The following is a 57,671-nucleotide window of genomic DNA, read 5'->3' on the forward strand; positions in this document are numbered from 1 at the left end:
CCCCGCCGATGGCTGCCGCCATCGGCGGGGTCGCGGTGCCCGCGCTCATCTACCTGCTGGTCAACATCGGCCAGCCCGCATCCACGGTGCACGGTTGGGCCATCCCGGCGGCAACCGACATCGCGTTCGCTGTCGCGGTGCTTGCCGTAGTCGGTGCGTGGCTTCCAACCCCGGCCAAGCTGTTCCTGCTCACGCTTGCTGTGGTTGATGACCTGATCGCGATCATCATTATCGCGGTCTTCTACTCCTCCGATATTTCGCTTGTGTGGCTCGGGCTCTCGCTTGTGCCGATCGCTATCTACGGCACGCTCGCGCAACTGTTCCCTAACTTCTTCCGCCGCCAGAACTGGGCCCCGTGGGTCATCCTGCTGGGCCTTGGGTTCCTCGCGTGGGTCTTCATGTTGAACTCCGGGATCCACGCGACCATCGCGGGTGTTCTGCTCGGCTTCACGGTGCCTGCCAAGATCAAGAAGGGGCATCGAGGCATCCCACTCACCGAGGTACTCGCCCACCGTGTTGGCCCGTTCTCGACCGGGATTGCGGTGCCGATCTTCGCGTTCTTCGCAGCGGGTGTGACCATCGCGGGCATGGACGCTTTCAAGACCGCGATGGCTGACACCGTGGTGTGGGGCATCATCCTTGGCCTCGTGGTCGGTAAGCCTCTGGGCATCATGGGTGCTACATGGCTCGTCACTCGCACTCCAGCCGCCGAACTGGATCCGAGGATCAAGTGGGGCGATCTGCTGGGGGTCACGATGGTTGCCGGCATCGGCTTCACGGTCGCTCTGCTCGTCGCTGAGCTCTCTTTCGGCACCGACTCCCTGCACGGTGAGGACGCGAAGGTCGCGATCCTCCTGGCCTCCGTTCTGGCGGCCGTGCTCGCGAGCATCTGGCTCGCCCCACGTAACCGCCGCTACAAGATGCAGGCGCAACAAGAGACGGCTCAGGAACGCAGCCACGTCAAGTACTGACCCGCCTTCAGGCATGGACTGTTCCGCCACACATGCCAGTGGTTAAAGGTGAGGGGCTCCGGTTGATCATTCAACCGGAGCCCCTCTGTCATCACTCGCACCCTTGAGGTGTCTTCGACACTACAGAGCAAGCCTCAATAAACCCTGGGATAGTCATGGAAAACCCCCAGTAATCTGGTGAGCATCCCCTGAAACCGGCTGTAGCGAGCCCCAGCGGAAGGCGGTCAGTATCAGCGCGATGTGGTCAGCCTCAGAGAGTAACGATCAGTTTCTCTACCTCGTCTGCAGCGTCTGAGAGGGTTATCGGCAACGTTCTTCGCTCTTGCGCGGAGAAGTCGGAGAGCACATAGTCGGCGACCTGTTGCCTACCCGGGGGCCGCCCCACGCCTACACGGATGCGCCAATACTGCCGGGTCCCCAACGCCTTAGTGATGTCGCGTAAGCCGTTGTGCCCGGCTTCCGAGCCACCGAGCCGCGGCTGGGTCGTGTCAAAGCCCAGTTCGATCTCGTCGTGGATTGCGATCACGTTGGTTGCCGGTATCCCGAAGTATTTCGAGACGCTGGAGACGGCGCCGCCTACACGGTTCATGAGCGTTGTGGGCTTGATGAGCGCAACCCGCGGCCCTCCTATTCCCAGCCGTCCTTCAAGCAGCATGCACCGTTGCGCGGAGGCCGCTTTGAACGTGCCGCCGATGCGGCCGGCGAGTTCATCGGCGACCATGAAGCCGATGTTGTGTCGATTTTTCGCATACCGGGCGCCTGTATTGCCCAGGCCAGCGATGAGGAACATGTCAGAAGCCATGCTTCAAGGGTATCTACGCGAGCCTGCAACGGCTGCACCGGCTTGAAACTGCAGTGCCAGCTTGAAACGACTGCGCCAGCCTAAAACATCGGTACCGCCGTGGGCGTCCACGGCGGTACCGATGGGGTTCTGAGAACGCGCGGGATCGTGTGTCCCGGCGCTTTCAGAAGGTTCTTGGGTCTAGTTACTTGGTGGCGTCAGCGCGGCGTGCACGCTTGACTACCAGCAGCGTCACGCCACCGACTACCAGCAGGGTCGCGATGCCTGCGCCCCACATGAGTTCGGCGTTGACACCGGTGTTGGCTAGATCGCCGCCGGTCGATGGACCCTGCGCATCGTTCTGGTTGCCGCCCTCGGAGCCTGCGCCGTCCTCGCCTTCAGGCTGGGAAGGAGCGTCTGATGGCGCATCAGATGCATCTGTGGACGGTGCCTCGGTTGGGGCCTCGCTCGAATCATCCGAAGGCTGCTCGGATGGCTGTTCCTCGCTCGGTGCTTCCGAAGGCTGTTCAGATGGAGTCTCGGTTGGATCCTCGCTCGGGGTCTCCGTTGGCGCGTCCGTCGGTTCCGCGGTCGGTTCCTCAGTTGGAGCCGCGGTCGGTTCCTCGCTTGGTGGAACGTCTTTAGCTACCCAGGCGGTGTTCAACAGCCACTTAGCTACATCGGTGTTGTCCATGTAGGAGCCGCGGACCGTGTCAGTCTTGGTTGCCAGCGCCTTCACCTCGGCAGCGTTTGCGCCCTTGAAGAAGAATGGTGCGAGCTGGTTGGTGTGTTCACCACTGTTCCAGCTCTGCTCTGCAGCCTTGTTGGTGCCCTGCGGGAGCATTGGCGCGAACTTGCCTTCTGGCTTGCCCGAGAGGTAACCGGTCTCGTGGTCTGCGGTGACGATGACGAGGGTTTCATCCCAGCTGGAGTTGGTTTCAACCCAGTCGATGACGCCGTCGACGGCCTTGTCGAAGTCCTGGACTTCTTCGATGTCGCGGTCGGTCTGGTTGGCGTGGCCTGCCCAGTCGATTGCGCCGCCTTCGACCATCAGGAAGAAGCCGTTGTCGTTGTTGTCGAGGACGTTGAGTGCGCCGTCAGTCATGGTGCGCAGGTCGATGACCTCGTTCTTTGCCTTGCCTTCGGCGCGGCTCTGCTGCAGGGTGCTACCTACCTCAGCGATACCGAATACGCGCTCTGGGGTCTCGCCCTTGGTGAGGTTAGAGAAGTCCTGGTTGTTGGTCACGAACGTGAAGTCGCTGTCACCAGACTCGAGCTTCTTGTAGGTATCTGCGCCGATGTACTTGTAGTTCGGGGTGGCGAGCTTCTTGTTGTCGTCGTCGAAGAATGGGTGGCCTGCACCCATCACTACGTCCATGTTGCCGTTGACCTGCTCTTCAGCGATGCCGTGGTAGTCCTGGCGGGTCTGGTTGTGGGCGGAGTAGGCGGCTGGGGTTGCGTGCGAGAAGGGAACGCTGGAAACGACGCCTGCAGATTTACCGAGGGACTTGGCGCGTTCGCTGAGGTTCTCTACGACCTTCTTGTTTGGGTCAACACCGATGCCGGCGTTATAGGTCTTCACGCCGGTAGCCATGGCGGTGCCGGCTGCTGCGGAGTCGGTTGGGTTGTCTTTGACCCAGTCGAATTTGGTCCAGGCTTGCGAGGTGTCATATGCCGGGCCATCGACCCAGTGGGTGGACATTCCGGTGTGTTCCCAGGCCTGCCAGCCTTCGGTTGGCTTGGTGTTGCCGCCGTATGGCATGACCTTGTGGTCTGGACCGGTTTCTACCTGCCAGTGCACCTGGTTCTTGGTGTAGGCGTTGAGGTTGTCGATGTGGTTGTAGCCCATGCCGTCACCGATCAGTACGATGACGTTCTTTGGCCCGCCCGTAGCTGGGGCTTCTTCAGCCGTCGCTGTCGCGTGGGCTGGCATTGCGGTGAAGAACGATGCGAATGCAAGACCCGCTGTTGCGGTTGCAATCGCGGTGGTGCGAGGTGCTTTCACTGTGTCAATCCGTTCATTTGGCGTGATGGTGACCAACGCCAATGAGCCTAGGAAGCGAGGTAAACCTTCAATGCCTCTTTGGCCGTCCCTTCACCGACGGAATGGTTAACAAACAGTAAAGAATCCTGTGATTCACTGTGAACGAGCAATGAAAGGATGATCACTCAACATAGCTCGCCAATACAGACTTCTATATAAAGCGCACTCTTCGCTTTGGCTGATCTTTAAATGGCGGAAGGCCGCCACACATGTGGCGGCCTTCCTGAGAGTTCGGGCAGTCCCAGTGAGGCTTACTCGCTGTCTTCCTCGGACTTCTCTTCCGCTGGAGCCTCGGCAGCTTCTTCGCCTTCTTCTGCTTCCTCGTCCTCTGGAAGCTCGACTTCCTGTGGCTCAGCGATCGTCGCGATGACAGTGTCTTCTTCGATCTCGAGCTCAACGCCTTCAGGCAGTTCAATCTCGGATGCGAGGACGGAGCCTTCTTCGCGGCCATCGATGTTGACAACCAGGGTGTCTGGAATGTTGAGTGCCTCTGCCAGGACGGTGACTTCCTGGATGTCGAGGGTTGCTGCCAGACCTGGGGCGACCTCGCCCTGGTAGTCGAGGAAGACATCGACGGAGACCTTCTCGCCGCGCTTGACGATCAGCAGGTCGAGGTGATCAACGGTCTGGCGCAGTGGGTGGCGCTGGATGTCCTTCACCATGACGAGGCGCTCATCGCCTGCGACCTTGAGGGACAGAATAGCGTTCGGCTGGCGGACAGCCAGGGTGGTCTGGTGCGATGGGAGCAGCAGGTGCTCTGGCTCGGAGCCGTGGCCGTAAACAACAGCTGGGATCTGGCCGTCGCGGCGTGCGCGCCGTGCCGAACCCTTACCGAAGTCTTCGCGGACCTCTACGTCAAGGGATTCGAATTTCTGCATGAGAGCTCTTCTCCTATTGGTCGATGACGCCACACCGTGAATATCTCCGCGTGTGCGGTGGTGTTGGCTGGTCTTCGCCCCGGGGGCTCGTCGTGGCTTCTAAGCTCACCTTCGGCCTGCACCTTGTGCTAGCCGGTAAATCCAGAAGGCCTCGTCGATCACGGGAACCGTAGTTCCCCTCGCCTGGGCAACTCCCCTAGTTTAGCAGAGCTCGCATGGTTAGGCGCGGCCGTCGAACAGGCTCGTGACGGAGCCGTCTTCGAAGACTTCCTTGATCGCGCGCGCCAGCAGTGGGGCGATCGAGAGCACCGTGAGGTTGTGGAAACGCTTCGAAGCTGGAACAGGCAACGTGTTGGTCACAACGATTTCGCGCGCACCGGATTCGCTCAAACGCTGCGCTGCCGGATCTGAGAAGACCGGGTGCGTTGCCGCGATGATGACGTCTTTAGCACCAGCGTTCTTCAGTACCGAAACCGCGCCGGAGATGGTGCCGCCGGTGTCGATCATGTCGTCGATCAGGATGCAGACGCGATCCTTAACCTCGCCGACCACGGTCTTTGATTCGGCCTTGTTCGGCACGGTGAGGTCACGGGTCTTGTGCACGAATGCCAGCGGCGCGTGGCCGAGGCGTTCAGCCCACATTTCAGCCACACGCACACGGCCGGTGTCCGGGGAGACGATCGTGAGCGGTTCGTTACCTACACGGGTGCGGATGTAGTCAGCGAGCAACGGGATCGCCATGAGGTGATCGACCGGGCCATCGAAGAAACCCTGGATCTGCGAGGTGTGCAGGTCCACGGACATGATACGGTCAGCGCCAGCGGTCTTATAAAGGTCAGCGACCAGGCGCGCGGTGATCGGCTCGCGGCCGCGGCCCTTCTTGTCCTGGCGAGCGTACGGGTAGAACGGCGAGACCACGGTGATGCGGCGGGCTGAGGCGCGCTTGAGCGCATCGATCATGATCAGCTGCTCCATGAGCCAGTTGTTCATCGGGAACGGATGGGACTGGATGACGAAGCATTCTTTACCGCGGACGGAATCCCCGGGGCGGACATAGATCTCACCGTTAGCGAAGTCATATGCGGAAACTGGGGCGAGCTCGGTTTTGAGCTCGTCGGCGATCTGTTGTGCCAGCTCTGGGTGGGCTCGGCCGGAAGCCAAGACCAGTTTTTTGTCTACGTTGTAGCTCAGTTCAGACATTGCGAGCTGTCCGTTCTCCTCGAGGATGGGGTGTTAGTTGGAGCTTCTATGACTGTACCGAATCAGGGGCGTGTTTCATCCGAACCGGTACGGGCTGTATCCGATCCGGTGGAGTTCTTTGCTTCAGTCAGGGCCGCGGCGACGGCGGCGGGGGTTCCTGCTCGTTTAGCTTCAACCCAGCCTTCTTTATTGACCTGCGGGGCATCAGAGATCACAAGTGCGCCAGCAGGGACGTCTTTGCGGACTACCGCGCCAGCGCCGGTGTATGCGCCGTCACCGACCTCGACGGGGGCGATGAACACGGTGGATGCGCCCGTGCGAACGTGCGAGCCGATCACGGTCTTGTGCTTGTTCACGCCGTCGTAGTTGGAGGTGATGTTTCCGCAACCGATGTTGCTGTCTTCCCCGATCACCGCATCACCTGAGTAGCCGAGGTGGGAGAGCTTGGTGCGATCCCCAATCTGGACGTTCTTAGTTTCATAGAACGCGCCGATCTTGCCGTCTTCACCGAGCACGGTGTCTTTGCGGAGGTGGCTGAACGGGCCAACGGTCGATCCGGAGCCGATGCGGGATTCGGTTGCGTCGGTTCGTTTCACGGTCGCGTTCTGGCCCACGTGGGTGTCACGCAAGGTTGTGTCTGGCCCGATCACGGAGCCTTGGCCGACCGAGGTGCGGCCAACGAGCTGCACGTTCGGTAGCAGGGTCACGTCTTGGGACAAGGCGACATCGACGTCGATCCATGTGGTTTCAGGGTCTTGGATGGTGACCCCTTCGCGCATCCACTTTTCGGTGATGCGGCGGTTCAGTTCACGCCCCAGCGCGGAAAGCTGCACGCGATCGTTGGCGCCTTCTACCTGCCACTGATCGGTGGTCACTGCCGTTGAGATGCGGTGCCCGTCTTCACGCATGATGCCGAGCACATCGGTCAGATACATTTCGCCTTGGGCGTTGTCGGTCGAAACCCGGGCCAGAGCCGAACGCAGCTCGTTCGCGGAGAACGCGTAGATACCGGAGTTGACTTCGTTGATCAGACGCTGCTCTTCGGTGGCGTCTTTGTGCTCAACGATCCCGGTGACGTCGCCGTTTTCATCGCGCAGGATGCGGCCGTAGCCGGTCGGGTCTTCAACCGCGGCGGTCAGAACGGTTGCCGCGTTGCCCTCGGATTCGTGGCGCTCCACGAGTTCAGTGAGCAACTGCGGGGAAAGCAACGGGACGTCGCCGTAGGTCACCAAGACGGTGCCTTCAGCGAGGTCGTTCATCGCTTCAAGGCCAACTTGGACTGCGCGGCCGGTGCCTGGGATCTCGTCCTGGTCGACGATGCTCACGTCAGGCGCATGCTCGAGCACGTGGGTTGCAACGCGGTCACGCTGGTGACGCACAACCACGACGAGACGATCGGGTTCCAGCGCATGCGCGGTATCGAGCGCGTGGCCGACCATCGAACGGCCGCCGAGTGTGTGGAGGATTTTCGGCTTAGAGGATTTCATACGTGTTCCAGCACCTGCGGCTAGAACGATCACTGCTGCCGGATGGACGTTTTCGCTGGACACCTGGCTGTTTTTCCTTCCACTGCCCTGCCACTATCGCTCCGCCACTAGGATTCGAACCTAGACCACACAGCTCCAAAGGCTGGCGTGCTGCCGTTACACCATGGCGGATCAGCCTGGTACAGGCTGAACTGTTCAGGCCGTTGTCCATTGTGCCACGTTAGGCCTTGTTTTCTTAACCGTATGTCTTATGAGCGTCTATCTGTACGTCAATGAATCCGGCGCAGAAGCCACGTCATGAGCGCATCGAGGTGAGTTTTATCACCGTTGAGGTCTTCGGGATGCCACTGCACAGCCAGCATCCTGGAGTGTTGCCGGTGTTCGACGGCTTCCACGAGGCCGTCCGGGGCGGTCGCGACGGGCACGAGGTCTGCGGCGAGCGCATCGACGGCTTGGTGATGCGCGGAACGCACCGTGATTTCGGCTGACCCGTAGATGCGTTCGAGCGTGCTGCCGGCGGTGAGACTCACGCTGTGATCAGCCCAGCCGTCGCCATCTGGTGGTGACTTATGGATCGTAGGGTTGCCGATCTCCGGGATGAGCGTGCCGCCAAGCGCAACGTTGATGATCTGCAGGCCGCGGCAGATCCCTAACAGCGGCTTATTGGCGGCCAGGGTTTCATGCACGAGTTCTATCTCGAACGCATCGGCGCTCGCGCTCACACCTGCAAGATCGACCTCGGGCCACCGTTCACGCTCCAACCCATAGAACCCTGGATGCACATCAGCACCACCCAGGATAATGACCGCCTCCGCGCCCGCGACAACCTCGCTGGCGCTGCGTCCCGGTTTGAGAGCATCCACGAACCACGGTTGCACGTGCCCGCCGACCTCAATGAGTGAACGCCCCGTATGGGCTGCGAGCCCGTGAAGCTCATCGGAATAGCTGACAGGGACGTTCGCGGCATCCATGACGTAGCTCATCGCGATGCGCACCGGCCGATACTCACAGACCGGCCGATACTCAGTGACTTCCGTTTGTTCTGGCATCAACCTGCCCCCTACCCGATCTTCTCGGAGGCCTCGAGCCACGCCATCTCCAGCTCGTCCCTCTGCTCCCGCACCGCGTCCGCTTCCTGGGTGAGTTGGGTGACCGCCTCGAAATCCCCGGCCTCGGTCGCTTGGATGAGTTTCTCTTCTGCCTCGGCGAGCGCCTTCTCGACGCGTCCGAGTTGGCGTTCGTAGCGTTGCATGTCTTTGCGCGCTTCGCGCTGTTCGGCTGCCGAATACGCTGGCTTGTTTGGCTTGTGCGCGGGGGCTTCAGCTGCGCCCCCAGCGTCCGATGCGGCGGCGGGTTCTCCGTGCTGGCCTGTCCCGCTGTGGCTTATCCTGCTGTTGTCGGTGCCGGCGTGCGCTGCGTGTTCGCGTAGCTGCAGGTACTGCTCAACGCCGCCGGGCAGATCGCGGAGTTTGCCGTCTCCGAGCAGTGCGAGCTGGTGGTCGGTGACGCGTTCGAGCAGGTAGCGGTCGTGGGAGACAACGATCAGGGTTCCGGCCCACGTGTCGAGGAGGTCTTCGATCGCGGCGAGGGTGTCGGTGTCGAGGTCGTTGGTCGGCTCATCGAGCATCAGCACGTTGGGTTCACCCACCATGAGGCGTAAGAGTTGCAGGCGGCGTTTCTCGCCACCGGAGAGGTCCTTGACCGGGGTGTATTGCTTGTGCGCGTTGAACCCGACCTGCTCGAGTAGCTGACCGGCGGACACTTCGCGGCCTCCGGCGACAAACTGGCTGCCTTCTGCCTTGATGACGTCCACGACGCGCGTGTTCGCGAGCTCATCAAGCTCTTTGACTTCTTGGGAGAGGATCGCTGAAACCACGGTCTTGCCGCGCTTGACGCGCCCGGCGCTCGGTTCGAGTTGTCCGTCCAGTAGTCGCATGAGCGTGGATTTTCCTGCACCGTTGACGCCCACAAGTCCCACGCGTTCCCCTGGTGCCAGCCGCCACGTGATGTCATCGAAGAGTGCGCGGCCGTTGGGCAGCGTATAGGTGAGGTCTTCGGCGTCGATGACGTCTTTGCCTTGCCGGGCCATCGCCATTTTCTTCAGCTCGAGGCTTTCGCGTGGTGCGGGAACGTCTTCGATGATCGCGTTGGCTGCTTGGATGCGGAACTTGGGTTTCGAGGTGCGTGCCGGTGCGCCGCGGCGCAGCCACGCAAGCTCCTTTTTGACAAGTTGCTGTCGTTTGCTTTCCTTGACCGCAGCGGCGCGGTCGCGTTCGGCCCGAGCCAGAACATAGGCCGCATACCCGCCATCAAAAGCATCCACCATCGCATCGTGGACCTCCCACGTCATGGTGCATACGGCATCCAGGAACCAGCGGTCGTGAGTCACCACCAGGAACGCGTTCTCGTTGGCGCGCCACCGCTGGTTCAAGTGCTCAGCCAGCCATGCGACCGACTCAACGTCGAGGTGGTTGGTGGGCTCATCGAGCATGATGACGTCCCAGTCAGCAACCAGCAGCTTGGCAAGCGCGGTACGGCGGCGTTGCCCGCCGGAGAGCTCCCCGACTTTCTTGTTCAGATCGATGCCTTCGGTCAACCCGCTCATGATGTCACGGATGCGGGCATCAGCGGCCCATTCGTGTTCCGGAACATCACCCACGATCGCCTCAAGCACGCTCAGTTCGGGGTCTAAAACGTCGGCTTGATCGAGGTAACCGACCCGCAGATCACGCCGATGCGTCACCCGCCCGGTATCCGGTTCGATCCGTTGCGCCAGAAGCTTCATGAGTGTGGACTTGCCGTCGCCGTTACGGCCCACAATCCCGATGCGGTCGCCCTCGTCGATGCCGAGCGTCACGTTATCGAGCACGGTGCGGGTACCAAACGTGATGGAGATCGATTCAGCACCTAAGAGGTGGGACATCTGTACAGGGTTTCCTTCTCAATGAATAGTTTTCAGTGGATAGTGTGCGTGGATGCTTTCAGCGTGCAGGTTTCAGCGCGTGAAGTTCGCCAGGCCGGGCTGGCCTCCAGACCGCGCTGGCTACCAGGCCGGGCATGTCATCAGGCAGCGCTGGCCATCAAACTGCGCCGCAGTTGGGCAGGATCGAGGCCCCTGCCGCAGGTGCGCTCACCACGATGGTTTGTAGGTCGAGCTCATCACGTATCTGCATCGAGATCCGTTCCGCATGCGCTGATGAGTGCGCGATGCAGGCCAGGGTTGGCCCGGAGCCTGATACGAGCGTTTTGTGCGCCCCGGCTTCCTCGGTTCGTTCGATGACGTGCGCGAGTTCCGGTGCAAGCGCGATGCTGGCCGGAGTGAGGTCGTTATGCACGGAAGCTGCGAGCTTGAGCGGGTCCCCTTCGAGTAGGGCGTGGAGAACCTCGGGCGAGACTTCCTGAGGCGCGGGCACGCTCACATCGGCTCGTTCGCGTTGCCGGTCAAGCTCCTGATACACCTTCGGTGTTGAGAGCCCGTACGATGCCGGGATCAGAACCCAGTGCGATTCGGTGCGCAGCGGCACTGGCGCGAGGTCTTCCCCGCGCCCCAGGCCGACGGCCGCGCCGCCGAACAGCGCGAAGGGAACATCCGAGCCGAGCCCCGCGGCGATCGAGGCGAGGTCTTGCCTGCTCAGGCGGGTCTCCCACAGCGCATTGCACGCAACGAGTGCCGCGGCCGCGTCCGCGGAGCCGCCTCCCATGCCTCCAGCGATCGGCACACGCTTGAGGATGCGCAAGTCAGCTCCAGCGTGCACTCCGGTCGCGTCCCGCAAAGCGAGCGCGGCCTTCACTGCGAGGTTATCGGCTCCTACCGGGAAGCTCGCTTGATCCACCGCGATGCTCGATGCGTCATCGAGTTCCGCCGCGATCTCGCCGTCGTCACGGTGACGGGCGGTGACCTCTTCATCCAACCCGACCGCAAGATACAAGGTCGCAACCGGATGGAATCCGTCCTCGCGCGGGTCACCGCATTCGAAGCTGACGTTGATTTTGCCTGGTGCGCGCGCCGTGACCGTGCGCGCAAACCCCGATTGTTCCTCCAACGCTGGAAGACTCACACCCCACCACCTTGCTCTCCTACTTCTTCAACGGCAGCACTACTTTCACCTGCCGCGCCGCTGTCGCCTACCGCGCCGCTGTCGCTTGCTGCAGCGCGGGCCTGGGCGATCGCGATGAACTGCTCGATCTCAAGCTTCTCGCCGCGCAGCTGCGGGTCTACTCCTGCTGCACGCAGATATTCTTCGGCTGCTGCGGCGGAACCTGCCCATCCGGCTAACGCTGCCCGTAGCGTCTTGCGTCGTTGCGCGAATGCCGCATCGATCACCGCAAACGTCGCCTCCCGCAGAGCCTCATCCCCGCGTTTGGGGCCACGCGTGAACGCAACGAGCCCTGAGCGGATCTTGGGCGCGGGCCAGAACACGTTCATCCTGATGACCCCGGCTTTGGTCATGGACCCGTACCACGCGCCCTTGACGGAAGGGACCCCATAGAGCTTGTTCCCCGGCTTCGCTGCCAAACGGTCGGCTACCTCGTCTTGGACCATGACCAAACCGGAACGGATGCTCTCAAAGCGCGCCAACAGATGCAGCACTACGGGAACCGCGACGTTATAGGGCAGGTTCGCAACCAGCGCATCGGGTGCGCCCGGCAGCTCGGTGATCTTCAACGCGTCCTCATTGATGACCGTGAGGTTCTCATGCGTGCCCGGGCGCCACTGCTCCACCGTGCGCGGCAGGCGCTCGGCCAGCCGCGGATCAATCTCCACCGCGATCACGCGCGCAGCGGCATCCAGGATCCCCAACGTCAGCGAACCAAGGCCCGGCCCCACCTCAAGCACCGTCTCATCGCCCGTGAGGTGTGCGGCGGCAACGATGCGGCGGATCGTGTTCCCATCGATCACAAAGTTCTGCCCCAGCGTCTTAGTCGGGGTCACACCCAGCTCATCGGCGAGCGCACGAATATGAGCAGCCCCCAAAAGCGGAGCTGAAGCAGAAGATTCAGGCACGTGATTCATCCCCTCAATCCTAATGTCCTTAAACGGCCAAGCCCACGATGCCGCGGGAGACTCCCGCACCATCGTGGGCTTGAACAGTGCCTATTCCGGGTGATTTATTCCGGAGCTATAAGCCAACGTTCAGGTGCTGACCTGAAAGCACAGCGTGTGGCTTAGCGCAGGCCGAGACGGCTCGAGCATGCTGGCCAGTGGCCCCAGCCACCGTTAGCGCGCAACTTCTCTGCGGTAGCAACCTGCTCAGCTGGGGTTGCCTGGTGTGGCAGCGGAGCGTACTTGGTGCCGCCGGCTGCACGCCAGGAGGAAGCCGAGAACTGCAGGCCGCCGTAGTAGCCGTTACCGGAGTTGATGCTCCAGTTACCGCCGGACTCACACTGAGCCAGTGCCTGCCAGGTCGAGGAAACGCCGCCGCTTGGGGCCTTAGCCTTCGAGCTGGACTTCGACTTCTTCTTCTTACCCTTCGAGGAGTTGTTCGAGCTCTCCTCCGAGTCCGAGTTCTCCTCAGGCTCTGGGGCTTCTTCCTTGGTGCCAACCTTGATCAGCGCATCGACTGGCTCGCGGGTCACCTTATCGGAGACCTTCTTGGTGGAGACCTTCTTACCGTTACGGATCACAGTCTCGGTCACGACCTTGCGTTCACCAGCCTTGCCTTCGGTGACCGTCTCGGTCTTGCCCTTGGCGAGCTTGGCGTCCTCTTCACGCTTGGTTTCGAACGCGATCGCCTCGGTGGTGGTCTTCTTCTTCTTTTGGATCTTGTTGTACGTGATGGTGATGCCATCAGATACAACAGTGTTCCGGGCAGGCTTCACTTCGTCGTGCTTACCAACCTTGACGCCCTTATCGGCCAGAACCGCGTCAACATCGAGTGCGGTAGTAGTCAGAGTCGACTTCTTGCCCGCGAGGTTGAGCTTGACTTCCTTAGGGGTCAGCACGGTGAGCTTCTCAGCGCTTGCCAACTGGACGTGACCGTCGAGGTTGATGTCAGAACCGTCAGCGAGATCGAGCTCATCCACCAGCTCATCCACGGTGCGTGCGGTGGTCATGACGGTCTTGTCTTCGCCGTCGACCTGGTATTCGACCTTGTGAGCGGTCAGGATGTTGACGGTGTCGCCGTTCTTGATGTCGGAGTCTACGGCTGGCGTGACACGGTCGTGTTGGCCAACGGTGACATCAGCTGCCTTCAGGGCGTCTTCTACCTTCCCACCGAAGGTACGGACGTTTTGAGATTCCCCGTCGACGACAACCTCGATGGATTTGTTATTTGCTACGAACCCCACGGTTCCCAAGACCAGCGCCGAGGCTACAGTTGCCTGGCCGCCAATGATCAGACCGCGTTTCATCTTCTTGTTCACGAAAAACCTCATGCCTTGACAGGCACTATGTTCGGGGATATTTCTTTGCACACATGACCTTTTCCATGAAGCGCTCGATGAGCGTTCACGCTCGGCCTTCAGGGAAGGAAGTGCTTGTCAGCACCACACCGAAGGTCACGATGCGATAACAATCGTAACCTAATTGTTATCAAATCGCTACTTCAGCTCCTGCACAGTTTCGGGGTATGGCTATTATTCAGGCGATTCTTGGGTGAAACCTGCGGCGAAATCCCCGTAAACACGCGTGCTGTTTTCGTTGAGTGTGTGGCAGAACTCATCTAGGTCCATGCCGAACATGTCCGCGACGAACCGCACCGCGTACGGGGTCATGTATGGAGCGTTCGGGCGGCCCCGGAACGGGTGGGCAGTCAAGAAGGGGGCGTCCGTCTCCGCCATCAACAGCTGTGGCCCGGCCGCCATGATCGCTTCTCGAAGCTCGTGGTTGTTCTTGAACGTCACGGTCCCGCCGAAGGAGACATACCAGCCGCGCTCGCGCGCTTTCATCGCCATCGACACCGGACCAGAGAAACAGTGGAAGACAACCGTTCCATCGAAGTTCTCTTCTTCCAAGATCCGCACCGTGTCATCGTGCGCGTCCCGGTCATGGATCTGTACCGGCAGGTTCAAACGCTGCGCAATATCAAGATGCCGGCGGAAAGATTCGTGCTGGGGCGCCCAGCCCTCCTCGGTGGTACGGAAGTAATCAAGCCCCGTCTCTCCGATCGCCCGCACCCGGGGATGCCCAGCCAACTGCTCGATGACCGCGAGATCATCCTCAAGGGTGCCTTCCGCATAAGCCCGCGCGGCATCGTTGGGGTGCAAGGCGACCGCGGCAAGCACGCGCTGATCAGATTCCGCCGCGGCAACAGACCAGCGCGAAGACTCAACATCGGTCCCGATCTGGACTGCCCCAGAGATACCGACCTGCTCGGCGACATCCATGTGCTGGCTCACAGATAACGCGACATCGCCGTCATGGAAATCCATGTGCGTGTGGTTATCGATCACCGGGACCGGCAATGGCTGCGGGGCCGGCGGATATTCGAGCTTACGGCGAGCACCCTGCTCGTTGACGGCCGCGCGCTTACGCCCGCTGTCATCGCCGAGGCCTTCGTGGGCCTCAGGGACATAAGGCCGCGGAGTTTCACCGGGAACAACCAAACCTTGATGTTCAGAACACATATCAACAACCTTAGCGATGCACAGCGAGGTTAACGACGGAGTGAGGTTAACGACGGGGTGGCCACCGCTGATGCGATGGCCACCCCGTTAGGTCACAGTCTGTGCAGAAGGCTTTACTTCTTGGCGTATGGGTCTGCGATACCGATGTACTGCACGGTGCTGTACTCCTCGATACCTTCGGCGCCACCTTCACGCCCCAGACCGGACTGCTTGACGCCACCGAATGGTGCGGCAGCGTTGGAGATCACGCCCTGGTTGAAGCCGACCAAACCGAATTCGATCTGATCCGCCACACGGATCAGGCGGTTGTAGTCCTTCGAGTAGATGTAGGAGGCCAAACCGTATTCGGATGCGTTGGCGAGTTCGATCGCTTCGTCCTCGGTAGCAAACGTCGTGACGGGGGCGACGGGGCCGAAGATCTCTTCACGCAGGATCTCGGCGTCGTGCGGAACATCGGTCAAGACGGTCGGGCGATAGAAGTAGCCGTCGCCTTCGATCTTCTCGCCACCGGTCGCGACCTTAGCACCCTGTTCAACCGCTTTAGTCACGATCGAGTGGATGTCCTCACGAGCGGACTCCTCGATGACCGGGCCAACGTTGACGTCTTCTTCGGTGCCGCGGCCAGGCTTGAGGGCGGCCATCTTCTCAGCGAACTTGCGGGTGAACTCTTCGGCGACCGAATCCTGGACCAGGAAGCGGTTCGCCGCGGTGCAGGCCTCACCCATGTTGCGCATCTTCGCCGCCATAGCGCCCTCAACCGCATCGTCGATGTCGGCGTCATCGAACACGATGAATGGCGCGTTGCCGCCCAACTCCATCGAGGTACGCAAAACGTTGTCTGCGGCGTCCTTGAGCAACTGGCGCCCCACCGGGGTGGAGCCGGTGAAGGAGACCTTACGTAGACGGTGATCCTGCATGATGGGGCCAGAAATCTGGGAAGCCGACTTACCAGCAACCACGTTCAAGACACCTGCTGGAAGGCCTGCCTCCATCATGACCTGAGCGAACAGCTGGGCAGTCAGCGGGGTCAACTTAGCTGGCTTCAAAACCATAGTGCAGCCGGCAGCTACAGCAGGAGCAACCTTGCGGGTCGCCATCGCCAGCGGGAAGTTCCACGGCGTGATCAGCAAGCACGGCCCAACAGGCTTGTGCTGCACGATCATCTTCATGTTGCCTTCAGGGGTCTCGTTGTAGCGGCCGTTGTGACGCACCGCTTCCTCAGAGAACCACCGCATGAACTCGTTGCCGTACTTAACCTCGCCCATCGCCTCGTTCAGAGGCTTACCCATCTCCAAGGTCATGAGCAGAGCGAAATCCTCGGCGCGTTCCTGAATCAGTTCGAAACCACGGCGCAGAATCTCAGAACGTTCACGGGCAGAGGTGCGAGCCCACGACGCCTGCACAGCATCAGCCGCATCCAAAGCGGCCTTAGCATCCTCAGAGGTGGCAGAGGCCAACGTAGCCAAAACCTTCCCCGTTGCAGGGTCGAGAACATCGAACGTTCCGCCATCAGAGGCATCGCGCCATTCACCATTGATCAGCAACCCCTTCGGGACTGATTCCAGCAGTTCGGCTTCGCGCTGTGAAGTCATGGTTCTCCTTTGCCACGGATCATCGAGGTCTACTTAGCTCAACTTATACGTGCGGCAAACTATTCCGCTAGAAAGCGACGCCGCATTTCGCTGACTGGCCCGGCTCGCCAGGGCCAGGTCCCTTTCACGGCCGGGCAACACTTACGGCCAGGTCCCTTCGGCGGCCGGGCCACGCTTACCGCCGGGCCACACTTATGGCCGGGCTTTGACCGCCGCGTCATAGAGTTCCCGCCGGGACACCCCGTAAGCCTCGGCAAGCGATTTGCACACGTCTTTGAGCCGTTCACCTTCAGCTACCCGCTCTAGGACCAGCGGAACTAACTCTTCGATGCTGGCTTCAGCTTCTTCAGCGGCACCTTCTAACACCACTACGATCTCGCCGCGTGGAGGATCCTCCGCCACCCCGGCAAGCAACTCTTCTAAAGTTCCACGCCGATGCTCTTCAAACATTTTTGTAATCTCACGTGAAATCACGGCGCGGCGCTGCCCACCCAAACCCTCGGCGAGCGCTTGAAGGGTCGCCGCGATCCGGTGCGGGGTCTCATAGAACACGACAGTGCGCGTCTCCGTACTCACCGCGCGGATGAAGGCTGTGCGTTCAGAAGCCTTGCGCGGCATGAATCCTTCGAACGTGAACCGGTCTGTCGGCAACCCCGATGCGGCGAGTGCACAGATCAGTGCCGAAGGCCCCGGGATCACCGTGACGGGCACATCCTCGATGACCGCGCGCGCAACAATCCGGTAGCCAGGATCAGAAATACCTGGCATGCCTGCATCACTGACCACCACAACGTGCGCCCCACGGCGAGCCCGCTCCACCAACTCATCCGCACGCGAACGCTCATTATGTTCGTGATACGCAACCAACTCACCGCGAGCCCTAATCCCCAAAGCCCGCAACAGCTTCGCCGTGGTCCGCGTGTCCTCACACGCCACCACATCGGCCTCTTCCAACGCCGCGAGCAACCGCGGGCTCGCATCCCCAATATTCCCAATCGGGGTACCAGCAATCTCGATGCGACCAGTTACATCACTCACACCGCCAGCCTACCCAGCCGCCACTACACCAACACCGCGGCACATCGCCTCCGCTACAGTGTGTCCGTATTACTTTGGTATTACCCTCCTAGCCATCTTCCGGCCTCAAACCCCGTAGTTCAGTAGAGTAAGCCTGTGACTGTTTCCGCGCGCACCACTTCTCAAGCTCAACGGCAACAGCACGCCCACCGCAAACAGGGGGCGCAGCTGAGCCGTTCAAGACCGAGCCTCGACGAGCTACTGCTCCGCCTCACCGGCATGCCCGGCGGCAAGCTCAACACGGTCGTTTCACACGCGCGCTGGTGGCTACCTCTGCTGATCGGTGCACTCGCCGCGATCATCAGATTCTTCAACCTGGGCCACCCACACCAACTCATTTTCGACGAAACCTACTACGTCAAAGACGCCTACTCACTTCTGAACTACGGCTACGAACGCCAATGGCCGCAAGACATCAACGAAGACTTCGTCAACGGATCGGCAACACCGAGTAACGAGGCCTCCTACGTCGTCCACCCACCACTGGGTAAATGGATCATGGCGCTGGGAATGGCGATCTTCGGAACAGACACCGGGCTCGGCTGGCGTGCAGGCACCGCTTTCGCCGGAACCATCGCAGCCGTCTTCACAACCATGGCCGCAACCCGCCTGTTCCGCTCCGCCGTATGGGGCGGGCTCGCCGGAGTATTCGTAGCGCTCGACGGCCAACAGATCGCGCTATCGAGGACCGGGATCCTCGACATCTTCTACTTCATGTTCATCACGATCATCGCGTGGCTCGTACTCGTAGACCGCGATTACGGGCGCCGCCAACTGGCCTACGCGCTCGCCGGAGACGCCGAGGCCTCTAGCGATAAACGCAAGGTAGCGGCCCTCTATAAAGGGGTGGGGCCGCGCTTATGGTCCCGGCCGTGGCAGATCGGCATCGGTGTTTCACTGGGTGCCTTGTGCGCTATCAAATGGTCCGGAATCACCTTCGTCGCTGTCTTCGGCCTACTCATCGTGTGGTGGGACTGCCAAGCCCGCCGTGCCGCTGGGATCCAACAATGGCTCAAAGGCGGCGTACTCCACAACGGCATCCCCGCGTTCATCCGCGTAGTACCCGTCGCGGCACTGACCTATCTTTTCACCTGGCTACCGTGGCTGATGCAGCCGCGCGCCTGGGGCCACGGGCTCGCCGAACGCGAAGGTGCGGCATGGGTCAAGCTCTTCCCAGCACCGCTAGCTGACCTGCTGACCTACCACGGCAAGGCCTACGCATTCCACACCGGGCTGACCAAAGACCACGGCTGGGCGTCCAACCCGTGGACCTGGCTCGTTGCAGGGCGCCCAACGCTGTTCAAATGGGACACCACCACCCGCGACGGCGTCGAATGCGAACCCGGCCGCAACTGCGTCCAAATCATCACCGACCTACCCAACCCGCTCCTGTGGTGGGCCGGGACCCTCTGCATCTTCATCGTGCTGTGGGCCTTCCTCGCTCGCCGCGACTGGGTAGCACTCATGATCCTGGCAGGTGTTGTAGCCGGCTACATCCCGTGGCTGTTCTATCCAGAACGCACGATGTTCTTCTTCTACACGACCGGCTTCCAACTCAGCTGGATCCTCGCAGTCGTCTATGCGCTACGTATGCTCGCCCCGCCACCGGGCACGCCCAAGCTCCAAGCGAAGATCCGCACCGGAATCCTAGCCGGCATCGTCGCCATCATCCTGCTCACATCCGCTTTCTTCCTACCGATCGTCACAGGCGGAACACTTTTGAGCGAACACGCCCAGTGGCGCATCTGGATACCAAGCTGGACATAACCCGTCCGCCCCCTATCCGGTGCAGCCGACTGCCCCACCGCTAGAACCCATCGGCCTTCAAGGAGAATCAGTGCGCGAACGGTGCATGCCGCAACTTGAAACGTTGCCGTCCAACTACAACACGCCACAGCTGTTGCTCGACCGGATTGCACGCAACAAGCCCCTACCCGTCTACTCCGTCTATGACCCCAATGCCGAAACCTGGGTGGACGTTACCGGGGAACACTACAAACGCCTCGTAACCGACCTCGCGAAAGCCCTCATCGCCCACGGTTTCGAAGAAGGCTCCGTGCTCGCGATCATGGCCCCCACATCCTTCGAATGGGCACTAGCCGAACAAGCCGCATGGTTTGCAGGCGGGATCTCCGTATCGATCTATGAGACCTCCTCGATCTCCCAGATCGAATGGATCCTCACCGATTCCGGGGCAAGCCACCTTTTGACCCAAACACCGGACGCCTCCGACCCGGCCGCGCAAGCGGTAGCGAATCTGCCTGCAGACCGCGCGCCACGCCACCTGCGCATGGACGTCGTCAACGACGCCGGCCACCCAGCCACGGTTCTCTACGACGGTGTACCCGTGGGCGCCGGACTCGCAGACCTCATGGCCTCCGGACGTGACTCCGGGGTGCCCGACGACGAAGTGAACCTTCGCCGCAGCCGCCCGGGACTCAACGATCCCGCAACCCTCGTGTACACCTCCGGAACCGTCGGGCGCCCTAAAGGGTGCATCATCACCCACGGCAACATCACGCTCGTAGCCGTCAACCTCGTTGAGCACTTGAGCGAAGTCGTTGGAGAGGGCGGGCGCACCGCGCTGTTCCTGCCGCTGGCCCACATCCTCGCCCGTGCCGTACAGCACGCATGCATGTACCGCGACATCACGGTCTCCCACTGCTCGCCGCGCACCGTGACCCGAGACCTCCCGAACATCAAACCAACATTCCTGCTTGCAGTGCCGCGCATCTACGAAAAACTCATGGCTGGCGCGCTCGCCAAAGCAGAAGCCGAGGGCAAGGGCTGGCTGTTCCGCCGCGCCCGCTACATCGCGACCCAACGCGGACGCGCCGAAGACCAGGTGCGCCGCGGCCAACAGAAACCACGCAGCAACCCGCTGCATGAGGCCGAATACCGGCTATACAACAAGCTCGTGTACCCGAAGATCCGCGAAATCATGGGTGGAGAAGTTCGCTACTCGATCTCCGGGGCTTCTCCCCTGTTCCCGGACCTCGCGCACTTCTTCAACGCGATCGGCCTCGGCGTGCTCGAAGGCTACGGCCTCACCGAAACCACCGCACCCTTGAGCGTGAACATGCCAGGTATACAGCGCGTCGGCTCGGTCGGTTTGCCGATCCCCGGAACCTGCGTGCGCATCGCCGATGACGGCGAAATCCTCGTGAAAGGCATCGGGGTTTTCGCCGGCTATTGGAACAACCCGGAAGCCACTCAGGAAGCCTTCAACGACGAGGGCTTCTTCTACACTGGCGACCTCGGTGAGCTCGATGAAGACGGCTTCCTCACCGTTACCGGACGTAAGAAAGACATCATCGTGACCGCCGGCGGTAAGAACGTTGTACCCGGCCCGCTCGAGGAGATCGTGCGGGAAGGCCGCATCGTGTCCCAGGTTGTTCTCCTGGGTGATGACAAGCCTTTCGTTTCAGCGCTGGTGACCCTGGATGAAGACGAACTACACACCTGGGCGAAGGCAGAGAAGGTCTCCGGAGTAGCGACCCTGGCCGATGCGGTGCGCAACATGCGCGTGCATGAGGAAATCCAGTCATACATCAACCGCGCCAACTCGACCGTGTCCCGGGCTGAATCTATCCGCAAGTTCGTGATCCTCGATGAAGACTTCAGCGAGGACGAAGGCACCCTCACTCCATCGATGAAGGTACGCCGCCCGCAGGTCTATCAGCAGTATGCTGACACGATCAACACGATCTACCGCAAACGCTCATAGCTGGGCGGCAACGTAGGTCAACAACACGGGTGGGCGGTAGCTGTGGCCAGCTACCGCCCACCCGTGTTTGAGCTCAAGCCTCAACGGCGGGGCCGTGTTCGTTTAGCGTTGATCGAACGCATCGTATTCGATGACGTAGTCCGAACCGTCTCGTTTCTCTTCCATCTGCTTGCGAGACAGCTCCCGACGGCGGCGCGTTGGCCACGTCACGAGCATCAACACCAGGTTGCCCACGAGCAACAGGCCGCCAAGTATGCCTGCCGCGATGACCCAGTATTGCGGCGGGTAGAGCCGGATGAGCGAATCATCCCACGCGAACTGCCAGTTACCGTGTGAGAAGAAGAACTGGTGGAAGCCAACAAAGAACTCCTCCCAGCCAACCAACGCCACAGCCGCGCAGATGAGTAGCACCGCGAACGTTACGATCGAGCCGGCGAACAGGCCCCTGCGGACGCCTCCCGGGTAGGTTTTACGCAGGATGATGAAGCTGATCAGCAGAAGAACGAGCGCGATCACACCGAGCAGGTAGCACAGGTGCACAAGCGACTTGACGTCGGCCATGTGCGAGACCTCGTTGGCGGTGAACAGCGGACCTTCGTCGGTCTGGACTTGGGAGAGGTACTTACTTGGGGCGAAGTTGTTGAGATAGTCCACCCCGTATGAGCCGTACAGAACGCGGTCGCCGCGGGTGAATCCTGCCGGGTCTGCCGGGAAACCTGGAATGTGGTAGATAAACCACAAGACAGCGGAAGAGGCGACCAACCGAACGGCCGCTGCGAGCAACACGAACGGGGTCAAGACAGCGACTACCCACTGCAGGATGCGTGGGAAGACCGGCTTATAGTCGAGGCTCGCAGCAACAGTTTCATGCGAGGTCTCATCGCTGTAACCAGGCGTGGGCTTCTCCGAAACAGGCAAATACGTGCCCTGATCCCCAGACTGCTCTGAAGCCGGTGGCGCCCCGAGCACGGCGGTCTCAGATGCTGGCGGATGCTCAGACACCGGCGGGAACGCCTGGGTCGCTTCCTGGCTTTGGTTCAGATCACGGCTTTCGTTCAGGTTCGCAGGCTCCGCCGGAGATTCAGGCGTCGCAGGGCTTTTGGGTCCCGTCGGGTTTTGCTCGTCTCTGTCCTCTTTCCAAGGATCAGGGGTATTCAGCGACATCAAGGGTCCTTTCCGCCCCAGAATTGCTAAAAGGAGGGGCGTTGAAAGAGAAATCTAGAGCGCGGCGCTGCCGGTGAAGGTTTTAGTCGTCATCACGCACCAAGTGCAGGCCGGGTTTAGCTGGTGGCGGAGCGTTCTCTCCGCCGAGGCGCTCGCGTGTGCGGCGAGGGGCTGTCCTTTCAGCTTGTTCCTGGTCCCGCTGTTCCTCTTGGTGGAGGGCATCTGCCAGGGCATACATGTCGTCCTTGGACAGTGGTTTCCGTTGCTCTGGGATGTCTAGCCGCAGAAGCTCCCAGCCGAGCGGGACCGATAGGCGGTCGGCGTGGTGGCGGCACAGATCGTATGCGTGCGGCTCCACTTTCAGAGCCAACGGGCCGAGCACGGCGGTGGAGTCTGCGTACGCATACGTCAAGGTTGCGTACGCTTCCCTGCGGCACCCTGGACGAGAACAAAAACGTTGAGATTCCACGCTTGATAGCGTACTAGTCGCGTTAGGTAAAGAGGTGGAGGCAGGGCCGGAAACTGATGCGTGACTCTGCTCAATGGTTCTAGACTCAACCTTTTGGGCTCAACCTTCTGGGTATCGGTTGGGCGTGGATATGCTGGCGGTATGAGCTGGAGAATCGATCCACACCCACTCAGAGAAGGTTCGTTGGCTTCGCGGGCAGTCAGTGGAGGCGTTCAACGTCGCCGCGCCGATGTGCGTGGGCGATGGCGTGGAAACGTCCTACCGCCGATGTCGCCTGGTGCTGAGCGCCGGAATCAGCGGGTTGAACAGATCATGTGGGAGGTTGTTGACCGGCTTTTCGAAACGTGGGCAGATGAGCTTCAAGGCATCAATTTTGCGGTGCGGACCGCACCGACCTCCGCGTCCCTGGAGCGGGCTACCGCCCGCGGTGAAACGGTCCCGCTCGGGGTTGCAACAGTGAGGCAAGAGCGCCGGAACCCACACCGCAGCACACGCCATGTGGTGTTGTTTCGCAGACCGATCGAGACCTCGGCTGTGGATGAGCACCACTTGGCGCACATCGTCGCTGACGTTGTGATTGAGCTCGTGAGTGAGTTCCTCAACGTCCCGCCTGAAGAGATCGACCCGATCTATGGGACAGGCCCTCACCGTTAGATACCGGTAGCCCGCGGTTTCTAGTATTCGCCGCTTACGGATCGCGGAGCAACCGGGTTCAGATCCACCCGCACTGCAGCGTTGGATTGATCCGTGTTGAGAACATTCATCGCAGCGATTCCCACGCCGTCGGTAGTCACAACCGATGCGTAGGCTTCTCCGCGGCTAGAGGCAACGTGCAAGCCCACCGCGTTCTTAGCTGGCTCGACTTCAACCGTGCGCTGGGCAGCGACTTCAACGCGCTGAGCTTTACCGAGCGTGCCGTTACCTAAGACCGGCGTGACCGTAACCACCGCATCGTGGTCTGCGAAGATCCTCAACCGCGCCGCCCCCTGCTCCGGAAGCGCAACCAGGTTCTGGTTGCCCAGCGCTGAGGTGCCAGGGATATATGCCACGTCGTGGGCCTTATCGGCGTCCTGTCCGCGAAGTAGCCGCGCGGTCGCAGCAACCGAAGTATCCGCCTCAACCACGATCGAATAGGTGCCCGCCGGCAAAGCATCCGTAGCAACACTGCCCACGCTGCGCCCTTCCAAGGCCACTGAGCCGAGGTCAACAGACGTGCCGTTATCGCGCACCGCCGTCACGGTGGCCTGAGTTTTCTTAGCCGCCGGGTTGTAGAGGATGACGGAGGGGGTCAGATCCCCTGCTTCCTCAGTGCGGCGTGCGGAACGGTCAGCCGCAGGGTCTTGAGCCTGAACACCCGGGATGATCACCTTCTGACCCAGCTCGGCTTGAGCCTCAACACTGTCGATACCACCGGGAACCAAACCTCTGAGCGCGGTCTGAGCCACAGCGGCACGCACAGGCGAGCCCGAAGAATTCACCGTGACCGCGACCGCATCGGCATCAGAGGCAGCCGAGGCCAGGTTGATCGTGCGAGTATCGCCCGGGTTGAGCGTGAACTGCGGGATTCCAGCCGAGCTCACCCCATCCTTGGTAGAGACATCGACCTGCACCGTAGCGGTCGCCTGTTGCGTGTTAGTCACCACCAAAACAGCGGCATGCCCCAACGTTGTGGAGCCACCCACAATCGTGTGTGACGTAGAAGGTGCCGTGCACGGCACACTCGCGAAACCTTCCAGGTCCCCATCCTTTTGCCGGATAGTACGCACACCCGCCGCCGGTGAAGCATTACCGCCGAGCCCCTGAACCGTGAACCACGCCGAATCGTTGGCCTTCACACCACCCTTGCCAACGGCCTTCGTTCCAGACAGGCCCTGTTCGTTACGCGTTGCGACCTTGAGAGCTTCCTGTTCCGGAAGATCCTTCGAAACCTGCTCAGTCTTATCCCCGCTTACGATGCGCGCTCCAGGAACGCGCATACCCCGGTCCCCTAAGGCTATGCCGCGCAGCGTGGAGGACGCGTGGTCAGCGCCAGGCGCGTAGGCAGAATCCGTGGCCCCCTGATTGGTGGAAGCCGCCGCGATAGTAGGCCCGCACACAAGTGTGCTTTCAGAAACCGGCAACGAGGTCGCAGCGATCGCCAACGGCTCCCCGTCTGTGTCCGGGGCTAAGAAATGATCAGCCACCGAAACAGCACCGAAACCTGCAACGAGCAACGCACCAGTGGCGGCGGCGAGAACAACCTTCGAACGCGACCGCGCGGTGCGAGGCGCTGGATCGTCAGTCTTCTTTTCGCTCACGCTCACCCTCCTCCACTAGGTCAGTCTCTGACACACCTGCTGGACCAGATTCATCTGCTGGGTTGGGTTCAGTTGCTGGTTCAGATTCATCTGCTAGTTCAGGCTCAGCTGCATGCTCCGGCGTGTCCGTTGCTTCGGTTTCCGGCGCGTTTGTTGCTACCGCATCCGGATCGTATGGTTCACGGTAGACCGGCACGTAGCGGACGCGGTTGCGCCATCCGCGCGGCATCGGCATCATCGACAGCGCACAGAACGCCGCTACGATCGCCGAAAGAATCAGCCACGGGGTCTGCCACCACGTCGAATACGTAATATTCAACGTGCCGTCCTCTACAGGCAACTCGAAGGCCTGCATCCAGCCCTTGTATTTCTGTGGTTGCAGATCTTTACCGTTGAGGCTTGCGCTCCAACCGGAATCGAAGTTCTCTGCCATGACCACCAAGCGGCCAGAACCTTCCGAGCCAGCTTGTCCTTCCGAGCCAGCCGACCCTTGCGAGCCAGGTTGCGTGGTCTCAGTCTTCTGATCGGTCACCGCGCCGTGCTCGCTCTTGAGCAGCTGCAGCATCGTGCCATCAGCGGCCTCAACGCGTACGCGAGAAGTGACAGAGCCCGTCAGCTCATAGAGTTCCTGAGTCGCCTCCGAAGTGTCCACTTGCCACAGCCAGGCCGGCGACCGCTCGCCACGGGTCACCGCGGCGATACCAGGGATCGAATCCAGGTTCTTCGCAACACTGCCATTATTAGGTGCGGCCTTCATCACGATGTAGCCAACACCCAGTTGCCTTAGCGTTTCAGCGGCATCGCCGCCGTCACCGGAAACCAAACCGGCAACAGCTTCCTTGGCTAGGTTTTGGCCCTTCGGCGCCTCAGCGATCACGGTGCCAGACGGATCCAACACGCTGCCACCCAGCGCGCTCGCGTGCGGACGTAAACGCACCTCTTCCAGATGCAAGCCATCACCGGTCACGATGTTGGCGCGGAAGAGACCATCCTCGGCACCGGATAGAACAAGGGTGCGTTCCTCAAACGGCCCCACACCGCGGTCAGCTGCTGTGACCGGAAGCGTCGTTTCCTCCACAGCGTGAACAGCAGGTTGCATCCCCAGACCACGGTCAGCATCCTGAGCAGCCGAATCCGATTGCGTCATCGGAGCCAGCCAGGTGGTCCCACTCACCAGCATCGTGACCATGACCGAGTAAGCAACCAGCCTGCCCGTCCACCGTGTCCGCTGCACGTGCGCCCGGATCCGTACAGTCCCCGCCTCACGCATCGCGCCGGCCGAGAACACAAAAGCGAGCCACACGAGGCTCACCGCGGAACCCACGTAATAGTGGGTGCGTTGCCCACCAACAGTGGAGGCAACCAGCCAGCTCGCAGCAACCGATGCCGCGAACACAACCAACGCTACCAACGCAAACACTCGGATCCACATAGCCCGCTTGAGCGGAGCAACCAGCCCGATCAAGCCCATCAGCAGCAACGGAACACCGCACGCCAGCGCAACGATCAGCGCTCCATGACCTCCAGGAAGCCAACCCCACCCCGTCACGGTAGAGCCCGCATCGAAACCCGATGGGAAACCCAGCAAAGCCTGCCACGCAGGCGTCGGCTCACCCGGCAGCGGCAAGCCAGGTTGCGCCAAAGCAATCCGCGGGGTGCGGATCGCATCAAGAACCGTAGGGGCGGAAGCGATCAACGCAGGAACAGGAACCCACGCCAACACCCGAGCCCGGCGAGAAACCACGGCGGCAACCAGCGTGAAGACCACGAGCGGAACCAGCCACAACGGCTCAGCGGCAACCACCACAACGGCAAGAACACTCGCGAAAACAGCCGAAGGCCACGAGGACAGCCCTTCATTCTCCGAATAGGAGGCAACGCCCACCGCGCCACGAACACCTACCGCGCGCGCCAACGCATACACCAACAGCGGGAGAACAACATGCACCAACGCGGGAGCAATCCGGCCTTGCGTCAAATCAACCGCGAACACCGGAGCCAAAGCCCACAGCAACGCGCCGATGCCGCGGAAAGCCGGAGCGCGCGTCACCAGACGCAGAGCCCACCACATCGTGAACGCGGCAGCCGGCAAAGCTAAGAAATAGGCGACCACAATACCCATCGGAGCGTTACCGCCGCTGATGAGTGCAAGCCAGAACAAGATCCCAGCGAAAGCATCCGGCCCAGAGGCCATACCGAACATCTCGGTGGACCACGGCGAAACCGCGGCATGCCACATCTGTGACAGCGAATCATTCGGCGTCAACAACGCTCCACCTGCGATGCCCTTAGCCATGATCGCGCCACGGAACGTCACCGCGCCAACGATCGCGGCGAGAGCCACCGCGATCACCCCGGCAGCAACGCCGCGGGTCGTACGGCCATCGGCGGCCGCGGCCTCAAAGGAATCATCGTCACCGCTGGCCTCGGCACGCGTTGTCTGATCCGCTTGGGCTTCAGCATCATGCAACATCAACCCGTCGCGGATAGCCCGCTCGTGGTCTCTGTATTGCGCACGGCCCACCAGAAGCCTGTTCACACTCGAACGAGGAACCTTCCGGATACGCCGCACCGATTTCCGGCCCCTGCGCACCGCCCCCATGCGGGTCAACGGGGCGAACGCGTGCCGGAACTCAAGCCCCGCAGTGTGCGTATCTCCAGCAATCAGGCGCGCCACAGCGCTACCCAACCCGGAGACGATCATCCACAGGCCAAGAAAAAAGGAAGTCAGCGGTGCCGCATACTTCAAACGCGTGTATTTCGCGGCAGCGTATTGGGCGTCCTCACCCGCGATGTCCTTGACCACATCGGGCCGGTGAAACATATACGCACCCGGAACAAGCACCACACGGTGGCCTGCAAGCCATGCACGCCGCCCCAAATCGACGTCATCGCCAACACCAGGAAGAGCCGGATCAAACCCGCCGAGCTCCTCAAACACATCGCGGCGAATCAACATCCCAGCAGAGTTGACGCCTAAACGGTCCGTATACATGTCGTACTGGCCTTGGTCTTTTTCTTCAAGACCAACACCAGCGAACCGTTCACCGTGGCGGGTCAGGCTCAGACCGGCGTCCAGCAGATGCACTCGGTCGCTGGCATCCACCTGTTTAGCGCCAGCGACCGCGGTGGATTCAGACTTGCTGATCTCCGCAAGCATCAACTCAAGCGCATCAGCGGCAGGCTCGGAGTCATCGTGGATAAACCACAGCCATTCACGGGCTGCGCTTTCGCCCTGCGAAGGCATGTGATCTACAGCTCGCTGAACAGCCGCACCAAAGTGGGTTCCAGGCTCTTCTAAGACCACGGCCGACTCAGGTAGAAGCTCGCGAAGTAGCTGCGCGGAGCCATCCCGTGAACCCGTATCAACGCCATATAACGCATCGACCGGCCGGGTCTGGGTCATAAGACCTTCGACCGTGGCCGGTAAAAACGATGCGGCATCATGGGTGACAACAACTGCCGTTACATGAGCTGCGCTACTGATCAGGCACCCTGCTTTCGAAGTCGACGACGCTCACGCTCAGACATCCCGCCCCAGATACCAAAGCGTTCGTCATTCTTCAGTGCATATTCAAGACACTGTGCACGGACCGCGCACGAACCGCAAACCTTCTTAGCGTCACGGGTTGAGCCGCCCTTTTCAGGGAAGAACGCTTCCGGATCAGTCTGGGCACACAGTGCCTGGGTCTGCCAGCCGAGCTCACCGTCGTCTGCCATTCCCATGAATTCGGAGAGTGAAACGAACTGCTGGGACGACGGCTTCTCCACCTCGGCAGGAGCTGATCCTGCACTCGGTGCCGCTTCGAGTAGGCTCGTCGCATTTCCAGCGTTCGTTTCGGCATTACCAAACTGGTCAGCATTGAACTGCGTAGCACCTGGCCGTGCAGTGTCGAGTTGAGTGGCATCGAAACCCTCGGTGTGCAGCGGCGTTACAGTCGCCAGCGCTTCCGGGGCATCGGAAGAGGAATGCGCCGCCAGGAAAGCGGTCGCAGCATCTTCTAAGTCAAGATTGCTGTTGTAGCGCGTGCCGGCTTCAGGGTCCGCTGGATCGAGGAACCAATCGCCGGGCACATCGCGCGTAACAACTGCTCGTTCCTCGCGGGCCTCCGCGAGCTCGTAGCGGTCACGCTGTGCCATGTGTCATGCGTCCCTTCATCCGTTCGCCACATCAAAATCTTGCGCCGTTTTCGACGCCTCCCACCTCAGGTCAGCTTCCTAACAATTGCATAACCGTTGGGGGTGGTTTGGCGCGCCTAGCTCACTCGTACCCTCAGGTGTACTACCGAGCTCGGCGCACACACATAATTACATCCACGTAAGAACGATTCGTCAAATGCCGACGTCGCGAAATCGAGCCAAAAAATGGCTTTTGTATCACCATGAAGATTGAGGCCGCAAGCCTGGAGCTACTACACAAAAACCTTTGCGTTAGCTTAGAAATTATTAGGTATTTGCGCTGTTTGGGGTGTTTTGCGGTCGCCTAGAAAGACTCGGGCAGATCAAAAAAGTGACCATCCGAGGGTGTCTGAGAACTACCTTTCAAGCGCATCCCTGACGTTAAATATGAGTATGACTTCTACCCCCAACACCCCCTCACCTCACACTCCCCCACTACACGATGAGTCGCTCGAGCTCAGGATCCCCCAGGCCCTGAGTTTGATCGCTGAGCGCGGAACCGCGACCACACCCCTACTGGTCGACCGAACCCGTGGCCACCGCATCGAACTCTCCGGCCGGGTACTTGTTAACTGGTGGGCCAAGAACGCCGGCTTATTAGAGATGGAATTCGGGATCGGCCCCGGTTATACGGTCCATCTTGACGTTCCGCCGCATTGGCGCACACTCCCACTAGCGTTGGCAGCCCTTTCTTTAGGCGCTACCGTCACGGATCATGAGGAAAGCGCCGACCTCGTCATCACTGGCAATCCCTCCGCGCACATGTCCGCCCCTGACGTCCTGGCAGTAACACTTGAGGCCCTCGCGGTTTCCTTCCCGGGCGAAGTCCCCGAAGGGATGGTCGATCACGCAGCTGAGGTCCGCGCACAACCCGATGCGCTGGCGTTCGCGGCCGCTGCCGCCGCGCAAGCCGCGTGGGACGTCGATGGTCTAGACACCACCGCGCTTGAACACATGGCCTATACGGAGGCCAACGATGGCGCAGCCACGTCCGTCTCCTGGCTTGGGGTAGGCGGGACCGCCGTTCAGGCCGAGGCGGCTCGGGACGCCACGGCTGGCGGCTGGAGGTCCGGTGATTGGAGGCTCGGTGATTGGTCGGCGGCTATGGCATCGCTTTTGGCATGCAGATCCGAAGGTTCGCTGGTCCTGCTGCCCCTCGAATCCCTGGTTGAGGGTAAGCCGACTGATTCGCTATGCGAACAAGAACGCATCACACGAGCCATCACTACGGGTGTTGTATAACGCGTGCTAAGAGCATGACCTCACACTGAGTGCGCCACCGAGTGCTCAGAGCGTGACCGAGTGTTCAGAGCGTGACTTCGTGGCGCTGCTTGGTCTCGGTGGCGCTTGCCTCGTTGAAGACCCACAAGCGGTAGGCGATGAAGCGGAAAATGGTTCCGAGCACGAGCCCCACAACGGAGCCTGCGATGAACAGCGCCATCGGGCTGGTCATCTGAAGCACGTACTTGGTGAAGAAGACACATCCGGCAGCAATCAGCAGGCCAATCGCGTTCATCACGGCAAAGAGCACGAATTCTCGCGCCCACCGGTTGTTGCGGCGGTGGCGGAAGGTCCACCAGCGGTTTGCAGCCCACGAGAAGATCGAGGCGACCACGGTCGCCCACCCTTTAGCCCACACTTCCGCATCTGACATCGGGCCTTTGATAAGCCACAGGAACACGGCTGTGTCGATAACCCAGGCAACAGCGCCCACGACACCGAACTTGGCGACTTCGCGCCACATCACTTCGATGAGAGTACGCATTTTGCTCCAAAGGGTTCGCATCATGCGGTGCCTCCTCGTTGCAGTAAATATGGCGCTGACATTCTCACGGCGCTGTCGTTGTCAGTACGCAGTCGTTGTCAGTACGCTGTCTCTTACGGAGCTAATCGTTGCGGCAGAGCGTGTGTAGCGAGCCCACCCGGCCCACTGTCTCGCGTTCTACCCGCGGTCTCATTCTGCCCACTGTACTGGCGGTTTTCGTTTTTCTTGTAGTCCTGTAGGTGGATGCGTACCGCGTGGGTCGCAGATCACATTCAGCCTGCTCGGATGAGCCCTGGTCTACAAGGGCCTTATCTTAGACTAGAAAAGATGAAAACTTTGCGCATTGGTGTGATTGGCGGGGGCCAGCTGGCCCGGATGATGGCCCCGGCGGCTATTGATTTAGGGATCGAGCTTTCCATTCTGTGTGAGTCGGAAGAGACCGCGAGTGCACGGGCGGTGGCTCACGCGCCGGTGGGTGACTATAAGGATCGACAGACGGTCCTGGATTTCGCCTCCACTGTGGATGTTGTCACGTTTGATCACGAGCATGTTCCGGCTGAGATTCTGCATGAGCTGGTTGAGAAGGGTGTGCGGGTTCACCCTGGCCCGGATGCGTTGATTCACGCCCAAGACAAGATTGTGATGCGTGAGGCCGTTGAGCGTTTGGGGTTGCCGAACCCTAAGTGGTGCTCAGCAAGTTCCGCTGATGAGGTTCGGGCTTTCGGTGAGAAGATCGGTTGGCCGATCATCGTGAAGACCCCGCGTGGCGGCTATGACGGCAAGGGCGTTGAGAAGCTGGATTCCGCGGCTGATGTTGCCCGGGTCAGCGAATGGTGTGAGCGCGGCGCGGTGTTGTGTGAGGAATTGGTGGATTTCTCGCGTGAATTGTCTGCTTTGGTTGCTCGCCGCCCCTCGGGTGAGACTGCCGCGTGGCCTGTGGCCCACACGATTCAGGTTGCTGGGGTGTGCGATGAGGTGATCGCCCCGGCGCAGGACCTCCCCGTTGAGACCGCCCAAGCCGCGCAACAGACCGCGTTGAAGATTGCATCCGAGCTGGGTGTTACAGGTGTTTTGGCCGTCGAGTTGTTTGAGACTCCAGGCCGTGGCCCCGGATTTCTGATCAATGAGCTTGCGATGCGGCCGCACAACACCGGGCATTGGACCCAGAATGGCGCGGTGACGAGTCAGTTTGAGCAGCATCTGCGTGCGGTCGCTGACCTGCCGTTGGGATCTGCTGAACCGTTGGCACCTGTTGCCGTGATGAAGAACTTCTTGGGTGGGGCCAATGAGGATCTCGCCGCTACCTTGCCGCACGCGTTGGCGACCGATCCCCAGGTTAAAGTGCATGTTTACGGCAAGGCGGTGCGTCCAGGCCGTAAGATCGGCCATGTTAACCGTGTCGGTTTCGAGGGCGAGAACCTGGACGATGTGCGCCAGAAGGCGCGTGTTGCCGCGGACATCATGAGTAAAGGATGCGATGCATGAGCTCGGGTATGAGTGGTGAGAAGAAGCAGCCTCGCGTTGCGATTGTGATGGGTTCGGATTCGGACTGGCCAACCATGTCAGCTGCGGCCGATGTATTGGACGAGTTGGGCATCGAGTATTTCGTTGATGTTGTTTCGGCTCACCGGATGCCGCATCAGATGATCCAGTTCGGCACGGATGCCGCATCGAAGGGTTTTGAGGTCATCATCGCTGGCGCGGGTGGTGCGGCTCATTTGCCGGGCATGCTCGCCTCTGTCACGACTCTGCCGGTGATCGGTGTTCCGGTGAGCTTGAAGAACCTTGAAGGCTTGGACTCTTTGCTCTCGATCGTTCAGATGCCAGGTGGTGTCCCTGTTGCGACGATGGCGGTAGACGGCGCCAAGAACGCCGGCTTGTATGCGGCCCGGATCTTAGGTTGCGGCGCAGGCGAGGAAGCCTCCCGCATATCTGCGGCTCTGGCAGACTATGCCGAGCAGATGCGTGCCGGCGCTGAAGCTAAGGGCCGTGCCTTGTCACAGAAGCGCGCAGCTGAGTCGTCAGCCCGGTAGGCCGTTTCAGGCGGCAGTTCTCCATAGGTTTGAACGTGAACGATTCCTCGCAACATTTCAAAGCAGAATCCGCGTCTTTCAAGGCTCGGTCTGCATCTTTCCAGACTCAGCCTGCATCTTTGAAGACCTCCCCCGTTCCTGATCCGGAGCAGTTGAACGCGCCGGGCCGTTCTAAGCGTGCCTGGATTTTGTGGTTGTTGACGCTTCTGGTGCCAGGCGGCGCGCAGCTTGTGACCGGATATAAGTCTTTGGGGCGTAAGGCTCTCACGGTCACGGTGAGCGTGTGGGTTGCGTTGCTCATCTTGGTTGCGTGGGCGCTGATCAACCGTGGATCACTGCTCGATGTGTTCAGCAGGCCGTGGGTTTTGGTGCTCGTGGGCATCGTGTTGGCTGTGCTCGCTGTGGGCTGGTTGTTGCTTTTCGTTCACACTTACCGGATCACGAAGCCGACGATGTTGGCGCCGGGTATGCGCGGCATCGTCACTGTGTTCACGGCGCTGGCTGTGGTGATCACCTCTGGCGGGCTGGGTTATGGCTCGTATCTTGCGTTCAAGAGCAAGTCCACGCTGGGCACTATTTTCGCTTCCGGCCCGGCGGTTGATCCGGTTGATGGCCGCTATAACATCTTGGTTCTTGGTGGGGATGCGGGTAAGTCGCGTGTGGGTTTGCGTCCGGATTCGGCTCAGGTGTGGTCGATTGATGCGAAGTCTGGCCGTGCTGTTGTGATTTCGATTCCGCGTAATTTGCAGAACGCGCCTTTCCCTGAGGGTTCGCCGATGCGCAAGGTGTATCCGAACGGCTTCAACTGTGGGGATGAATGCATTTTCAATGCGATCTATCCGACCGTGGAGCAAGAGCATGCGGATAAGTACCCGGATACTAAAGACCCGGGTGCGGTTGCGACGATGGAGGCGGCGAGCGCCGTCACCGGATTGCAGATCGACATGTATGTCACGGTCGATATGGGTGGTTTTGAGCACCTGATCGATGCGTTGGGTGGGGTCAAGATCGTCTCTGGCGGTTGGGTTCCTTATAACGGGAAGCGGGACCCGAATACGGGTTTGCGCACCAAGTGGTTCAGCCCGGGTGAGCATCACTTCACGGGTAAACAGGCGTTGTGGTTTGCGCGTTCGCGTGATTTCGCAACGGATTATCACCGTATTCGCCGGCAGCAGTGTTTGCAGCAGGCGATGATCAAGCAGTTCACTCCGCAGAATGTTTTGGTGAACTTCACCCAGATCATGGATTCGGGTGAGGAGATTGTTCGCACGAATATTCCGCAGTCCCAGTTGGGTTCGTTTATTGGGTTAGCAGAGAAGACGCGTCAGCATTCATTCTTAAGGCTCACGTTGGGTGCCCCAGATTTCGGTAAACCGGGTGACTTGTTCTCGACTTACCCTGATTATGATCTGATTCATCAGCGTGTAGGCCAGTTGGTTGCCAAAGCTACCGACGATGGTGCGAAGGCTGAAGACGATAAGCCGCGCGATTCTCAACCTCAGGGATCCAAACCGCAGGATTCCGGCCAGCAGGATACGCAGCAGTCTTCGCACCAGGGTCAGGCTTCTGGCAAATCTAAACCGCAAGTTACTCAGAGTTCACCTGAGCCTTCCTCTGAGGCCTCATTGGGGGCGGAAGATCAGGTCATCACCACACAGCGTGATGGTTCGCCGATTACGGAGAAGTACCTGCAGGAACTTGAGTATGTTGGCGACACCGGCCGGATTGAGCAGATTGCTCAAAACAACGATTCGTGCAAGGTCGGCTAGGCTGACCTGCCCCATCCGGGTCCATAGGCCTGGATGTTTATGAGAGTCAGGAGACGTGATAGCCGTGGAGAAATTGGATAATTCCATCCGCGACTATGACTGGGGTTCATCTTCCGCGATTACCGAGCTTTTAGGGCGAACGCCCACAGGAGGCCCAGAGGCCGAACTGTGGATCGGTTCGCACCCGGGCGCGCCAAGCCGTTTGCGCACTAACGGCCGTTCCTTGGCGGATGTTTTGAAGGAAAACCCTGAGGCGATGCTCGGCTCTGAGGTGCTCGCTTCCCAGCCAGCAGATTGTGTGAGCCTTCCGTTCTTGATGAAGGTACTGTCTGCGGATGCCCCGTTGTCTTTGCAGGTGCACCCTGATGCGTTCCAGGCACAAGCCGGGTTTGAGCTTGAGGAAAGACAAGGCGTGCCGATCGAGGCTCCCCATCGGATGTATAAAGATCCGCGGCCTAAGCCAGAGATGATCCTCGCGTTGACTCCGTTCAAGGCTTTGACGGGCTTCCGTTCCGCAGAGGCGAGCATCCCGGCGTGGGAGCTGTTGCGGGATAACTCTTCGCGGGAAAGCACGCGCATGCTCGCGCAGACCGTCATCGAGCATCTGGAGAACCGGGACTATAAGGCCGCGTTGTCCTATGTGCTCAACGGCATCGAGGACATCGCTGAGATCGTTACTGACGCCGTGCGGATCGTAGAGGACATAGCTACCCGCGATGCCGATGCTCTGCAAGAGGTCGATGCGCTGCTTCCGTTGCTTCCGTGGATTGAGAGCAAATACCCGCAGGACGCCGGCGTTCTAGTGTCGCTGTTGCTGAACTACGTCGAGCTTGAGCCGGGTGAAGCCGTGGCTTTGCAGGCCGGCAACATTCACGCCTACCTCCACGGGACAGCGATTGAGGTCATGGGCAACTCGGATAACGTGCTGCGGTGCGGGATGACGACCAAATACATCAACGTGGACGAGCTGCTTTCGATCACCCGCTTCGCCTCGCTCGAGCCTACGTGGGTGCGGCCAACCCAGGAAAAGCCGGGCGTTGAGCTGTATTCGACCGATTTCGATGAGTTCGAGCTCATCCGCATCAACGGCACCTCAACCGGGGCGGTGTCTTTGCGTGGCCCAGCCTGCATCATCGCGCTCGCAGGCAACGTCACGGTGAGCGGTTCAGACGGAAGCCAGGTTCAGCTCACCCGCGGCGAATCCGCATTCATCCCTGCCGCCGCCGGTGAACTCTCCATCGAATCTGACGAGCAAGCCCACGCGTATATGTGCGCGACCCCGCGTGCACGCCAGAAACCGGCTGCCGCGGCATAGGTCTCAAGAATCCGGCGCAGAAAACCTAGCCCAGAGAACCTGGTTAACGCTGAAGGGGCGTGGATGAATCTTCACCCACGCCCCTCCAGCGCTAGTGCTCTACGGTTTGATCACGCTCCAGGCTACGCGCCGTTGCTTTAGCGGGTGAATCCGTCCCACTTATCGGCGCGGTGCTCTGCAGTGACTTCGCGGATAGTGCCGGACTTAGCGCGCAACACGAGCGACTGGGTCACGATGCGGTCGCCACGGTAGCGGACCCCGCGCAGCAGGTCGCCGTCGGTGATGCCGGTTGCCACGAAGTAGCAGTTATCGGTCGTGACCAGGTCTTCGGTGGATAGGACCTGGTTGACGTCCAAACCAGCCTTCTCGGCCGCCTCGCGTTCGGCATCATCGGTTGGGTGCAGGCGGCCCTGGATCACGCCGCCTAGCGCACGGATAGCGCACGCGGTCACAATGCCCTCTGGGGTTCCGCCGATACCCACGAGCATGTCAACACCGGAATCAGGGCGCGCCGCTGCGATCGCCCCGGCAACGTCACCGTCTAGGATCAGCTTGGTGCGCGCACCCGCCTCGCGGATCTCTTTGATCATCTCTTCGTGGCGCGGACGGTCTAGAACGGTTACCGTTACCTGGGACGGCTTTTTGCCCTTAGCTTTGGCTACACGGCGGATGTTCTCACCGATCGGCAAGCGAAGATCGACCGAATCCGCTGCCTCCGGCCCGGTCACGAGCTTGTCCATATAGAACACCGCCGACGGGTCATACATCGTGCCGCGCTCAGCGACCGCCATAACGGACAACGCGTTATTCAAACCCTGCGCAGTCAGGCGGGTTCCGTCGATCGGGTCAACCGCAACATCAGCCTCAGGGCCGTTACCGGAACCCACGTGCTCGCCGTTATACAGCATCGGGGCTTCATCTTTCTCGCCCTCACCGATCACCACAACACCGTTGAAATCAACGGTCGTGAGCATCGCGCGCATCGCATCGACAGCCGCGCCGTCAGCCGCGTTCTTATCCCCGTGGCCAACCCACGGTGCGGAGGCGATCGCGGCAACCTCGGTCACACGGACCAGCTCCATCGCCAAATTCCGGTCTGGAGCCGCCTCTGAAACAGACAGCTTAGGGGACAGTTGGGTGTAGTCCTGCTCTTGCGTCACGGAGTCCTCATTCAGTGTTCTCGCTTGCAGTTATCACGGCCTCGGGCCTCACGTTCATCATATGCCCACCCCGTAAACAGTCAGTCCCCCAACTAGCAAGAAAACCCAATCTTTATATGATGAGGGCTACACCTTGACCCTGAGGAGAGAAGATGTCATCCAATGATGAACTGGATTCTCAACCGGAAGAACCGGTTGAGAACAGTCAACAAAAGAGGCGTCGCCCAAGCAAGGGCGCAGGCAAACCGGAACATCCCGGGCACCCTCTAACAGCGGAGAACCGCGAGAGGCGGACCCCTAAACCGACCGCCGGGCAAACGCTGAAGACGGTCGGGCGTAAAGCCGGCGAGTTCCTCGGCGGACTCAACCGCTACCCACACAACATCCACCCGGCACTCGTTCCCGGCGTGGATGTTGACCACCAGAAAATCCGCTACGGCGTAGATAAGCCGATGCTCATCACGGTCGGTCTTGCCGTGATCGGTTTTGTGGTCTGGGGTGTTCTCCAGCCTGATCAGGTGCTGTCCTCAACCACAGCCGCGCTCACCTGGATCATGACTAACCTCGGGTGGATCTTCAACTCGCTGGCGATCGTGCTCGTGATCTACCTTCTGGTGCTCGCTTTCACCAAGTATGGGCGCATCCCGCTGGGGTTGGAGGGCGATAAGCCTGAATACTCGACGGTTTCGTGGGCGGCGATGCTCTTCGGCGCCGGCATCGGTATCGGTGTGATCTTCTTCGGCCCATACGAGCCGATGACCTACTACCTCTCCCCTCGCCCCGGCGCATACGATCCAGCCACAGTGGATGCGGTCAAAAAAGCGATGGCGCAGTCAGCGCTTCACTGGGGCATCAACGCGTGGGCCATCTACGGCATCGTGGGTTTGGCTGTCGCCTATGTTTCCTACCGCCGCGGCCGCGTACCGCTCATGAGCTCGATCCTCACGCCACTGTGGGGTGGAACCTCAAGCTCGGTGCGTGCCCGCGTCATCGACGGCCTGGCGATCATCGCAACCCTGTTCGGTACCGCGGCCTCGCTCGGTATCGGTGCGCTCCAGATCGGCCGAGGCTTCGAACTCGTGACCGGCTGGAGCCCGGGCGCTAATAGGCTCGCGCTCATCATCATCGTGTTGCTGACCATCGGAACCATCTGGTCGGCAGTATCGGGTGTGAGCAAGGGTATTAAGCGGCTCTCCAACATCAACCTCGTGTTGGCGCTTGCCCTGGCACTGTTCTTCTTTGTGGTTGGCCCTACCGTCTTTTTGGTCAACGTGATCCCTGGCGTTGTGGCGACCTACTTCGCTGAACTGCCTACGATGCTCGCGGCCACGACCGCTGATTCCCCGGAGATGAACGCGTTCCTGTCCGCATGGACCACGTTCTATTGGGCCTGGTGGGTTTCCTGGGCGCCATTCGTGGGTGTCTTTGTCGCGAAGATTTCCAAGGGCCGCACGGTCCGCCAGTTCGTGGTCGGTGTCTTGGCTATCCCGTCCTCGATCATCATCCTCGCGTTCACGATCCTCGGCGGTACCGCGATCTATCTGCAACGCACAGCGGGAGATATCGCCCCAGGTGATGACATCAACAAACTGCCCGCCCCTGAAGACATCTTCTTTGTGGTGCTTGAGCACCTCCCAGGAGCCCAGTTTGTGGCCCCGATCGTGATTGTGATGCTCGCGGTCTTCTTCATCACGACCTCTGACTCCGCTTCGATCGTGAACTCGCAACTGTCCCAGCGCGGCAACCCGCACCCTAAGCGCTTGATTACCGCGTTCTGGGCTGTCTTGATGGCAGGCATCGCCGCGGTGATCCTCCTGATGGCCGGCAAGACCGCGTTGCAGGGCTTGCAGAACCTCATCACGATCACCGCGCTGCCGTTCGCGGTGGTGCTCGCACTGATGGCGATCGCCCTCTATAAAGAGATGCGTACCGACCCGCTGGTGATCCGCCAGAAGTTCGAGGACGTGGCTTTGTCCAACGCCGTCAAATACGGTATCGAAAAGCACGGCGATAACTTCGAGCTGCGCGTCATCGAATCTGATAACGAATACGCGGCCGGCCATAACTTCGATTCGACCTCGGACGAATTCACCGACTGGTACGCCCGTACCGACGCCGACGGCAACCCGATCGGCTTCGACTACGACTCAGGCCTGTACCTCGATGATGACGGCAAGCCGTTGCCCGCTGAACAACAGCCTTCCCTGGTCGACCCGGAGACGGGCGACATCGTCATTACCCAGGAAGCCCTCGCCGAAGGCATCGACGTTCCCGAAGGCGCAATCATCAAAGAAGAAACCGATGAGGCCGCCGACGCGGAACCCACTGGCAACGGCGACGAGCCTAAACCGCAAGGCCAGTAACGGCTCAGCGCCTCCATTAAAGGGCTGTGGCCCCACCTTCAACAGTGAAGCTGGGGCCACAGCCCTTTTCTGTGCGCTGGTTCAGATCCAGCGGTGAGCTATAGCGGTGAGCTATCTAGTGCTCTGAGGCCTTTTCCGCGCCAGCACCGGTGAAGGCACGGACCTCCATGATCGCGTGTTTGGCATCGTGATCATCGGAAGGCTTGATGAGGAGCGTGCCGATGATGCCGAGCAAGAACCCGACCGGGATCGAGACGATACCCGGATTAGATAGTGGGAAGAACGCGAAGTCCAGGTTCGGGAACATCGAGGTTGGCTTACCCGAAACCGCTGGCGAGAACGTGATCAAGATCAGGGTTGTGAACAAGCCACCGAGCATCGACCACAAAGCCCCGCCTGTATTGAAACGCTTCCAGAACAGCGAATACAGGATCACCGGGAGGTTCGCCGAGGCCGCGATAGCGAAAGCCAACGCAACCAAGAACGCGACATTCTGGCCCAGCGCAACGATGCCGCCGATAATCGAGAGCACACCGATCGCCACAACCGTCAAGCGAGCGACCTTGACCTCCTGGCCGGGGCTGATCTCGCCCTTCTTGATGACCGAGGTATAGATGTCGTGCGAGAACGAGGTTGCCGCGGTGATCGCAAGACCAGCCACAACCGCGAGGATGGTTGCGAACGCGATCGCCGAAACCACGGCCATGAGTACCGGCCCACCGATCTCCAAAGCCAACAGCGGGGCTGCCGCGTTCTCGCCACCCGGGGTGGTCTTCGCCGTCAGGATGTCCGGACCGACCAGTGCCGCCGCGCCGTAGCCCAGGATCAGGGTCATGACGTAGAAAGCACCAATAATCCAGATGGCCCACACAACCGAACGCCGCGCTTCCCTACCCGTCGGCACGGTGTAGAAACGCATCAAAACGTGCGGCAGACCTGCGGTACCCAAGACCAGGCCCAAGCCCAGCGAGATGAAGTCCAGCGGGTTCGCATACTTCAAACCAGGCATCAAAACGGCCTCGCCCTTCGGCGACTTATCAACCGCCGCCTGCAACAGGTCCGAGAAGTTGCCACCGAACTTCGCCATCACAACGATCGAGAGGATCGCCACGCCAAGAACCAACAAGACAGCCTTGATGATCTGCACCCAGGTTGTGCCCTTCATGCCGCCCACGATCACGTAGACGATCATCAAGACACCCACGATGATCACAACACTCGCGGTAGCCGCCTTGCCCTCGATACCGAGCAGCAACGCAACCAAGCCACCAGCGCCAGCCATCTGGGCGATGAGGTAGAAGAAACACACGGCCAGGGTTGTCAGCGATGCCGCCATCCTGACAGGACGCTGACGCAAGCGGAAACTCAGCACGTCTGCCATCGTGAACTTACCCGTGTTCCGCAGCAGCTCCGCAACCAGCAACAGAGCCACGAGCCACGCGACGAGGAAGCCGATCGAATACAGGAAGCCGTCATAGCCGGCTACCGCGATCGCACCCACAATGCCCAGGAATGACGCCGCCGAAAGGTAGTCACCCGCAATGGCCACACCGTTCTGTGGGCCGGAGAAAGACCTCGAACCGGTATAGAACTCATCAGCTGAGGAACCTTTACGTGAAACACGGAAAACAATGTAGAGGGTCACCGCAACAAACAGACCGAAAACGATCATGTTGATGACCGGGTTAATCTGATCGATGATCACGCCGCACCATCCTTATTCGACTCTGAAGCGGCGCGTTCCTCATCGGCCAAAAGCGCGCCCGATTCCATGCGTTCACCAAGCGTTGTGGCCAACGGGTCATATTTCTTATCCGCCCACCGGCGGTACAGGGTTGTGATGATGAACGTCGTGGCCACCTGCGCCAAACCAAACAGCAAGGCGACGTTGATGAGTCCGAAAACCTTGATCCCAAAGAAGCCCGGGGCGTAGCTAGCAAGCACGATGTAGATGACGTACCAGACCAGGAAGATCACTGACATGGGTGCGATGAACCGCATGAAGGAACGTTTCAGGTTCTGAAACTCCTGGGAGTCACGAACCGCGATACTCCGTTCCGCGAGATCATCGTAGGATTTCTGCTCCATGAGCGGTCCTTACCTCGAGGAGAAAGTAGATGACAAACAAAATGTGACTTGCATCACGTTTCGTTGATTGGAATCTACCCATTCTTCACACGAAATTCCATAACCAGTTCGTGTAGTGCCCAATATGGGGGACAATGGAGCCGTGCTTGAGAAATCTGACGACGCAAAACACAACGATGAGCCTCCAGCAACTGAGACCCCCAGCGCTGAGCGTTCGCCCCTCCCCGGAGAGCCGGGTTTCAAGGCGCCGCTGACTGAGAAGCAGGCCAAACGCGCCAACCAGACCATCAAGGGCATGATCATCTCCACTGCCCTGACGATCCTCGTGGTGATCCCCGTCATCCTTCTCAACCCGGCGAACAGGCAGCACGAATACAACGACCGCGTCAACGTCGAAGAAATCGCGAAACAAACCAAGGAAACCCTCGATTTCGATGCGATCGCACCAGATCTACCGGAGGGCTGGTACGTCAACTACGCCCGCTGGAACCCAGGCACCGCTGACGGTGTAGCGTTCTGGGACCTCGGCGTCGTGATCCGCGATGAGGCCTTCGCCGCCGTCAAGCAAACAGATAAAGCCAACGACTCCTGGGTCACCCTGGCAACCGACGGCTCCGTCCCGACCGGCAAGAAGCACAACGTCGACGGCACCGAGTGGACCGAACGTGCAACCGGCGGCAAGGGAGACAACGCCAGAACCAGCTGGGTCGCAAAGATCAACGGCTTCACCTACGTCATCACCATGAAAAACGACGTGGCCGAACACCTGCCTGAGGTCGCCCAGAACATTCAGAAGTCAGCGCCCTAAACAGGCCCGTAACCTCGGCACCGTAGCCGCACCGTTCGTCGATTCCGCCCACTTACCGCCCTATCATGGGCTTGAACCGCCCTTCACCACGACCGCCCTTCACCACGAAGGGCCTGTCATCACGAGGTCACCATGCCAGCAACCAACCCAACTCTCACCCCGGACCAAGCCCTTGAGACCCTGTTGCAGGGTGCTGAGCGCGCCGCTTTAGACCGTCCGCTTCGCCCTAATTCGGATAAATCCCGCCGCGAACTTCTGCGTAAAGAACAGCATCCGATCGCCGCGGTCGTGGGGTGCTCGGATTCCCGGGTTCCCATGGAGTATGCCTTCGATGTGGGCTACGGCGACCTGTTCGCGATCCGCACCGCTGGCCACGCTTTGGGCGAGACTGTGATCGGTTCGATCGAGTTCGCGGTCGAGGTGCTCAAGGTCCCGTTGGTTTTGGTGCTCGGCCACACCTCGTGTGGCGCGGTCGAAGCCGCGAAGGCAACGCTGGATTCAGGGGACACTCCCCCAGGTAGCATCGCCTCGCTCGTTGAGCGCATCCTCCCGTCCGTGGTTCAGGCCCGCGAGGACGCGAACACCCCGGGCCTGAGCGGCGCTGTTGAAATCCACACCCGGCGCACCGTCAAAATTCTGCGTGAGCTTTCCCAGGTGCTCTACCGTGCCGAAAAGTCCGGCAAGGTGAAGATTGTGGGTGCCGTGTACTCGCTCGATACGGGCACGGTCAAGCTCGTCGACTCTGAGCGGTAAGATTTGAGATATGGCTGAAACACCTAAATTCCGCACTGAACATGACACGATGGGCGAGGTCCTCGTACCGATTGATGCTCTGTACCGAGCACAGACCCAGCGTGCAGTTGAGAACTTCCCGATCTCCGGTAAAACCCTTGAGCCGCAGCATATCCACGCTCTCGCACAGGTTAAGCGCGCGGCAGCTCTGGCGAACCTCGAGCTCGGCGTGATTTCGCAGGAGATCGCTGACGCGATCCTCCACGCAGCTGACGAGATCATCGCCGGTAAGCACGATGACCAGTTCCCGATCGACGTGTTCCAGACCGGCTCCGGAACGTCTTCGAACATGAACACCAACGAGGTCATCGCTGAGTTGGCTACCCGCGAGCTGAAGGCCAACGGCTCCGAGACCCAGGTCCACCCAAACGACCACGTCAACGCTTCCCAGTCCTCCAACGATGTGTTCCCAACTTCTGTTCACGTCGCTGTCACTGGCGCGCTCATCAACGACCTCATCCCGGCGTTGAAGTACCTCTCCGAGGCGCTTGAGAAGAAACGTGTTGAGTGGAAGGACGTCGTCAAGTCCGGCCGCACCCACCTCATGGACGCAACCCCGGTCACGATGGGTCAGGTCTTCGGTGGCTACGCAGCACAGGTCGCCTACGGCATCGAACGCATCGAGTCTTCCCTGCCACGCGTAGCTGAGGTCCCACAGGGCGGTACCGCGGTTGGCACGGGCATCAACACCCCAGAGGGCTTCCCCGAGAAGGTCATTGCTAACCTCGCGGAAAACACCGGGCTTCCAATCACCGAGGCCCGCAACCACTTCGAGGCACAAGCTAACCGAGACGGCCTCGTCGAGGCCTCGGGTCAGTTGCGCAACATCGCCTACTCGCTGTTGAAGATCAACAACGATCTGCGCTGGATGGGTTCCGGCCCGAACACCGGCCTGGGCGAGCTGCACATCCCAGACCTTCAGCCAGGCTCCTCCATCATGCCGGGCAAGGTCAACCCCGTGATTTGCGAGGCCTCTTCCATGGTGTGCGCGCAGGTCATCGGTAACGACACGACCATCTCGCTGTCCTCGACCAACGGTGCGTTCGAGCTCAACGTCGGCATCCCAGTCATGGCTGCCAACCTGCTCGAATCGATCCGCCTGCTCACCAACACCGCCCGCGTGATGGTAGACAAGATGATCAACGACCTCACCGTCAACAAGGAGCGTGCACGCTTCCTGGCTGAGGCCTCCCCATCCGTGGTGACCCCGTTGAACAAGTACATCGGCTACGAAAACGCCGCGAAGATCGCCAAGAAGGCCGTTGCTGAAGGCATGACGGTGCGCGAAGCGACCGTTGCGCTCGGTTTCGTTGGTGAAGGCGAGGGCAAGGTATCCGAGGCTGACCTCGACAAGGCTCTCGACGTCACCACGATGACCGGCCGCTTCAACTAAGCGCCCTCGAGTTTCGACTCGACACATTTCAAGTGCCACAACCGGATACGGTTGCGGCACTTGAACTCGACAGCCCCGCGGGCGCTCACCACAACGGTGGGCGCCCGCGGGGCTGTTCTACGCGGCCTGTTAGGAAGGGACCGCGCTGAGATGGCCGCCGCTAGAGCGCGAGCGCGAGCCCTGTGCCACACAGCATGGCTGGGCCGAACGCGATGAAGGCGCGCGGGTTGCGTGTCGCGATCATCACGATGAGCGCGTGCACGCCTGCAATCAGGCACATCAACACCCCCGCCAACACGACGTGGCCCCAGCTGACTACCGCACACATCGCGCACAACACGGGCGCGAGTTTCACATCCCCTAAGCCAAGCCCTTGAGCAGTCATCCAGCGAAGCGCGATGAACACCACGGCCCCGCACACGGCGGCCAGGATCCACCGGAACCCCAAGAACGTTCCCACCCCGATCGAGGCAAACGTGGCGAGCGTGAGAAAGAAAGCGCACGCTGCACTCAGGCGGGCGACCCACACATTCGGGAGCCGATGCGTGCGGGCATCAATGACCGCCAGAACTACCCCGAAGCCTAAGAACGCAAGGCATGCGCACATCAGCGCGGCGGCCACGATGAGGCCCCATACTGAACCGGAGCCGGCGTAGGAAAGAATCAGGGTGCGCATGCTCTCAAGGCTATGCGCACCCTGCAAAGACTCGCTACGGACTGCCCGGTATTGTGGACAGATTCAGCCCGCATCGCAGTTGTGGATAGGCTAACGCGCTGATTGCGGCCCCGGGTTCCGTGCGGAGCGCGGTTCAGCAGCCGAAGCGGCGTTGCCGCCGCTGGAAGTCACGCAACGCCCTCAGGAAGTCCACGCGCCGGAAATCCGGCCACAATGCTTCGCAAAAATAGAACTCGGAATAGGCGGACTGCCACATCAAGAAACCGGAGAGGCGCTGTTCGCCTGATGTCCGGATCACCAGGTCCGGGTCAGGCTGACCCGAGGTGTAGAGATGCTTGGCGATCATATCGGCATCGAGTGCCTTCGCGACCTCGCCGGCGCTCATACCGCGGGTATCGGCGTCTTCAAGTAAAGCGCGCACCGCATCGACAATCTCGCGGCGGCCACCGTAGCCCACCGCAACATTCACGTGCAGGCCCCCACGGCCAGCGGTGCTGTCACGCAGCGCGCACAACTTCTCGGCAAGCTCGGCAGGCAGCACATCCAACGCCCCGACCGGGTGCACACGCATCGAGCCTTCAGACCCCACCCGGCTCAAGGTTTCGTCGATAATCCGTAGCAGTGCGGCAACCTCAGCCGAGTCGCGGTTGAGGTTATCGGTAGAGAGCATGTAGAGAGTCACGGTACGGATACCGATCTCACGGCACCATTCGAGGAAGTCAAGGATCTTGTCCGCGCCCGCTTGGTGCCCCGAGGCCGTCGGCGCACCCGCGAGCTTAGCCCAGCGCCTATTCCCATCGACCATCACGCCGATGTGCCTGGGAAGTTTCGCAGGCTCCAGCTCGCGCGCTAGCCGCCGCTCATACAGCCCATAGAGGAAACGCGGCGGCCACGAGATCTTCAGTAGCCTCATGCTTGCGGGCTTCGCCCCGGCTCGGCGTTCTCACCGTATTTTTCGGCAAGACGACGGCGTGCTTCACGTTCAACTTCATCAGCTTGGCCTTGCTCAACAAGCTCAGCCTGAGCGGTCTCCACCGGCGGCTGGTAGTCGAGGCGGCGGATGCGGCGGGCCATAGAAACGATCAGGAGGATGACGGCGATCGCCAAGCATGCGATAGCCACAAACCCCGGGAAGCCGGGCCCAACCGCGCGGTACTCATCCGAGTCAGTCCCCAGATTCGCTGGGACGTAGGCCAGTACTGAGAAAAGCATGCTCACCTTCCATACGCAACGCATCCGAGGGTCCGTCGTCCCCCGTGCATTGATCTATTTTACCGCCGGTCGTTGGCAAGCTCTGGTTTGAAGGCTTCTGGCACCGGACGCAGCGTACCGATGCGCTCGCCTTCGCCATCGTGAAGGCCAGCGAACAGGTCGAACTCCGGTAGTTCGGTGTGCACGCGAGTGGCCGCGAGCACGTAGTCATCCCACGGGTACACCTCTTCCACGAGCTCCGGAGGGACCGCGAAGAAGAAGCCGCCCGGTTCAACCTGGGAACGGTGGGCCAAGAGGGCCTCATCACGTAAGTGCACCAAGCCGCTGATGGGCACGTGCGTTGTCACACGGTGCCGGGCAGCGGGGTTGGTGCTGTCGCGTTGGCGTTTTTCCAAGAATTCGATGCGCTCACCGAATGGAGAGACACCCTCGCGTTGACGCATCGCCTCGTCCAGGGCCTTGAAGCGCTCAAGTGAGAACGCGCGGTCGTAGTACATCTTGGAGATGGTCCACGGCTCACCGAGGCCCTGATATTCGTTTTCGCGGTGGGAGGCACGGAACGCTTCGACGGAGATCTGGTGGGTACGAATGTGGTCCGGGTGCGGGTATCCGCCGTTTTCGTCATACGTGATGAGCACGTGCGGTTTGAACGTACGCACCAGATGCACCAGCGGCGCGGCAGCATCATAGAGCGGAACCGAGGCGAAGCAGCTCTCTGGAAGCGGCGGCAGCGGGTCCCCCTCCGGCAGGCCCGAATCCTCGAAGCCCAGCCAAACATGCTTGATGTTGAGCGCTTTCGCGGAGACTTTCATCTCCTCGCGGCGCAAACCAGTGAGGTCGCGGTGCGCGCGAGGCATGCTTTGGACCTCCTCTACCAGGATATCTCCGCGTTCACCGCCAGTACAGGTCACGACAAGCACTTCCGCCCCGGCCTGCGCGTACGCGGCGGCCATCGATGCACCCTTGCTGGCTTCGTCATCGGGGTGGGCGTGCACGGAAAGTACACGCAAGCCAGACGAATCAGGCACACTACGCGGCGAATGTCCCATGGTGGTGCGATTCCCCTTTCGATGCCCCGGATAGAATGGGGGGCATCATGTCCTCAGGTGATCTCAAAATCGGTGGCGAGGATACTCGCCAATCTCCAAGCCTAGCGAACCGCTATGGTTCCGCGCGTCGTAGTTTGTCAACGCGCGGCTGGTGGATTGTTGCGGTGGTCGGGATTCTGTTTCTTTCCGGCTACCTGCTTTTTGTGACGCTTCGGTTCCAGAGCAGTTTCGATGCCAAGGACATCTCGTATCAGCTAATCAGTGACCGCAACGTTGAGGTCACGGTTGCTGTCACGATGGATCCCGGGGCCGATGTGACGTGCGGCTTGCGTGCGTTGAGCCAGGATTATTCGGTGGTCGGCTACAGGGAAGTCCGTTTCCAAGCGGATGAAAGTTCGGAACGTTCCGGCAATCGCTATATCGTGCAGAAAACCGTTCCGATGCGCACCACGTTCACGCCTGTAACGGCAGGCTACGAAGCATGCTGGCGCACAGGAACCCAGTAGCGCGGCCACAAATTTTCCATAGATTTAGCCTGTTGTGGCTCCCATTGTTCGCTTTTGCGCGTTAGACTCGTGCGATAACGAGTGTGCCCGCTGGGATTAGCTTGACGCTGCTTCAGTCCGGTCAAGGTAACCAGTGGGTATTTTCTTTTGCAATTAACCACCGCGCTGTTTGGGCGCGGTTCAACGAAATGGAGTGTTCATGACGTCTCAGCATGAAGAAGTGTGGCTGACACAGAAGGCCTACGATCGTCTGAGCGCTGAATTGGAGCACCTCTCCGGCCCGTACCGGGCTGAGATCCTTGAGCGTATCGAGGCTGCTCGTGACGAGGGCGACCTGAAGGAGAACGGCGGCTACCACGCGGCGCGTGAAGAGCAGTCGAAGAACGAGGGCCGCATCGTGTACTTGAAGCAGTTGCTTGAGAACGCCCAGGTGGGTGAAACCCCTCAAGACGACGGCGTGGTCGAGCCAGGCATGGTGGTTGTCGCCAACATCGCGGGTATGGAGACCCGCTTCCTGTTCGGTAACCGCGAGCTCGCTGACGGCACCGATCTTGACGTGTATTCGGATCATTCCGCACTCGGGCAGGCAATCGACGGCCGCAAGGTCGGCGAGAAGCTGAGCTACACCGCCCCGAACGGCAAGGAGATCCCGGTCGAAATCGTGGAGGCTCACCCGTTCGAAGGCTAAACACCGTTTAAGTTCAACGAGCTTGACGCGTGAGGGGCGGTTCAGATCTCTGAACCGCCCCTCACGCTGTCCCATCACGTATCGGCTGACCCTTGGCGGCCCGCTTGGCTGCCGTGGGCCTGCTACTGCATGACTTGTGGGTCGTAGCCGTGCTCGCGTAGCGCATCGAGCACTTCGTTTGAGTGTTCGTGGCCGTTGGTTTCCATGTCGATCGTGATCGCGACGTCGCCCATCGACAGCGCCCCGCCGATGCGGGTGTGGTCCACGCGGGTCACGTTGGCGCCGCATTCGGCGATGATGCGGGATATGGTTGCGAGCTCACCCGCGCGGTCCTGAAGCATCATCTTGATGGTCAGGTAGCGCCCGGCCGCGGCGAGACCGCGCTGGATCACTTTCAGCATGAGGAGCGGGTCGATGTTGCCTCCGGAGAGGACCGCGACCGTCTTAGAAGGCTCAATTCCGGAATCGACAAGCGTGTGCTCCAGCAGGGCCGCAACCCCCACGGCACCGGCCGGTTCAACCACGAGCTTGGATCGCTCCAGCAAAAACACAAGCGCGCGAGCCAGCGCGTCCTCAGAGACCGTCACGACATCGTCAACGAGCTCACGAATGATCTCAAACGGCATCTGGCCGGGGCGGCCCACCGCGATGCCATCGGCGATCGTACGGACCTTCGTGAGCGGAACCAACGCGTCCGCGGCTAGCGACGGCGGATAGGCCGCCGCATCCTCAGCTTGGACACCGATGACCTTGATGTCCCGGCCCAGTTCAGCTGCCCGACCCTTGATCGCGGTCGCGACCCCGGCGAGCAAGCCGCCGCCGCCGACTCCCATGATCACGGTCTCGACCTCTGGATACTGCTCCAGGATCTCCAAACCGATGGTCCCCTGCCCCGCGATGATGTCCGGGTGGTCGAACGGGTGCACAAACACCGCGCCGCTTTCCTTCGCGTACTCCTCGGCCGCGGCGAGCGCCTCATCGACAGTGTCGCCGTGCAATACGACCTCGGCGCCGTGATCACGGGTCGCGGTGAGCTTAGGTAGGGCCACGCCCAACGGCATATAGATCCGCGCTTTGATCCCGAGCCGGGATGCGGCCTGGGCTACACCTTGGGCATGGTTACCGGCCGATGCGGCCACAACACCGCGGGCACGTTCGGATTCCGTGAGGTTCTTCATGCGCACATAGGCGCCGCGGACCTTGAAGGACCCGGAACGCTGCAGGTTCTCGGCTTTGAGCCACACGGGTGCCTTCGTGTGAAGTTCCAACGCACGCGAGTGATGCAGGCCAGTTTTCTCAACCACGCCATCGAGCACCTCAGCCGCACGGCGAATATCAGCAAGCGTCACCGGAAGATTACGTGTGGGGTCTTCGCGAGGAATCGTTGGTACCGCTTCGGAGGGTGTGGGTTCTGTAGGAGTGGACGATTCGTCTTGACGCGCCTGCTCTGTCACTACTCTGTTTCTCGTCACTACTTTAGTTTCTCCTGGTTGCTGAGGTTTCCAGCGGTCACTGCGCTTTGAGTTTTGCCGCGCAGCTATGGTTTTTGTTGCTCGTCGCCGTCCCGCTCGGCTGCGGTATCAGCTGGGCGCGGGGTGAGACGGGGCTCTTGTTCATCATATGTATCTGTTGGCTCGTGGCTCGCTTTTACGTCACTCTGCCTGGAATTTTTACGGTGGTGGGCAACCGCGGGGTCTCGCTCCCATTCCTTCGCGGCGAGATACTTGCCGACGCTATTGATGATGGCCACCAGAGGAACCGAGAACAGCGCTCCAGCGATGCCCCACAGGAACGTGCCGCACGCAACCACCAACACCACAGCGAGCGGGTGAAGGCTCACTGCGCGGCCCATGATCAGCGGCTGCAACACATGGGATTCAACCTGTTGCACCAGCAGCACGACACCGAGCATGATCAGCGCGACGACCCAGCCTTGGGCTACAAGCGCGATCAGCACGGCGACAGCGCCGGTCAGGAACGCACCGACGATCGGGATGAACGCACCCAGGAACACCAGCACACCCAGCTGTGGTGCCAACGGAACGTTGAGGATGTAGGCGCCCAGCCCGATGCCGAAACCGTCGATCAACGCGACCACAACCTGGACGCGGATATAAGAAATCAGTGACGCCCAGCCACAGCGGCCAGCCCCATCAGCGGCAGCACGGGTGTGGCGAGGGAAAAGACCGACAACCCACTTCCAGATCTTCGGACCATCCAGCAGGAAGAAGATCAGCGCGAAGATCGTCAATAGGAGGCCCGTGAGGAAATGGGTCACGGTGGTGCCCACTGATGCGGCCTGCTTGAGTACATCCTGCGAATTCGCTTGCAGGCGCTGCAGCATCTCCTGGGCCCAGTCCGTGATTTGTGTATCCGTGATCTTGAGTGGGCCCGTCGCCAACCAAGTGCGGATCGAGTTGATGCCGTCGATCGCCTCGGCCCACAACCTTTCAGCGCCTTGCGCCATGGTCGCGACCACGAGCCACACAACTCCAGTGAGCAGGCCCGCGAAGATCAGTAGCGCTCCGAAGGTCGCCAGCCCGTTTGGAAACCGCAGTTTCACAAGCAGCTTCTTCAAAGGGCTCAACAGGCCGGCCAGTAGTGCGGCGATCATCACCGGGATCAGAACCACCGCTACACGGCTGAGGCCCCACAGAATCATGACCGTCACCACAATAATGACGCCGATGCGCCACGCATACCCCGCGGTGACCTTGAGCGGTTGCGGGATATCGCTAGGCACCGCTACATCTGGCTGTTCAGGCTCTCGCTCTGGCTGTTCCTGCTCCGCTTTAAGTTCCGCGCGGCGCTGCTCTATAGAGTTGCGGACGCTACGGAGCTTTTCTGAAAACCTCGCCCCCGCCTTGCGGAGACGGTTCGGTGATGATCTGGGCATAAAAACACGGTATGCCAAAACAAATGTTTTGGCATACCGTGGCTTGAGGTTTATGCGCTGAGCGTGCCCAGCTGTGGTGTCCTGCGTTTAGCGGTCCACCATTTCGCGGATGATCATCAGCAGACGCAGGACCTCGATGTAGATCCACACGAGCGTGACCGTCAGACCGAACGCCGCGGTCCATGCAACGTGCTTCGGTGCGCCCTGCTCGATCGCGCCCTGGATGAACTCGAAGTCCATGACCAAGAAGTAGGTAGCGAGCAGCACCGCGAACAGGCCGATCAGCATACCGAACACGCCGGTACGCATCGAGGTGCCAGCGAAAACAACAACACCGAGGTTGACCAGGGAGAACGCGAGGTAAGCCATCGCCGCAACCATCACGATGCGGGTCATGCGTGGCGAGGTGCGGTACTTACCCGAGCGGTACAGGCCCAAGGTGACAGCGAACACGAGGATCGTGCCGAGAACGGCCTGCAGAGCGATACCTGGGTAAGCGACTTCAGCGATCGCGGAGATCGCACCCAACACGAAACCTTCAAGGACCGCGTAAATGACAGACAAGGCCGGCGAGGTGACGCGCTTGAACTGGTTGATCATCGCGATCACGAAAGCACCGATCGCCGCGATAACCACCATAGGGATGATTGCGCCACCGAGTGCGCCTATGCCCGCCCCGCTCATAGCGCCACGGACGGTACCCATCACGATGAACCAAGCAACCGCGCCGGAAGCAACGATCAGGCCGAGCAAGATGGTCATCTTGTTGAGCACATCGCCCATGACCATGCGCTCGCCCTGGCCACCCTGACCATGCTGGACGCTTAGATCGCCAGCAGCGTAGTCAGGCTGCTGATAGCCCTGTTGCGGCTGGTAACCCATTGGCGGTTGCGGCGGCTGGTTACCCCGCGGGGCCTGATAACCCTGCGGTGGCTGCGGAGGCTGCTGGCCCGGCTGTGCCGAAGGCGCACCATACATGCGGTCAAGATCTGCAGCTGACGGCGCGTGGATCGCCTCGGCGCCTTCACCGTTGCGCATCTTCTCGCGGAAGTTTCCTTCTTTGAAAACCGGGTTGCTACTGCGGAAAGCCATTAATTTTCTACCTCTTTTTCTTAGGGCAGCGCGAACACGCACAGATCACCTGGCGACGTTTCACGCGTCCAAGGAACTGTGAACCATCTTACAGGGTCGCCTGCCCTGTATGCATTCGCTCACCAAGCGACCGCGGTCACCGAACCCGGTGTGATCTCGGTGTGCCCGGCATCGCGGATCACCACGGTCGCGTTCGTTGCCGTGGTGCGCCAACCATCGCGATCAAGCGGGATGAGCGTGGATGGGAAGCCGTCTTCAATCCAGTCTTCAAGCTCGTCATGGCTCAACTGCATCGCCCATGTCAGCCCTGCGTGGGCGGACTGAGCGGCCGCTTTACCCGTGGACATCCCCAATACGGTATCGATACCGATGTGCAGAATTTTCGGCGAATTCATCTCACCGTAAACGGTTGGTTCGCCGGCGTGTTCGAATTCGGTCCCAGAAACCTGCAGCTGCTTCATGCGGCCGGTCAGCGGATATTCAGTAGGGGCCAGCGCCGCCGCTTGCGCGGTCCCGACGCTCACCATGACCGCTCCGGCGTTCTCAAGCGCACGGAAGTCTTTCGGTTTGCCCCGTCGCACACTTTTCCCTTGACCGCCGCCCCGGCCGTCTGGCCCGTGAAGCCACGGGCCCCACATCGGGTCATCCGGGAAAGCAAGCCACGCTGTGATGGAAGCGAGCGCCGCGGCAAGACACGTATCTTCGTGGGTCGCTAAAGCCTCCGGGTCTTTCAAGACCGCGATCGGCTGAATCAGTTCAACAGCTGGCACGTGCCCCCACTGGGACTCGAACCCAGACTGAAAGGATTTTAAGTCCTCTGCCTCTGCCATTGGGCTATGGGGGCTTGCGTGCTCAGCGCCATGCTAGACGCTGAGCACGCGCGAGGCTTATGCCTCGCAACGAGAATTACTTAGAAGCATCAGCTTTCTTCTTAGGGGAAGCTGCTTTACGGAACTCGTCGAACGGACGGTTCACGTTACGCAGACCCCACACGTCGCGGCCAGCGATGAGCTGGTTGATCCAGCCGCTGAACACGCGGATTTTACGTTCGATGGTTGGCATCGCCATGCCGTGGTAGCCGCGGTGAGCAGCCCAAGCGAGGAAGCCGTGCATCGGGAACTTGATGATCTTAGCGACACCCTTGCCGTAGCCGAGGCCGGCAACAGCACCGAGGTTGGTGTGCTTGTATTCCTTAATCTCGCCCTGGCCGTAGCGTTCAGCCAGCAGGTTGCTTGCCAGGACAGGAGCCTGGCGGACGGCGTGCTGAGCGTTCGGAACGCACGTGCCGTCTGGGAGGCCGCCACCGGAGAGGTCCGGGACTGCCGCGATGTCGCCTGCGCCCCATGCGCCTTCGATGACGTTGCCGTCAGCATCAACGCAACGCAGCGTTGCATCGACGGTCAGGCGGCCGCGCTGCTCAACGTTGAGGTCGGTTTCGCGGATCATCGGGTTGGCTTGAACGCCCGCGGTCCAGATCAGGGTGTCGACGTCGAACTCATCGACTGGGTCCCCACCTGGCATCGAGACGAGCTTGAGGTGGCGGTCGGTCGCATCAGAGAGCGATGTGTTCAGGCGCACGGTGATACCGCGGTCGCGAAGGTGCTCAACAACCCACTTAGCGGAGTCCTCCTGGACCTCAGGCATGATCTTGCCCATCGCTTCAACGAGCTGGAAGTCAAGGTCTGCCGGTGTGATGTTGTTGCAACGCTTAGCGGCAAGAACCGCCGCATCGTGCAATTCGGAGATGGTTTCAACACCGTTGAAGCCACCACCCACAACAACAACACGCAGCGCACGCTTACGCGCCACCGGGTCATCGGTATTGTCAGCGAACTGGATGCGTTCCTGCACGTGGTCGCGCAAATAGATCGCTTCTTCCACACGCTTCACCCCGATGCCGGCATCAGCAAGGCCCGGGATCGGGAACGTCTTGGTGATCGCACCAGCGGCGAGGACTACATCCTGGTAAGGGATGGTGAACTCTTCACCGTTGTCATCCTTGACGAGTGCTTCCTTCGCCTGATGGTCGATGCGGACTACCGAGCCGCGCACGAGCTCGCTGTGACGAAGCCAACGTGCGTGAGGCACCGTGATGTGGCGTGGCTCGATCGATCCACCCATAACTTCCGGGAGGAACGGCTGATAGGTCATGTATGGAAGCGGATCGACGACGGTGACGACGCCGCCAAGTGCACGAACCTTCTTCTGCAGGTTCTTAGCAACGTAAAGACCGAGGTATCCACCCCCAACAACAAGAGTGCGTGGACGTTGGGACAGTTGCTGTGAGCTAGGCATAGTTCCATTCTATGCCTGATCTGCGATTGTCAAACTTCACGCGGCACTCAGCGGCACATGAGATCGATCGCAACGCCGTCAAGAATGTCGTTTTCACTCGCCGCGAGCTCTTTGACGCGCCCGCCGGTGCGTTCCTGTATGGTTTCGAGGATCGTTTTGAGGATCATCGCGCCACCGGTCATGATGTCGACCCGGCCAGGGTGCATGTACGGCAGGTCAGCGAGCCGCTCCTTAGAGAACGATGCGAGTTCGCCACACACTGCGATCGCCAACGGGACGGGGATCGCGGCGCCGGTGATGCGTTCTGGGACATAGGAAGGCAGGTCGAGCGCGTGAGCGAGCACCGTAGTCACGGTGCCGGCGACACCCACGAGACGGTCAACCGAGCTGAAATCGATCGTGTCTGAAATCCCCGCCAGGACCTCCCCGACGGCTTGGGCGAGTTCTTCTTTCTGTTCCTCTGATGGCGGATCAGAATGCATGAAACGCTCGGCGTAACGGACCGCACCCATCTGCGTTGATACTTCAGCAGTCACCTCGCCGCCGCGCCCGGTCACGAACTCGGTGGACCCTCCCCCAAGGTCCAGGACCAAAACATTCTCAACCGGAGCCACATCGACCGCAGAGACCGCGCCCGTGAACGAGAAGCGAGCCTCCTCCTCGCCCGTGATGACGCGCGGCTCGACCCCGAGATGATGGCGCACCACATCGTGCACCTCCTCAGCGTTGGCGGCATCCCGGGTAGCTGAGGTAGCCACGAACGTGGTCTGCTCCGGCTGGAACCGTTTGATCGTGGCCACGAAACCATCGAGGGCTTTCGCAAGCCTGCCTAGGGCCTCTGCCGAGACCCGGCCGTGAGAGTCCACGCCCTCCCCGAGCCGCACAACCTCCATCGTGCGTACACAGTCAGTGAGTTCGATCTCGCCGTCAGTGACTGTCATATCGGCAATCAGGAGTCGGACGGAGTTCGTTCCACAGTCGATGACGGCCGCACGCATCTAGTTACCCTCCGCCTGGTTCGTGTCATCAGCCGCGCTGTTGCCGGCCGCGCTGCTGCCGGCCTTGCTGTTGCTACTAGCCTCGTCTGCCGCGCGTTTGGCGGCTCGTTCAAGTCGCTTCTTCTCCGGGTCACCCGCTTGGGTGCGCACGTGGCGGGACTTGTCTTTCGATGGCGCGGGACCTTCGGTGTCCCACGCGCCTTGGCACGAACAGACATCGGGACGCCACCACTGAGCGATCGCTTCGAGAGCTTGGTCGCCGAGCGGGTTGGTTCCCGGGCCAGCTGCCAGCGAATGTCCCACCAGCACGTGGATACATTTGACGCGGTCCGGCATCCCGCCCGCGGATACTCCCGCGATCTCAGGGACCTCACCCACGCCGGAGCGTTTACCGATCGCATCTCGCACCGCAAGATAGTGTTCGTGCGCCGCGGCGTAGGCTTTCGCGAGCTCAGGGTCTTTAGAAAGTTGTTCGTTCATCGTGACCATGAGGCCTTCAGCCTCAACACGTGAGCACGCCGAGGTCGCGACCGGATGCGTCAAATAGTAGGTCGTGGGGAACGGGATACCGGAGCTGAGACGAGGCGCGGTGGTTGCCACGAGAGGATTACCGCACACGCAGCGAGCGCCGATCTCCACGATGTCACGAGCAGGACGGCCAAGCTGACGCGAAACGGTGTCAACGTCCTTCTCGGTGGGGACCCGCTGTTCGCTATTGAGCGCCTCTGCTGCGGGGATCGTCATGTCTTCTCCTCACTCGGTGCCGCGCCTATCGATACCTGCACCGATCAACTTCTACTCAGTCTTTTTCGTCTTCGGGCTCTTGAGCGTTTTCCTCTGAGTCCTGGAAGCGCGTGGCCGGGTTGACGCCTAGTGACACGGTGGAATCCCACAGCCCTTCGACCCACGGCAGCCCTTGGCGGTAGCCGCTCGGGTGGTTAGTTGAGGCGAGCTTCTTTTTAGCAGGCTTACCCACCGGGACGTAGAGCTTCTCCCCCGGCGCATACACATTGAGCCGGTTGCGGGACTGTTGCCTAATGTATTCCGGATCATCCCAGCGTTTGAGCTCGCGGGTGAGCCGTTCTTGTTCCGCTTTTGCCTTCGCGATGTCTGCGCGGGCTTTGTTGAGTTCGGCGGTCTGCTGGCCCAGGGTTGTGAGCGCTGGGAACACGGTTACCACCGAGATCGCGATGACGATGGTGAGCACAATGACGCGCATCGACAAGCTTTTAGCCGGAACGGGTTGTTGCGGGGCTGGCTTGTTCTTCTCGGCTGGGGTGCGCTTGCCCGTCGATCGGATCGCGCCTTGAAGTGCTGCACGTTCCGTGAGGCGATCGTTGA

The 57,671-nt window shown here is 60.6% G+C and carries 49 protein-coding genes and 2 tRNA genes (1 of these 51 cut by a window edge); 15 read left to right on the forward strand and 36 right to left on the reverse strand.

The window, feature by feature from the left end; genetic code table 11:
• The coding region (locus HMPREF3160_RS10200; RefSeq protein WP_256174075.1) for a Na+/H+ antiporter NhaA at positions 1-971 on the forward strand (971 nt) is incomplete at its 5' end.
• Positions 972-1,221: 250 nt separating this feature from the next.
• Here HMPREF3160_RS10200 and pth read toward each other — a convergent pair.
• The 14 genes from pth to rsmI form a co-directional block, all read right to left on the reverse strand.
• On the reverse strand, positions 1,222-1,773 hold the full coding sequence (gene pth / locus HMPREF3160_RS06025) for an aminoacyl-tRNA hydrolase (protein ID WP_070489958.1): 552 nt from the start codon (positions 1,771-1,773) through the stop codon (positions 1,222-1,224).
• A gap of 184 nt (positions 1,774-1,957) precedes the next feature.
• Positions 1,958-3,757 carry an alkaline phosphatase gene (locus HMPREF3160_RS06030; protein ID WP_141739854.1) on the reverse strand — a complete coding sequence of 600 codons (1,800 nt, stop codon included), beginning with the start codon at positions 3,755-3,757 and terminating at the stop codon, positions 1,958-1,960.
• Between the two features lie 290 nt (positions 3,758-4,047).
• Positions 4,048-4,674, reverse strand: a complete 627-nt coding sequence (locus tag HMPREF3160_RS06035) for a 50S ribosomal protein L25/general stress protein Ctc (RefSeq protein WP_035756211.1) — start codon at positions 4,672-4,674, stop codon at positions 4,048-4,050.
• A 219-nt stretch (positions 4,675-4,893) separates the two neighbouring features.
• Positions 4,894-5,874 carry a ribose-phosphate diphosphokinase gene (locus tag HMPREF3160_RS06040; protein WP_035756212.1) on the reverse strand — a complete coding sequence of 327 codons (981 nt, stop codon included), beginning with the start codon at positions 5,872-5,874 and terminating at the stop codon, positions 4,894-4,896.
• 62 nt (positions 5,875-5,936) lie between these two features.
• Positions 5,937-7,424, reverse strand: coding sequence for a bifunctional UDP-N-acetylglucosamine diphosphorylase/glucosamine-1-phosphate N-acetyltransferase GlmU (gene glmU, locus HMPREF3160_RS06045; RefSeq protein ID WP_070489962.1), 1,488 nt, complete (start codon positions 7,422-7,424; stop codon positions 5,937-5,939).
• A 36-nt stretch (positions 7,425-7,460) separates the two neighbouring features.
• Positions 7,461-7,532: transfer RNA gene (locus HMPREF3160_RS06050), tRNA-Gln, on the reverse strand.
• Between the two features lie 98 nt (positions 7,533-7,630).
• Positions 7,631-8,410, reverse strand: a complete 780-nt coding sequence (locus HMPREF3160_RS06055; RefSeq protein ID WP_070507605.1) for a gamma-glutamyl-gamma-aminobutyrate hydrolase family protein — start codon at positions 8,408-8,410, stop codon at positions 7,631-7,633.
• Between the two features lie 11 nt (positions 8,411-8,421).
• Positions 8,422-10,284 (reverse strand): ABC-F family ATP-binding cassette domain-containing protein, encoded by a 1,863-nt coding sequence (locus tag HMPREF3160_RS06060; RefSeq protein ID WP_070507607.1) that lies wholly within the window; start codon positions 10,282-10,284, stop codon positions 8,422-8,424.
• Between the two features lie 157 nt (positions 10,285-10,441).
• Positions 10,442-11,419: a 4-(cytidine 5'-diphospho)-2-C-methyl-D-erythritol kinase gene (locus HMPREF3160_RS06065; protein ID WP_070489968.1), complete on the reverse strand. Its 978-nt coding sequence runs from the start codon at positions 11,417-11,419 to the stop codon at positions 10,442-10,444.
• Positions 11,416-12,366: a 16S rRNA (adenine(1518)-N(6)/adenine(1519)-N(6))-dimethyltransferase RsmA gene (gene rsmA, locus HMPREF3160_RS06070; RefSeq protein ID WP_370977495.1), complete on the reverse strand. Its 951-nt coding sequence runs from the start codon at positions 12,364-12,366 to the stop codon at positions 11,416-11,418. The genes HMPREF3160_RS06065 and rsmA overlap by 4 nt, the downstream gene beginning before the upstream one ends.
• Positions 12,367-12,527: 161 nt before the next feature.
• A complete protein-coding gene (locus tag HMPREF3160_RS06075) occupies positions 12,528-13,724 on the reverse strand; it encodes a resuscitation-promoting factor (RefSeq protein WP_176744712.1) in 1,197 nt (398 codons plus the stop codon).
• 213 nt (positions 13,725-13,937) lie between these two features.
• Entirely contained in the window at positions 13,938-14,927 is a 990-nt protein-coding gene (locus tag HMPREF3160_RS06080) for a TatD family hydrolase (protein WP_070489970.1), read from the reverse strand.
• A 113-nt stretch (positions 14,928-15,040) separates the two neighbouring features.
• The gene (locus HMPREF3160_RS06085) at positions 15,041-16,519 is read right to left on the reverse strand and encodes an NAD-dependent succinate-semialdehyde dehydrogenase (RefSeq protein ID WP_035756215.1); all 1,479 of its coding nucleotides are present in this window, start codon (positions 16,517-16,519) and stop codon (positions 15,041-15,043) included.
• Between the two features lie 192 nt (positions 16,520-16,711).
• The gene (gene rsmI, locus HMPREF3160_RS06090; RefSeq protein WP_070489972.1) at positions 16,712-17,557 is read right to left on the reverse strand and encodes a 16S rRNA (cytidine(1402)-2'-O)-methyltransferase; all 846 of its coding nucleotides are present in this window, start codon (positions 17,555-17,557) and stop codon (positions 16,712-16,714) included.
• A gap of 135 nt (positions 17,558-17,692) precedes the next feature.
• On the opposite strand from rsmI, the gene HMPREF3160_RS06095 reads away from it, so the two are divergent.
• Both HMPREF3160_RS06095 and HMPREF3160_RS06100 read left to right on the forward strand, forming a co-directional pair.
• Positions 17,693-19,363, forward strand: coding sequence for a dolichyl-phosphate-mannose--protein mannosyltransferase (locus HMPREF3160_RS06095; RefSeq protein ID WP_052048455.1), 1,671 nt, complete (start codon positions 17,693-17,695; stop codon positions 19,361-19,363).
• A gap of 70 nt (positions 19,364-19,433) precedes the next feature.
• Positions 19,434-21,323, forward strand: coding sequence for an AMP-dependent synthetase/ligase (locus HMPREF3160_RS06100; RefSeq protein WP_256174079.1), 1,890 nt, complete (start codon positions 19,434-19,436; stop codon positions 21,321-21,323).
• A 102-nt stretch (positions 21,324-21,425) separates the two neighbouring features.
• On the opposite strand, the gene HMPREF3160_RS06105 is transcribed toward HMPREF3160_RS06100, so the two are convergent.
• Together HMPREF3160_RS06105 and HMPREF3160_RS06110 are read right to left on the reverse strand one after the other, a co-directional pair.
• The gene (locus HMPREF3160_RS06105; RefSeq protein ID WP_070489976.1) at positions 21,426-22,487 is read right to left on the reverse strand and encodes a TIGR01906 family membrane protein; all 1,062 of its coding nucleotides are present in this window, start codon (positions 22,485-22,487) and stop codon (positions 21,426-21,428) included.
• An 82-nt stretch (positions 22,488-22,569) separates the two neighbouring features.
• Positions 22,570-22,956: a DUF3499 domain-containing protein gene (locus tag HMPREF3160_RS06110; protein WP_035756219.1), complete on the reverse strand. Its 387-nt coding sequence runs from the start codon at positions 22,954-22,956 to the stop codon at positions 22,570-22,572.
• 141 nt (positions 22,957-23,097) lie between these two features.
• Between HMPREF3160_RS06110 and HMPREF3160_RS06115 the strand changes: the two genes are divergently transcribed.
• Positions 23,098-23,610, forward strand: a complete 513-nt coding sequence (locus tag HMPREF3160_RS06115) for a metallopeptidase family protein (RefSeq protein WP_083285490.1) — start codon at positions 23,098-23,100, stop codon at positions 23,608-23,610.
• 20 nt (positions 23,611-23,630) lie between these two features.
• Here the strand turns inward: HMPREF3160_RS06115 and HMPREF3160_RS06120 are convergent, their stop codons facing one another.
• From HMPREF3160_RS06120 to HMPREF3160_RS10265, 3 genes are read right to left on the reverse strand one after another with little or no spacing between them, the layout of a single operon-like run.
• Entirely contained in the window at positions 23,631-25,253 is a 1,623-nt protein-coding gene (locus HMPREF3160_RS06120; RefSeq protein WP_070489979.1) for a DUF5719 family protein, read from the reverse strand.
• Complete coding sequence (locus tag HMPREF3160_RS06125; RefSeq protein WP_083285491.1) at positions 25,234-28,743, reverse strand: glycosyltransferase; 3,510 nt, start codon at positions 28,741-28,743, stop codon at positions 25,234-25,236. The genes HMPREF3160_RS06120 and HMPREF3160_RS06125 overlap by 20 nt, the downstream gene beginning before the upstream one ends.
• Positions 28,740-29,393: a WhiB family transcriptional regulator gene (locus HMPREF3160_RS10265; RefSeq protein WP_141739855.1), complete on the reverse strand. Its 654-nt coding sequence runs from the start codon at positions 29,391-29,393 to the stop codon at positions 28,740-28,742. Before HMPREF3160_RS10265 ends, HMPREF3160_RS06125 begins: the two co-directional genes overlap by 4 nt.
• Positions 29,394-29,825: 432 nt before the next feature.
• Between HMPREF3160_RS10265 and HMPREF3160_RS06135 the strand changes: the two genes are divergently transcribed.
• The gene (locus tag HMPREF3160_RS06135; protein WP_141739856.1) at positions 29,826-30,674 is read left to right on the forward strand and encodes a TIGR03089 family protein; all 849 of its coding nucleotides are present in this window, start codon (positions 29,826-29,828) and stop codon (positions 30,672-30,674) included.
• Between the two features lie 64 nt (positions 30,675-30,738).
• On the opposite strand, the gene HMPREF3160_RS06140 is transcribed toward HMPREF3160_RS06135, so the two are convergent.
• On the reverse strand, positions 30,739-31,221 hold the full coding sequence (locus HMPREF3160_RS06140; protein WP_083285492.1) for a GtrA family protein: 483 nt from the start codon (positions 31,219-31,221) through the stop codon (positions 30,739-30,741).
• A 303-nt stretch (positions 31,222-31,524) separates the two neighbouring features.
• Here HMPREF3160_RS06140 and HMPREF3160_RS06145 point away from each other — a divergent pair, with 303 nt between their 5' ends.
• The 4 genes from HMPREF3160_RS06145 to manA all read left to right on the forward strand — a co-directional run bounded on the left by HMPREF3160_RS06145 (position 31,525) and on the right by manA (position 36,314).
• Positions 31,525-32,682 carry a 5-(carboxyamino)imidazole ribonucleotide synthase gene (locus HMPREF3160_RS06145; protein WP_070489987.1) on the forward strand — a complete coding sequence of 386 codons (1,158 nt, stop codon included), beginning with the start codon at positions 31,525-31,527 and terminating at the stop codon, positions 32,680-32,682.
• Positions 32,670-33,230: a 5-(carboxyamino)imidazole ribonucleotide mutase gene (gene purE, locus HMPREF3160_RS06150; RefSeq protein ID WP_370977498.1), complete on the forward strand. Its 561-nt coding sequence runs from the start codon at positions 32,670-32,672 to the stop codon at positions 33,228-33,230. The genes HMPREF3160_RS06145 and purE overlap by 13 nt, the downstream gene beginning before the upstream one ends.
• 35 nt (positions 33,231-33,265) lie before the next feature.
• A complete protein-coding gene (locus HMPREF3160_RS06155; protein WP_239446199.1) occupies positions 33,266-34,999 on the forward strand; it encodes an LCP family protein in 1,734 nt (577 codons plus the stop codon).
• Between the two features lie 64 nt (positions 35,000-35,063).
• Positions 35,064-36,314, forward strand: coding sequence for a mannose-6-phosphate isomerase, class I (manA, locus tag HMPREF3160_RS06160; RefSeq protein ID WP_070489989.1), 1,251 nt, complete (start codon positions 35,064-35,066; stop codon positions 36,312-36,314).
• Between the two features lie 137 nt (positions 36,315-36,451).
• Here manA and glpX read toward each other — a convergent pair whose 3' ends face one another.
• Positions 36,452-37,396 carry a class II fructose-bisphosphatase gene (glpX, locus tag HMPREF3160_RS06165; protein ID WP_083285511.1) on the reverse strand — a complete coding sequence of 315 codons (945 nt, stop codon included), beginning with the start codon at positions 37,394-37,396 and terminating at the stop codon, positions 36,452-36,454.
• 230 nt (positions 37,397-37,626) lie between these two features.
• Between glpX and HMPREF3160_RS06170 the strand changes: the two genes are divergently transcribed.
• Entirely contained in the window at positions 37,627-39,837 is a 2,211-nt protein-coding gene (locus HMPREF3160_RS06170) for a BCCT family transporter (protein WP_070507609.1), read from the forward strand.
• A gap of 115 nt (positions 39,838-39,952) precedes the next feature.
• On the opposite strand, the gene HMPREF3160_RS06175 is transcribed toward HMPREF3160_RS06170, so the two are convergent.
• Both HMPREF3160_RS06175 and HMPREF3160_RS06180 read right to left on the reverse strand, forming a co-directional pair.
• Entirely contained in the window at positions 39,953-41,509 is a 1,557-nt protein-coding gene (locus HMPREF3160_RS06175) for a solute symporter family protein (protein ID WP_070507701.1), read from the reverse strand.
• Positions 41,510-41,538: 29 nt separating this feature from the next.
• Positions 41,539-41,925: a DUF485 domain-containing protein gene (locus tag HMPREF3160_RS06180; protein WP_070489993.1), complete on the reverse strand. Its 387-nt coding sequence runs from the start codon at positions 41,923-41,925 to the stop codon at positions 41,539-41,541.
• A gap of 142 nt (positions 41,926-42,067) precedes the next feature.
• On the opposite strand from HMPREF3160_RS06180, the gene HMPREF3160_RS06185 reads away from it, so the two are divergent.
• From HMPREF3160_RS06185 to HMPREF3160_RS06195, 3 genes are all read left to right on the forward strand, one after another.
• A complete protein-coding gene (locus HMPREF3160_RS06185) occupies positions 42,068-42,733 on the forward strand; it encodes a DUF4245 domain-containing protein (protein ID WP_035754945.1) in 666 nt (221 codons plus the stop codon).
• 132 nt (positions 42,734-42,865) lie between these two features.
• Complete coding sequence (locus HMPREF3160_RS06190; protein ID WP_035754944.1) at positions 42,866-43,486, forward strand: carbonic anhydrase; 621 nt, start codon at positions 42,866-42,868, stop codon at positions 43,484-43,486.
• Between the two features lie 10 nt (positions 43,487-43,496).
• Positions 43,497-44,918, forward strand: coding sequence for a class II fumarate hydratase (locus HMPREF3160_RS06195; RefSeq protein ID WP_035754942.1), 1,422 nt, complete (start codon positions 43,497-43,499; stop codon positions 44,916-44,918).
• Between the two features lie 160 nt (positions 44,919-45,078).
• Here the strand turns inward: HMPREF3160_RS06195 and HMPREF3160_RS06200 are convergent, their stop codons facing one another.
• From HMPREF3160_RS06200 to mca, 4 genes are all read right to left on the reverse strand, one after another.
• Positions 45,079-45,594 (reverse strand): prepilin peptidase, encoded by a 516-nt coding sequence (locus HMPREF3160_RS06200; protein ID WP_070507611.1) that lies wholly within the window; start codon positions 45,592-45,594, stop codon positions 45,079-45,081.
• A 133-nt stretch (positions 45,595-45,727) separates the two neighbouring features.
• The gene (locus tag HMPREF3160_RS06205; protein ID WP_070489997.1) at positions 45,728-46,507 is read right to left on the reverse strand and encodes an isoprenyl transferase; all 780 of its coding nucleotides are present in this window, start codon (positions 46,505-46,507) and stop codon (positions 45,728-45,730) included.
• The gene (locus tag HMPREF3160_RS06210; protein WP_035754940.1) at positions 46,504-46,806 is read right to left on the reverse strand and encodes a tripartite tricarboxylate transporter TctB family protein; all 303 of its coding nucleotides are present in this window, start codon (positions 46,804-46,806) and stop codon (positions 46,504-46,506) included. The genes HMPREF3160_RS06205 and HMPREF3160_RS06210 overlap by 4 nt, the downstream gene beginning before the upstream one ends.
• A gap of 59 nt (positions 46,807-46,865) precedes the next feature.
• Positions 46,866-47,834: a mycothiol conjugate amidase Mca gene (mca, locus tag HMPREF3160_RS06215; RefSeq protein ID WP_070507613.1), complete on the reverse strand. Its 969-nt coding sequence runs from the start codon at positions 47,832-47,834 to the stop codon at positions 46,866-46,868.
• 68 nt (positions 47,835-47,902) lie between these two features.
• Here mca and HMPREF3160_RS06220 point away from each other — a divergent pair, with 68 nt between their 5' ends.
• Together HMPREF3160_RS06220 and greA are read left to right on the forward strand one after the other, a co-directional pair.
• Positions 47,903-48,361 carry a DUF4307 domain-containing protein gene (locus HMPREF3160_RS06220; RefSeq protein ID WP_035754934.1) on the forward strand — a complete coding sequence of 153 codons (459 nt, stop codon included), beginning with the start codon at positions 47,903-47,905 and terminating at the stop codon, positions 48,359-48,361.
• A gap of 199 nt (positions 48,362-48,560) precedes the next feature.
• The gene (gene greA / locus HMPREF3160_RS06225; protein ID WP_035754933.1) at positions 48,561-49,049 is read left to right on the forward strand and encodes a transcription elongation factor GreA; all 489 of its coding nucleotides are present in this window, start codon (positions 48,561-48,563) and stop codon (positions 49,047-49,049) included.
• A gap of 122 nt (positions 49,050-49,171) precedes the next feature.
• Here greA and ilvA read toward each other — a convergent pair whose 3' ends face one another.
• The 9 genes from ilvA to HMPREF3160_RS06270 form a co-directional block, all read right to left on the reverse strand.
• Positions 49,172-50,431, reverse strand: coding sequence for a threonine ammonia-lyase (gene ilvA, locus HMPREF3160_RS06230; RefSeq protein ID WP_035755019.1), 1,260 nt, complete (start codon positions 50,429-50,431; stop codon positions 49,172-49,174).
• 155 nt (positions 50,432-50,586) lie between these two features.
• Positions 50,587-51,945, reverse strand: a complete 1,359-nt coding sequence (locus HMPREF3160_RS06235) for an AI-2E family transporter (RefSeq protein ID WP_083285496.1) — start codon at positions 51,943-51,945, stop codon at positions 50,587-50,589.
• Positions 51,946-52,032: 87 nt separating this feature from the next.
• The gene (locus HMPREF3160_RS06240) at positions 52,033-53,037 is read right to left on the reverse strand and encodes a Bax inhibitor-1/YccA family protein (RefSeq protein ID WP_070507615.1); all 1,005 of its coding nucleotides are present in this window, start codon (positions 53,035-53,037) and stop codon (positions 52,033-52,035) included.
• Positions 53,038-53,156: 119 nt separating this feature from the next.
• Complete coding sequence (locus HMPREF3160_RS06245) at positions 53,157-53,807, reverse strand: peptidyl-tRNA hydrolase (RefSeq protein WP_070507617.1); 651 nt, start codon at positions 53,805-53,807, stop codon at positions 53,157-53,159.
• 1 nt (position 53,808) lies between these two features.
• Positions 53,809-53,881 (reverse strand) — tRNA-Leu (locus tag HMPREF3160_RS06250).
• Positions 53,882-53,943: 62 nt separating this feature from the next.
• On the reverse strand, positions 53,944-55,332 hold the full coding sequence (locus tag HMPREF3160_RS06255; protein ID WP_035754932.1) for an NAD(P)/FAD-dependent oxidoreductase: 1,389 nt from the start codon (positions 55,330-55,332) through the stop codon (positions 53,944-53,946).
• A 47-nt stretch (positions 55,333-55,379) separates the two neighbouring features.
• Positions 55,380-56,330 (reverse strand): Ppx/GppA phosphatase family protein, encoded by a 951-nt coding sequence (locus tag HMPREF3160_RS06260; RefSeq protein ID WP_070507619.1) that lies wholly within the window; start codon positions 56,328-56,330, stop codon positions 55,380-55,382.
• Positions 56,331-57,074 carry a DUF501 domain-containing protein gene (locus HMPREF3160_RS06265; protein WP_070507621.1) on the reverse strand — a complete coding sequence of 248 codons (744 nt, stop codon included), beginning with the start codon at positions 57,072-57,074 and terminating at the stop codon, positions 56,331-56,333.
• Between the two features lie 55 nt (positions 57,075-57,129).
• Positions 57,130-57,671, reverse strand: the 3' portion of a protein-coding gene (locus HMPREF3160_RS06270; protein WP_070507623.1) for a septum formation initiator family protein. The gene runs 604 nt beyond the window's last position; 542 of the gene's 1,146 nt are visible here — the last part of the coding sequence; its start codon lies beyond the right edge, outside the window — the gene reads right to left on this strand; its stop codon occupies positions 57,130-57,132.

The organism is Arthrobacter sp. HMSC06H05 (genome assembly GCF_001807395.1).
In the GTDB taxonomy this organism is placed as follows: domain Bacteria; phylum Actinomycetota; class Actinomycetes; order Actinomycetales; family Micrococcaceae; genus Pseudoglutamicibacter; species Pseudoglutamicibacter albus.

What these genes read in the sequence shown, in the direction of transcription:
- HMPREF3160_RS06170 (WP_070507609.1), top strand. Translation starts at nt 37,627, where the DNA reads ATGTCATCCAATGATGAACTGGATTCTCAACCGGAAGAACCGGTTGAG.
- HMPREF3160_RS06105 (WP_070489976.1), bottom strand. Translation starts at nt 22,487, where the DNA reads ATGTCGCTGAATACCCCTGATCCTTGGAAAGAGGACAGAGACGAGCAA.
- HMPREF3160_RS06145 (WP_070489987.1), top strand. Translation starts at nt 31,525, where the DNA reads ATGAAAACTTTGCGCATTGGTGTGATTGGCGGGGGCCAGCTGGCCCGG.
- HMPREF3160_RS06055 (WP_070507605.1), bottom strand. Translation starts at nt 8,410, where the DNA reads ATGCCAGAACAAACGGAAGTCACTGAGTATCGGCCGGTCTGTGAGTAT.
- HMPREF3160_RS06080 (WP_070489970.1), bottom strand. Translation starts at nt 14,927, where the DNA reads ATGTGTTCTGAACATCAAGGTTTGGTTGTTCCCGGTGAAACTCCGCGG.
- HMPREF3160_RS06210 (WP_035754940.1), bottom strand. Translation starts at nt 46,806, where the DNA reads ATGCTTTTCTCAGTACTGGCCTACGTCCCAGCGAATCTGGGGACTGAC.
- HMPREF3160_RS06060 (WP_070507607.1), bottom strand. Translation starts at nt 10,284, where the DNA reads ATGTCCCACCTCTTAGGTGCTGAATCGATCTCCATCACGTTTGGTACC.
- HMPREF3160_RS06260 (WP_070507619.1), bottom strand. Translation starts at nt 56,330, where the DNA reads ATGCGTGCGGCCGTCATCGACTGTGGAACGAACTCCGTCCGACTCCTG.
- HMPREF3160_RS06140 (WP_083285492.1), bottom strand. Translation starts at nt 31,221, where the DNA reads ATGATGCGAACCCTTTGGAGCAAAATGCGTACTCTCATCGAAGTGATG.
- HMPREF3160_RS06220 (WP_035754934.1), top strand. Translation starts at nt 47,903, where the DNA reads ATGTCCTCAGGTGATCTCAAAATCGGTGGCGAGGATACTCGCCAATCT.
- HMPREF3160_RS06035 (WP_035756211.1), bottom strand. Translation starts at nt 4,674, where the DNA reads ATGCAGAAATTCGAATCCCTTGACGTAGAGGTCCGCGAAGACTTCGGT.
- HMPREF3160_RS06205 (WP_070489997.1), bottom strand. Translation starts at nt 46,507, where the DNA reads ATGAGGCTACTGAAGATCTCGTGGCCGCCGCGTTTCCTCTATGGGCTG.
- HMPREF3160_RS06240 (WP_070507615.1), bottom strand. Translation starts at nt 53,037, where the DNA reads ATGGCTTTCCGCAGTAGCAACCCGGTTTTCAAAGAAGGAAACTTCCGC.
- HMPREF3160_RS06265 (WP_070507621.1), bottom strand. Translation starts at nt 57,074, where the DNA reads ATGACGATCCCCGCAGCAGAGGCGCTCAATAGCGAACAGCGGGTCCCC.
- HMPREF3160_RS06180 (WP_070489993.1), bottom strand. Translation starts at nt 41,925, where the DNA reads ATGGAGCAGAAATCCTACGATGATCTCGCGGAACGGAGTATCGCGGTT.
- pth (WP_070489958.1), bottom strand. Translation starts at nt 1,773, where the DNA reads ATGGCTTCTGACATGTTCCTCATCGCTGGCCTGGGCAATACAGGCGCC.
- HMPREF3160_RS06040 (WP_035756212.1), bottom strand. Translation starts at nt 5,874, where the DNA reads ATGTCTGAACTGAGCTACAACGTAGACAAAAAACTGGTCTTGGCTTCC.
- purE (WP_370977498.1), top strand. Translation starts at nt 32,670, where the DNA reads ATGCGATGCATGAGCTCGGGTATGAGTGGTGAGAAGAAGCAGCCTCGC.
- HMPREF3160_RS06175 (WP_070507701.1), bottom strand. Translation starts at nt 41,509, where the DNA reads ATGATCGTTTTCGGTCTGTTTGTTGCGGTGACCCTCTACATTGTTTTC.
- HMPREF3160_RS06135 (WP_141739856.1), top strand. Translation starts at nt 29,826, where the DNA reads ATGACTTCTACCCCCAACACCCCCTCACCTCACACTCCCCCACTACAC.
- HMPREF3160_RS06085 (WP_035756215.1), bottom strand. Translation starts at nt 16,519, where the DNA reads ATGACTTCACAGCGCGAAGCCGAACTGCTGGAATCAGTCCCGAAGGGG.
- HMPREF3160_RS06235 (WP_083285496.1), bottom strand. Translation starts at nt 51,945, where the DNA reads ATGCCCAGATCATCACCGAACCGTCTCCGCAAGGCGGGGGCGAGGTTT.
- glpX (WP_083285511.1), bottom strand. Translation starts at nt 37,396, where the DNA reads ATGGAGCTGGTCCGTGTGACCGAGGTTGCCGCGATCGCCTCCGCACCG.
- HMPREF3160_RS06115 (WP_083285490.1), top strand. Translation starts at nt 23,098, where the DNA reads ATGAGCTGGAGAATCGATCCACACCCACTCAGAGAAGGTTCGTTGGCT.
- HMPREF3160_RS06195 (WP_035754942.1), top strand. Translation starts at nt 43,497, where the DNA reads ATGGCTGAAACACCTAAATTCCGCACTGAACATGACACGATGGGCGAG.
- greA (WP_035754933.1), top strand. Translation starts at nt 48,561, where the DNA reads ATGACGTCTCAGCATGAAGAAGTGTGGCTGACACAGAAGGCCTACGAT.
- HMPREF3160_RS06190 (WP_035754944.1), top strand. Translation starts at nt 42,866, where the DNA reads ATGCCAGCAACCAACCCAACTCTCACCCCGGACCAAGCCCTTGAGACC.
- HMPREF3160_RS10265 (WP_141739855.1), bottom strand. Translation starts at nt 29,393, where the DNA reads ATGGCACAGCGTGACCGCTACGAGCTCGCGGAGGCCCGCGAGGAACGA.
- HMPREF3160_RS06200 (WP_070507611.1), bottom strand. Translation starts at nt 45,594, where the DNA reads ATGCGCACCCTGATTCTTTCCTACGCCGGCTCCGGTTCAGTATGGGGC.
- HMPREF3160_RS06255 (WP_035754932.1), bottom strand. Translation starts at nt 55,332, where the DNA reads ATGCCTAGCTCACAGCAACTGTCCCAACGTCCACGCACTCTTGTTGTT.